51 protein-coding genes and 1 pseudogene (1 of these 52 running past the window's edge) are annotated in these 57,671 nt (G+C 38.6%); 18 read left to right on the top strand and 34 right to left on the bottom strand.

All coding sequences use genetic code 11. The features are described 5' to 3' along the window. The 3 genes from AC1DSL_RS03000 to AC1DSL_RS02990 all read right to left on the bottom strand — a co-directional run. Nucleotides 1-965, bottom strand: partial view of an NAD(P)/FAD-dependent oxidoreductase gene (locus AC1DSL_RS03000; RefSeq protein ID WP_477531111.1) — the 5' portion only. 154 nt of this gene lie to the left of the window's left edge; the window shows 965 of its 1,119 coding nt (coding positions 1-965); it begins with the start codon at nucleotides 963-965; the stop codon falls past the left edge of the window. Between the two features lie 268 nt (nucleotides 966-1,233). After that, entirely contained in the window at nucleotides 1,234-1,401 is a 168-nt protein-coding gene (locus tag AC1DSL_RS02995) for an aspartyl-phosphate phosphatase Spo0E family protein (protein WP_477531110.1), read from the bottom strand. 330 nt (nucleotides 1,402-1,731) lie between these two features. Continuing rightward, complete coding sequence (locus AC1DSL_RS02990) at nucleotides 1,732-2,745, bottom strand: LLM class flavin-dependent oxidoreductase (RefSeq protein ID WP_477531109.1); 1,014 nt, start codon at nucleotides 2,743-2,745, stop codon at nucleotides 1,732-1,734. Between the two features lie 377 nt (nucleotides 2,746-3,122). On the opposite strand from AC1DSL_RS02990, the gene AC1DSL_RS02985 reads away from it, so the two are divergent. From AC1DSL_RS02985 to AC1DSL_RS02975, 3 genes are all read left to right on the top strand, one after another. Further along, nucleotides 3,123-4,097: a proline dehydrogenase family protein gene (locus AC1DSL_RS02985; RefSeq protein WP_477531108.1), complete on the top strand. Its 975-nt coding sequence runs from the start codon at nucleotides 3,123-3,125 to the stop codon at nucleotides 4,095-4,097. Nucleotides 4,098-4,282: 185 nt separating this feature from the next. Continuing rightward, a complete protein-coding gene (locus AC1DSL_RS02980) occupies nucleotides 4,283-5,206 on the top strand; it encodes an S-layer homology domain-containing protein (protein ID WP_016428559.1) in 924 nt (307 codons plus the stop codon). 195 nt (nucleotides 5,207-5,401) lie between these two features. Then, the gene (locus AC1DSL_RS02975) at nucleotides 5,402-6,031 is read left to right on the top strand and encodes a YfbR-like 5'-deoxynucleotidase (RefSeq protein WP_016428560.1); all 630 of its coding nucleotides are present in this window, start codon (nucleotides 5,402-5,404) and stop codon (nucleotides 6,029-6,031) included. A 254-nt stretch (nucleotides 6,032-6,285) separates the two neighbouring features. Here the strand turns inward: AC1DSL_RS02975 and asnB are convergent, their stop codons facing one another. The 3 genes from asnB to AC1DSL_RS02960 all read right to left on the bottom strand — a co-directional run bounded on the left by asnB (nucleotide 6,286) and on the right by AC1DSL_RS02960 (nucleotide 9,284). Then, nucleotides 6,286-8,148: an asparagine synthase (glutamine-hydrolyzing) gene (asnB, locus tag AC1DSL_RS02970; RefSeq protein ID WP_477531107.1), complete on the bottom strand. Its 1,863-nt coding sequence runs from the start codon at nucleotides 8,146-8,148 to the stop codon at nucleotides 6,286-6,288. 84 nt (nucleotides 8,149-8,232) lie between these two features. Then, nucleotides 8,233-8,601, bottom strand: coding sequence for a hypothetical protein (locus AC1DSL_RS02965; protein ID WP_477531106.1), 369 nt, complete (start codon nucleotides 8,599-8,601; stop codon nucleotides 8,233-8,235). A gap of 383 nt (nucleotides 8,602-8,984) precedes the next feature. Continuing rightward, the gene (locus AC1DSL_RS02960) at nucleotides 8,985-9,284 is read right to left on the bottom strand and encodes a hypothetical protein (protein WP_477531105.1); all 300 of its coding nucleotides are present in this window, start codon (nucleotides 9,282-9,284) and stop codon (nucleotides 8,985-8,987) included. Between the two features lie 272 nt (nucleotides 9,285-9,556). On the opposite strand from AC1DSL_RS02960, the gene AC1DSL_RS02955 reads away from it, so the two are divergent. Then, nucleotides 9,557-9,703: a hypothetical protein gene (locus tag AC1DSL_RS02955; protein WP_342542350.1), complete on the top strand. Its 147-nt coding sequence runs from the start codon at nucleotides 9,557-9,559 to the stop codon at nucleotides 9,701-9,703. Between the two features lie 272 nt (nucleotides 9,704-9,975). Then, on the top strand, nucleotides 9,976-10,371 hold the full coding sequence (locus AC1DSL_RS02950) for a BsuPI-related putative proteinase inhibitor (protein WP_477531104.1): 396 nt from the start codon (nucleotides 9,976-9,978) through the stop codon (nucleotides 10,369-10,371). Between the two features lie 211 nt (nucleotides 10,372-10,582). Here AC1DSL_RS02950 and AC1DSL_RS02945 read toward each other — a convergent pair whose 3' ends face one another. The 7 genes from AC1DSL_RS02945 to AC1DSL_RS02915 form a co-directional block, all read right to left on the bottom strand. Further along, the gene (locus tag AC1DSL_RS02945; RefSeq protein WP_477531103.1) at nucleotides 10,583-11,098 is read right to left on the bottom strand and encodes a C40 family peptidase; all 516 of its coding nucleotides are present in this window, start codon (nucleotides 11,096-11,098) and stop codon (nucleotides 10,583-10,585) included. Nucleotides 11,099-11,641: 543 nt separating this feature from the next. Continuing rightward, entirely contained in the window at nucleotides 11,642-14,734 is a 3,093-nt protein-coding gene (locus AC1DSL_RS02940; protein WP_477531102.1) for an AAA family ATPase, read from the bottom strand. Then, complete coding sequence (locus AC1DSL_RS02935; RefSeq protein ID WP_477531133.1) at nucleotides 14,731-15,918, bottom strand: exonuclease SbcCD subunit D; 1,188 nt, start codon at nucleotides 15,916-15,918, stop codon at nucleotides 14,731-14,733. The genes AC1DSL_RS02940 and AC1DSL_RS02935 overlap by 4 nt, the downstream gene beginning before the upstream one ends. Nucleotides 15,919-16,094: 176 nt before the next feature. Further along, on the bottom strand, nucleotides 16,095-16,391 hold the full coding sequence (locus AC1DSL_RS02930; protein WP_477531101.1) for a DUF3817 domain-containing protein: 297 nt from the start codon (nucleotides 16,389-16,391) through the stop codon (nucleotides 16,095-16,097). 123 nt (nucleotides 16,392-16,514) lie between these two features. Further along, the gene (locus tag AC1DSL_RS02925; RefSeq protein WP_477531100.1) at nucleotides 16,515-17,381 is read right to left on the bottom strand and encodes an AraC family transcriptional regulator; all 867 of its coding nucleotides are present in this window, start codon (nucleotides 17,379-17,381) and stop codon (nucleotides 16,515-16,517) included. Nucleotides 17,382-17,573: 192 nt separating this feature from the next. Further along, entirely contained in the window at nucleotides 17,574-18,338 is a 765-nt protein-coding gene (locus tag AC1DSL_RS02920; protein WP_477531099.1) for a VanZ family protein, read from the bottom strand. Continuing rightward, nucleotides 18,299-18,661 (bottom strand): PadR family transcriptional regulator, encoded by a 363-nt coding sequence (locus AC1DSL_RS02915; RefSeq protein WP_477531098.1) that lies wholly within the window; start codon nucleotides 18,659-18,661, stop codon nucleotides 18,299-18,301. The genes AC1DSL_RS02920 and AC1DSL_RS02915 overlap by 40 nt, the downstream gene beginning before the upstream one ends. Before the next feature lie 162 nt (nucleotides 18,662-18,823). Here AC1DSL_RS02915 and AC1DSL_RS02910 point away from each other — a divergent pair, with 162 nt between their 5' ends. Then, nucleotides 18,824-19,153, top strand: a complete 330-nt coding sequence (locus AC1DSL_RS02910) for a CHY zinc finger protein (protein WP_477531097.1) — start codon at nucleotides 18,824-18,826, stop codon at nucleotides 19,151-19,153. 45 nt (nucleotides 19,154-19,198) lie between these two features. Here AC1DSL_RS02910 and AC1DSL_RS02905 read toward each other — a convergent pair. Then, nucleotides 19,199-19,321 (bottom strand): annotated as a pseudogene (locus AC1DSL_RS02905) (hypothetical protein); the annotation flags it as partial. Between the two features lie 45 nt (nucleotides 19,322-19,366). Further along, nucleotides 19,367-20,215 carry a class I SAM-dependent methyltransferase gene (locus tag AC1DSL_RS02900; RefSeq protein ID WP_477531096.1) on the bottom strand — a complete coding sequence of 283 codons (849 nt, stop codon included), beginning with the start codon at nucleotides 20,213-20,215 and terminating at the stop codon, nucleotides 19,367-19,369. 167 nt (nucleotides 20,216-20,382) lie between these two features. Between AC1DSL_RS02900 and AC1DSL_RS02895 the strand changes: the two genes are divergently transcribed. Then, complete coding sequence (locus tag AC1DSL_RS02895; RefSeq protein WP_477531095.1) at nucleotides 20,383-21,108, top strand: BsuPI-related putative proteinase inhibitor; 726 nt, start codon at nucleotides 20,383-20,385, stop codon at nucleotides 21,106-21,108. A 227-nt stretch (nucleotides 21,109-21,335) separates the two neighbouring features. Here the strand turns inward: AC1DSL_RS02895 and AC1DSL_RS02890 are convergent, their stop codons facing one another. Further along, a complete protein-coding gene (locus tag AC1DSL_RS02890; RefSeq protein ID WP_477531132.1) occupies nucleotides 21,336-21,608 on the bottom strand; it encodes a YqhV family protein in 273 nt (90 codons plus the stop codon). A gap of 345 nt (nucleotides 21,609-21,953) precedes the next feature. On the opposite strand from AC1DSL_RS02890, the gene AC1DSL_RS02885 reads away from it, so the two are divergent. From AC1DSL_RS02885 to AC1DSL_RS02875, 3 genes are all read left to right on the top strand, one after another. Then, nucleotides 21,954-22,739, top strand: coding sequence for a transporter substrate-binding domain-containing protein (locus AC1DSL_RS02885; protein ID WP_477531094.1), 786 nt, complete (start codon nucleotides 21,954-21,956; stop codon nucleotides 22,737-22,739). A gap of 61 nt (nucleotides 22,740-22,800) precedes the next feature. Continuing rightward, nucleotides 22,801-23,466: an amino acid ABC transporter permease gene (locus AC1DSL_RS02880; RefSeq protein ID WP_477531093.1), complete on the top strand. Its 666-nt coding sequence runs from the start codon at nucleotides 22,801-22,803 to the stop codon at nucleotides 23,464-23,466. Then, nucleotides 23,453-24,175: an amino acid ABC transporter ATP-binding protein gene (locus tag AC1DSL_RS02875; RefSeq protein WP_477531092.1), complete on the top strand. Its 723-nt coding sequence runs from the start codon at nucleotides 23,453-23,455 to the stop codon at nucleotides 24,173-24,175. The genes AC1DSL_RS02880 and AC1DSL_RS02875 overlap by 14 nt, the downstream gene beginning before the upstream one ends. Before the next feature lie 201 nt (nucleotides 24,176-24,376). Here the strand turns inward: AC1DSL_RS02875 and aceA are convergent, their stop codons facing one another. The 3 genes from aceA to AC1DSL_RS02860 all read right to left on the bottom strand — a co-directional run bounded on the left by aceA (nucleotide 24,377) and on the right by AC1DSL_RS02860 (nucleotide 28,087). Then, nucleotides 24,377-25,660 carry an isocitrate lyase gene (gene aceA, locus AC1DSL_RS02870; RefSeq protein ID WP_477531091.1) on the bottom strand — a complete coding sequence of 428 codons (1,284 nt, stop codon included), beginning with the start codon at nucleotides 25,658-25,660 and terminating at the stop codon, nucleotides 24,377-24,379. A gap of 63 nt (nucleotides 25,661-25,723) precedes the next feature. Beyond that, nucleotides 25,724-25,882, bottom strand: coding sequence for a hypothetical protein (locus AC1DSL_RS02865; RefSeq protein WP_016428588.1), 159 nt, complete (start codon nucleotides 25,880-25,882; stop codon nucleotides 25,724-25,726). A gap of 36 nt (nucleotides 25,883-25,918) precedes the next feature. Continuing rightward, nucleotides 25,919-28,087, bottom strand: a complete 2,169-nt coding sequence (locus tag AC1DSL_RS02860; RefSeq protein ID WP_477531090.1) for a malate synthase G — start codon at nucleotides 28,085-28,087, stop codon at nucleotides 25,919-25,921. Nucleotides 28,088-28,440: 353 nt separating this feature from the next. Between AC1DSL_RS02860 and AC1DSL_RS02855 the strand changes: the two genes are divergently transcribed. Next, nucleotides 28,441-29,730 (top strand): S-adenosylmethionine decarboxylase related protein, encoded by a 1,290-nt coding sequence (locus tag AC1DSL_RS02855; RefSeq protein WP_477531089.1) that lies wholly within the window; start codon nucleotides 28,441-28,443, stop codon nucleotides 29,728-29,730. A gap of 117 nt (nucleotides 29,731-29,847) precedes the next feature. Here the strand turns inward: AC1DSL_RS02855 and AC1DSL_RS02850 are convergent, their stop codons facing one another. The 3 genes from AC1DSL_RS02850 to AC1DSL_RS02840 form a co-directional block, all read right to left on the bottom strand. Next, on the bottom strand, nucleotides 29,848-30,504 hold the full coding sequence (locus AC1DSL_RS02850) for an alpha/beta family hydrolase (protein WP_477531088.1): 657 nt from the start codon (nucleotides 30,502-30,504) through the stop codon (nucleotides 29,848-29,850). 41 nt (nucleotides 30,505-30,545) lie between these two features. Further along, nucleotides 30,546-30,884: a hypothetical protein gene (locus tag AC1DSL_RS02845; RefSeq protein WP_477531087.1), complete on the bottom strand. Its 339-nt coding sequence runs from the start codon at nucleotides 30,882-30,884 to the stop codon at nucleotides 30,546-30,548. Nucleotides 30,885-31,264: 380 nt separating this feature from the next. After that, a complete protein-coding gene (locus AC1DSL_RS02840; RefSeq protein ID WP_477531086.1) occupies nucleotides 31,265-32,527 on the bottom strand; it encodes an ATP-binding protein in 1,263 nt (420 codons plus the stop codon). Between the two features lie 250 nt (nucleotides 32,528-32,777). Here AC1DSL_RS02840 and AC1DSL_RS02835 point away from each other — a divergent pair, with 250 nt between their 5' ends. Next, on the top strand, nucleotides 32,778-33,128 hold the full coding sequence (locus AC1DSL_RS02835; RefSeq protein WP_477531131.1) for a helix-turn-helix domain-containing protein: 351 nt from the start codon (nucleotides 32,778-32,780) through the stop codon (nucleotides 33,126-33,128). Between the two features lie 43 nt (nucleotides 33,129-33,171). Continuing rightward, nucleotides 33,172-34,005 carry an alpha/beta fold hydrolase gene (locus AC1DSL_RS02830; protein WP_477531085.1) on the top strand — a complete coding sequence of 278 codons (834 nt, stop codon included), beginning with the start codon at nucleotides 33,172-33,174 and terminating at the stop codon, nucleotides 34,003-34,005. Between the two features lie 53 nt (nucleotides 34,006-34,058). On the opposite strand, the gene AC1DSL_RS02825 is transcribed toward AC1DSL_RS02830, so the two are convergent. After that, nucleotides 34,059-34,694 carry a DUF2238 domain-containing protein gene (locus tag AC1DSL_RS02825; RefSeq protein ID WP_477531130.1) on the bottom strand — a complete coding sequence of 212 codons (636 nt, stop codon included), beginning with the start codon at nucleotides 34,692-34,694 and terminating at the stop codon, nucleotides 34,059-34,061. Nucleotides 34,695-34,883: 189 nt separating this feature from the next. Between AC1DSL_RS02825 and AC1DSL_RS02820 the strand changes: the two genes are divergently transcribed. Then, nucleotides 34,884-35,468, top strand: a complete 585-nt coding sequence (locus AC1DSL_RS02820; protein WP_016428597.1) for a biotin transporter BioY — start codon at nucleotides 34,884-34,886, stop codon at nucleotides 35,466-35,468. Between the two features lie 592 nt (nucleotides 35,469-36,060). Next, the gene (locus AC1DSL_RS02815; RefSeq protein ID WP_477531084.1) at nucleotides 36,061-37,284 is read left to right on the top strand and encodes a helix-turn-helix domain-containing protein; all 1,224 of its coding nucleotides are present in this window, start codon (nucleotides 36,061-36,063) and stop codon (nucleotides 37,282-37,284) included. 447 nt (nucleotides 37,285-37,731) lie between these two features. Here the strand turns inward: AC1DSL_RS02815 and AC1DSL_RS02810 are convergent, their stop codons facing one another. From AC1DSL_RS02810 to AC1DSL_RS02765, 10 genes are all read right to left on the bottom strand, one after another. Further along, nucleotides 37,732-41,907, bottom strand: coding sequence for a S8 family serine peptidase (locus AC1DSL_RS02810; RefSeq protein WP_477531083.1), 4,176 nt, complete (start codon nucleotides 41,905-41,907; stop codon nucleotides 37,732-37,734). A 430-nt stretch (nucleotides 41,908-42,337) separates the two neighbouring features. Continuing rightward, the gene (locus tag AC1DSL_RS02805; RefSeq protein ID WP_477531082.1) at nucleotides 42,338-42,997 is read right to left on the bottom strand and encodes a GTP pyrophosphokinase; all 660 of its coding nucleotides are present in this window, start codon (nucleotides 42,995-42,997) and stop codon (nucleotides 42,338-42,340) included. Nucleotides 42,998-43,399: 402 nt separating this feature from the next. Further along, on the bottom strand, nucleotides 43,400-44,797 hold the full coding sequence (gene gnd / locus AC1DSL_RS02800; RefSeq protein ID WP_477531081.1) for a decarboxylating NADP(+)-dependent phosphogluconate dehydrogenase: 1,398 nt from the start codon (nucleotides 44,795-44,797) through the stop codon (nucleotides 43,400-43,402). Between the two features lie 18 nt (nucleotides 44,798-44,815). Further along, nucleotides 44,816-46,162, bottom strand: a complete 1,347-nt coding sequence (locus AC1DSL_RS02795) for a GntP family permease (protein WP_477531080.1) — start codon at nucleotides 46,160-46,162, stop codon at nucleotides 44,816-44,818. A gap of 18 nt (nucleotides 46,163-46,180) precedes the next feature. Continuing rightward, on the bottom strand, nucleotides 46,181-47,731 hold the full coding sequence (gene gntK, locus AC1DSL_RS02790) for a gluconokinase (RefSeq protein ID WP_477531079.1): 1,551 nt from the start codon (nucleotides 47,729-47,731) through the stop codon (nucleotides 46,181-46,183). Beyond that, nucleotides 47,728-48,456, bottom strand: a complete 729-nt coding sequence (locus AC1DSL_RS02785) for a GntR family transcriptional regulator (RefSeq protein ID WP_477531078.1) — start codon at nucleotides 48,454-48,456, stop codon at nucleotides 47,728-47,730. Before AC1DSL_RS02785 ends, gntK begins: the two co-directional genes overlap by 4 nt. 458 nt (nucleotides 48,457-48,914) lie before the next feature. After that, on the bottom strand, nucleotides 48,915-49,922 hold the full coding sequence (locus tag AC1DSL_RS02780; protein WP_477531077.1) for a FecCD family ABC transporter permease: 1,008 nt from the start codon (nucleotides 49,920-49,922) through the stop codon (nucleotides 48,915-48,917). After that, nucleotides 49,919-50,929, bottom strand: a complete 1,011-nt coding sequence (locus AC1DSL_RS02775) for a FecCD family ABC transporter permease (protein ID WP_477531076.1) — start codon at nucleotides 50,927-50,929, stop codon at nucleotides 49,919-49,921. Before AC1DSL_RS02775 ends, AC1DSL_RS02780 begins: the two co-directional genes overlap by 4 nt. Nucleotides 50,930-50,932: 3 nt before the next feature. Next, entirely contained in the window at nucleotides 50,933-51,862 is a 930-nt protein-coding gene (locus AC1DSL_RS02770; RefSeq protein WP_477531075.1) for an iron-hydroxamate ABC transporter substrate-binding protein, read from the bottom strand. Nucleotides 51,863-51,868: 6 nt separating this feature from the next. Continuing rightward, nucleotides 51,869-52,660, bottom strand: a complete 792-nt coding sequence (locus AC1DSL_RS02765; RefSeq protein ID WP_016428609.1) for an ABC transporter ATP-binding protein — start codon at nucleotides 52,658-52,660, stop codon at nucleotides 51,869-51,871. A 161-nt stretch (nucleotides 52,661-52,821) separates the two neighbouring features. Between AC1DSL_RS02765 and AC1DSL_RS02760 the strand changes: the two genes are divergently transcribed. Then, nucleotides 52,822-53,886: an NAD(P)/FAD-dependent oxidoreductase gene (locus AC1DSL_RS02760; RefSeq protein WP_477531074.1), complete on the top strand. Its 1,065-nt coding sequence runs from the start codon at nucleotides 52,822-52,824 to the stop codon at nucleotides 53,884-53,886. A 59-nt stretch (nucleotides 53,887-53,945) separates the two neighbouring features. Here the strand turns inward: AC1DSL_RS02760 and AC1DSL_RS02755 are convergent, their stop codons facing one another. After that, nucleotides 53,946-55,973 (bottom strand): penicillin-binding transpeptidase domain-containing protein, encoded by a 2,028-nt coding sequence (locus AC1DSL_RS02755; protein ID WP_477531073.1) that lies wholly within the window; start codon nucleotides 55,971-55,973, stop codon nucleotides 53,946-53,948. Nucleotides 55,974-56,300: 327 nt separating this feature from the next. Between AC1DSL_RS02755 and AC1DSL_RS02750 the strand changes: the two genes are divergently transcribed. Both AC1DSL_RS02750 and AC1DSL_RS02745 read left to right on the top strand, forming a co-directional pair. Further along, a complete protein-coding gene (locus AC1DSL_RS02750; protein WP_477531072.1) occupies nucleotides 56,301-57,263 on the top strand; it encodes a S8 family peptidase in 963 nt (320 codons plus the stop codon). 174 nt (nucleotides 57,264-57,437) lie between these two features. Further along, the gene (locus AC1DSL_RS02745; RefSeq protein WP_016428613.1) at nucleotides 57,438-57,596 is read left to right on the top strand and encodes a YvrJ family protein; all 159 of its coding nucleotides are present in this window, start codon (nucleotides 57,438-57,440) and stop codon (nucleotides 57,594-57,596) included. Nucleotides 57,597-57,671: the final 75 nt, after the last annotated feature.

Here is a 57,671-nt window from a genome sequence, read left to right as displayed (position 1 = left end):
GGAACCTTCCCTATGATCGGCAGAAAATTAGGTGTAAATGGACGGAAACCGACACGGGTTTCAACAAATGTACTATCTGCTAATCCAGGTGCCATGGTCAACGCTTTGTGAAAGACTTCATGTAAACCGCCTGCAGTGACGCGTAAATCAAACTCTTCATGGTCTTCATGGGTCGCGCCTATTACCATTTGGCCGTTATCAAAAGCGAGAATATATTGATCATTTGGAGGCATTACAACGGGCCAATCATCCGTTTTCATATTTTCCATTTGAAGATGGACGATTTGTGCTTTTTGGGATGAGAGCTGAAATTCAATACCCATTGGTTTTAATAATTGATCCGCCCACGCTCCGGCAGTAATGATTATCTTTTCAGCACTGTAACGTTCATTGCCGACACGAACCCCAGTGATAGCTGAATCATCAAATTCAATTTCAGCAGAGCCCTGAATGAAGGTTGCTCCATATTTTTTTGCCGAATTGATTAAGGCTTGTCGGAGCGCCCTTCCGTTGACTCGAGCAGCTCCACTAACATAGACCGCTCCAAATTCTTCAGCTAACGGAGGAAATAGAGAACCCGTTTCATTCGGCGTCAGTTGAAGAACTTCTCCAATTTCCGTTGCATCCTCTCTTCTTGTAACCGCGCGTTCTTCCATTTTGATGAGTTTGCTTTGATCTGTATGCAGACTGAGGGCTCCCACGCGTTTGTATCCCGTATCTGTTTCACCATCTTCTTCAAGTTGGGCTATCAGTCCCTCATAATAGGCCGCCCCACTTTTAGCGAGAGAGTACCATGCTTTATTACGTCTTTGTGAAATCCACGGACATATAATACCTGCTGCGGCGTCCGTTGCTTGTCCTTTATCAAAGCGATCCACGACGGTAACTGTTGCACCCGTTTTAGCTAGGTGATAAGCAGTTGAAGCCCCTAAAATTCCAGCACCGATAATGATATATTTTTTCATGAAAGCACCTTTTTCCAATTGAATTTCTACAATCATTTTACACGTTTGAACACAGAGTCTCAAAACGACTGTATCTATCTGAACAAATGTGCACTATCAAAGTATCTTAACAAGCTAAAAAACCCCTGCCGTGAGATACAGGCATTTGCGCGCCTTCCTCTTCGACAAGGGAATTTTATCGTATGACAATATTATATTGTTTCAACAGTTGAGTGTATCTAGAGGAGATAGAGTATCAAAAAATGATGTGATTAATTGAAACATTGCTTCACCCTACTTCTTGATATTGATTCAAGAGTTGATCCAGTTCTTGACTACAAGTCACCACCAATGAATGTGTGTAGCCTAATTGCTTAGCCTTTTTGTACATGTCTTTCTTTTTACGGTTAATTTGTTTCAATAAAAGATGTTGCTTATACACTGTCTTTGTTCTCATCTGTTTACATCCTCCAACTGGTTTAGCTTTTATTCATGAAATCACTTATTTACCAACTTAAAATTTTCACGTAAAAGTAAATTTATGTATTAATTATTTAACCAATTATTTACTGAGATAAACTTCCTTTTAAAACTTTAATCGATTAAATTATATTTTTTTTTCGAAATGACCAAATTTCTTTATTTTCAGCAGTAATTAATTGGCGGCAGTTTTACACCTGCGGCTTTGTTTGGAGCGGAGTTGATTGATCATTTGACGGGATCGGGCACCTTTCAAATGAATTTAACAAAAAAACAGGCCAATATCTCCCGGCCTGTTTCCTGTTTCTTATTGAAGTTCATCCATCGCTTCTTTCAGTATCTCATAAGAACGTTTTCGTGCTTCCCGATCGTAAATGTACGTCACAGCCATCAATTCGTCCACTTGGAATGTGTCCTGGAATCTTTTCAGTTGTTTCTGAATTGCATTCTTGTCACCTTTAAAGGAATATGTAGACATACTGCGGACGGCGCTTTCTTCAAATGAATTCCATAAACCGTCCATTGATTCTACCGGAGGCTTCAAGAATTCCTCTGTGCGTCTCACCACGTTTAAATAGAACCGATTAGTTGAAGTGGAAAGTTTAGTGGCTTCTTCAATCGTATCCGCCGCTACGACATTTACACAAACCATCACGTATGGCTCGCTTAAATACTCTGACGGCGTAAATTGATTGCGGTATATCTGAAGTGCTTGCTCGAGTTGAGCCGGTGCAAAATGGGCTGCAAATACATATGGCAATCCAAGTCTTGCAGCCAGCGAAGCACTTGATGTACTAGAACCGAGAATGTAGATTGGCACTTTGGCATCTACACCTGGAAATGCACGAACTTCACCTTGCTGATCAATGGAACTGAAATACTGTTGCAGTTCCACTACATCTTGAGGAAACGCGAAAGCAGTTTCCTGTGTTGTTCTACGAAGTGCATGCGCTGTACGCATATCTGTTCCAGGTGCTCGACCGAGACCCAAGTCTACTCGTTTCGGATATATGGCTTCTAATGTTCCGAATTGCTCTGCTACAACCAAGGGTGCATGATTCGGCAACATAATCCCACCTGACCCAACTCGAATGGATTGAGTATTTTCCAACACATGTCCTATAAGAACTGACGTAGCTGAACTAATTACTGCAGGCATATTGTGATGTTCAGTTAACCAATAACGTTGATAACCAAGTTTTTCTGTATGTTGAGCTAAATTGACCAAATCGCCAATTGCTTCTTTATGTGTTTGTCCTTCAAGTACAGCAACCAAATCCAATACGGAAACTGGAATAGATTTTTCATTTAAAGTCATCATCAAAATCCTTTCGCAAAACTAATATCTTGAGTTGATAATATATCGATGGCATTTATACATCAAGCTATCTGCCTACGAGAAACTTCCTCCCTTAAACGGCTCTTGAGAAAGTCACTTTAAGATGTGTATGATAAGCATTTTCTATAAATAAAAATCAGTTATTTCTGATATCGTTCTGTTCTGATGTTTTTCAGATAGTATTAAAGAGTAGGTTTACGATTAAAAGGAAAGAATTTCCGTACAATCTCAATACGTTTAGTGTACATGTTCGTGAAAAAAGATTTATAATAAAACGGTGTCATGATACACATGATAGGATTAGTGATTTTACGGATGCAAGACAACATATAATGAATATTTTTTAGGAGGCAAAAATCATGTTAAAAGATGTATTTATGGCTTTATCAAAAAACCAATTGCTGACGAGTGCAGCTAAAAAATATGGTTTGAAATTAGGCGCACAAACTGTTGTCGCTGGAACAAATGTTGAAGATACAATCAAAAGTATTCGTGAGTTAAACGCGTTGGGCATCAGTGCAACCGTTGATAACTTGGGCGAATTCGTTTTCGAAAGATCGGAAGCTTTGAAAGCTAAAGAAAGCATTTTGGAAGTAATCGAAGCAATTCAAGCCAATGGAGTGGACGCTCACATTTCTTTGAAACCAACTCAACTTGGTCTCGATATCGATTATGATTTCTGTTTTGACAACTTACATGAAATCGTTGCTGCAGCGAGTAAGTATGACATGCACATCAACCTTGACATGGAAGATTATGGTCACCTTCAACCTTCATTTGATCTAATCGATACTCTTTCTGAACAGTACAGCAATGTCGGCACAGTAATTCAAGCTTACTTCTACCGTGCACAAGACGATATCGAAAAATATAAAGATATGCGTTTACGTATTGTAAAAGGCGCTTACAAAGAATCTGCTGAACACGCTTACCAAACAAAACAAGAAATTGATGCCAACTACATCAAACTGATTGAGTATCATTTACTGAATGGTAAATTCTCTTCAATCGCGACACATGACCACAATGTTATCAATCATGTGAAGAAGTTTGTAAAAGACAATCAAATTTCAAACGACAAATTTGAATTCCAAATGTTGTATGGTTTCCGCAAAGACATGCAAGTGGATTTAGCGAAACAAGGATACAACTTCTGCACATACGTACCATTCGGAGATGATTGGTATGGTTACTTCATGAGAAGATTAGCTGAACGTCCGCAAAACTTGAACTTGGTTGTCAAACAAGTATTCAATAAACGCACAAATACTGCTATCGGAGTCTTTGCTGGCGCTTTCGCATTGAGCCGTATTGTTTCAAAAAAGAAGAAGTAAAATAAGTGTGCTGCCCTTTTTTAAGGGCAGTTTTTTTATGCCAATTCATCATTTTTTACCCATTGTACGGAGTCTTTAGGCTCAAATTAAAAATCCCTCAATTTACCTGTATTTATACAAAACTATCCATGGTAAATTAAGATGTATTTGAAAATAGTTTTACCCATACATAGGAGGAAAGATCAATGTTTACTAGTCTTAAAAAATTTATTGCTGCTAGCTTAGTAGCTATCCTGGCAGTATCTGCCATCGTTCCATCTGCTTCTGCAGCGGAACACCAATTTACGGATGTTAATTCAAGTTATGATGAAGCTGTCAGCTTCTTTTATGAATATGAATTAATCAAAGGAACAACTCCTACCACTTTCGGAACAGATTTAAATATCAAACGTGGAGATGCTGCTGTCATTTTGGCAAACACGCTTGGTCTTGATGTCGATAATGCACCATCTGCAGGATTCAAAGATTTAAACCCACGTGTCCAAGGTGCAGTAAATGCTTTGGCTGAAGAAGGAATTATCTCGGGAGTATCTAAAGATAAATTCGGTCCAGACCAACTGTTGAGCAGAGGCGCAATGGCGAAGTTATTGACTATTTCATTCGGACTTGAAGATTATGCAGAAACAACACCATTCACGGATGCTGTTGGGGTATTTACACCTTATATTGAAGCTTTATATGGCTCAGGAATCACAAATGGTAAAACAGCAACTTCATTTGGTACGAATGACAACATCAAACGTGGTGAATTTGCCAACCTTCTATACAATACAATTATGTTCTCTTTCTATATGCCTTTTGCAGAATCAGCTAAAATTCTGACTTCGACAACGATTGAAATCAAAATGGAAGAAGCTGCACCTAAAGAATATTCAGTTACAGAACTTGCAGAAATGTTCTACATTGAAGCGTACTTCAAAGATGGTTCAGTAAAAGAACTTCAGTTTGTTGGAACTTCATTATCTGATGATCGTACAACTTTAGTAGTTGAACTTTCTGCAGACAGCTCATTGGCTGGCAAAAAAGGAAAAATCGAAATTGACGGATTGAATGAAATTGATTTTGATTACACAACACCTGTTGCACCACCAGTTGAAGAAACAAAATAATAAACATAACTCATCCTCAGATATTAATGAGGATGAGTTTTTTTGTGTTATTTGTCACGACCAGATGGATTTTTACACATTGTATAGGAAGAAGCGTTTAATCTGTTGGAATGGTGGAAACCACTTATGAAAGACTTTTGTACATACAGATTACACGTTGACAGGAAACAGCTACCTTAAAGGAGAAGAAATACAATGGGAATTCATCGATTTTTTACGAGCATGAACGATTTAGAACGCATCATACGCTGTCCAGGAAAATTTAAATTTGAAGAGCATAATGTTGCCGCACATAGTTGGAAAGTGTCTCAATACGCCATGTTTTTTGCGACGATTGAAGAAAATAACGGAGAAGCCATCGATTGGAAAGCGCTGTACGAGAAAACGATTAACCACGATTTCGCGGAAGTTTTCATTGGTGACATTAAAACACCAGTCAAACACGCCTCGCCTGAGTTGAAGCAAATGATTGCCCATGTGGAAGATAAAATGATGGAAAAATTCATATTGGAAGAAATCCCCGAAGAATTTCAACCCGTTTTCTTTCATCGAATGAAAGAGGGAAAAGATGCTACCATCGAAGGACGGATTCTTGAATTTGCCGATAAACTCGATCAGTTTTATGAGTCCTTTGCCGAATTGAAGCGAGGCAATACCGACCCAGAATTTATCCTCATGTATCAGGAAGCATTGACGAAATTAATAAAATTGCCGTTACCGGCAAGTGTTGCTTATTTCCGTGATATTATGCTCGAAGACGTGAAACGGGAAGATACGGCACTCGATGTTAAAGCATTTACTCTTAAAGTACTACAGACCCCATGACAAATTTAGCCTGTTTCATGAACATACTGGAAACGTAACTATATATTGATGTCTAGCCAACTCTGATAACCATGTTAGACTTAAAAGGTAGACGGAAGAGGATGCGCATCGTCTTTCGTCCTACAAATATTTCATATTATGTTTCAACACATAACCTACCTGTTTTGTGTTATGTGGTCTGTGGAAAAAACGTCCGGAGTGGTTGCCGGACGTTTTTTTATGTATTTTTTTACTAAGTCTTTTCAATATCCGCCTTAACGATTAAATTCATAAATATTCTCTACATAAACTTGATGCCAAACCATAAAGATAAGAATCGTCCAAAGCTTCCGGCTATTGTCTTTTTTATTGTTCACGTGATCCGCCAGTAAATTAAACACTTCCTGTTTATTGAAAATAGTTTCTGTTTGGCTGATATGTATTAAGTCCATTGCCCATTCATATAACTCATCTTTTAACCAATGACGAATGGGAACAGGGAAACCAAGCTTTTTCCGTTCCACCACATGTTCAGGCACGAGGCCTTCTGCTGCTTTTCTCAAGATGTATTTGGTTGAATTGTTTTTTATTTTCAGGTCGGTATGTATCTTCGATGCCACTTCGAAAACGTGTTTATCTAGAAATGGAACACGCAATTCAAGTGAATTGGCCATTGTCATCTTATCTGCTTTGACTAATATATCGCCCTTTAGCCAAGTGTGGATATCTATATTTTGCATTTTCGTGACCGAATCATAACTCATTGATTGTTGATAAATTGGCTTTGTGATGGTTGTATAATCCAAATTCGATTTATAGGTTCGAAGCAATTTCCTTTTCTCATTTTCTTCAAACATCTTGGCATTTCCAATATATCGTTCTTCCAACGGTGTAGTCCCGCGTTCAATGAAGCTTTTCCCTTTAAATCCTTCAGGAAATATACGACTGAGGACTTTCAATATTTCTTTAAACCGTGGAGAAATATGATTAAATATCCTTAGAGAATGCGGTTCTCGGTAAATATTATAGCCACCGAATAACTCATCTGCCCCTTCTCCTGACAATACAACTTTTACATGCCTTGCAGCTTCCCTTGCCACGAAGTATAGCGGAACTAATGCCGGATCAGCCAAGGGGTCATCTAAATGCCAAACGATTTTAGGAAGTTCTTCGAGAAATTCCTGTGATGAAATCATATAGCTGATATTTTCCAATTGGAGGACATTTGCTGTTTCTTTTGCGACATTTACCTCACTGTAACCACTTTTTTCAAAACCGACCGTAAACGTTTTAAGCCGTGGATTCACTTCCTTTGCCAATGAGACAATAAAGGACGAATCAATCCCTCCCGAAAGAAATGCCCCCACCGGTACATCACTGCGCATATGAACATGAACTGAATCGGTTAATACTTCGCGGATCTCATGGATTAGTTGATTTTCTGAAGAATGAACTTGCTGGAATTTCGGGGTCCAGAAAGAATGAATTTCCATTGGTTGCTCCGGTTTCTTAGTGAAATAATGACCAGCCGGCAACTTTTTAATCAATCTCGTCATGGTGTTGGGTTCAGGTACATATTGGAAGCTCAGATAATGCTGAAGTGAATCGTCATCCAGTTCATCGGATTCGACATAAAGGATTGCTTTCTTCTCAGAAGAAAAATACGTCATTTCCTCATTTTCTAAGTAAAAGAAGGGCTTAATGCCGAAATGATCCCGAGCTCCGAATAAGTGTTGTTCCTCTTTGTCCCAAATGACAAATGCAAACATCCCTCTTAATTTGTGCACCATTTTTTCTTTAAGCTCACTATATAAGGTAAGAAGGACTTCCGTATCCGATTCACTAGAAAATTCATGACCTTTGGCTATTTGTTCTTCCCGTAGTTCAACGTGGTTATAAATTTCTCCATTAAAGATAATCCAGTAACGTTCATCCTCATAAGAGAACGGTTGATGACCACCTTCGATATCTAGTATACTCAGCCTTCTAAATCCAAAGCTTACATATTCATCAACAAAACACCCTTTGTCGTCAGGCCCTCTATGGGCAAGTAATGAAATAATTTCATTCATTTCCTGCGTTCTTAGGTCACTTATTTCTTGAGGTTGATTATACAAAAACCCTACAAATCCACACATAACAATCTCCTGCCTACGTATATTTCCAACGATAATGATTGATATGCGGGCTGCCTTTCACCTATGTTCAAAATTTGTGTACTTTTAAACAACCATCATTTCTTTCAGTGCTGTAGAGAATTCTGAGTTCTGTATTTCAATTGTGGCTTGATTTACTAAATGTGCAAGAAACGCTTCTTCATCAAAATCTTCAATATCGATTTCGAATCGGTCCAATTCCAACTGGACTTCTTCGTTAACATTCGTTTCAATTTCAATTAAATCCGAAAAAATCAAGCCCCATCTTTTCTCTTCATATAGTGTTCCAGCAATTTTTATGATAGTTGAACTGACGGTGGAAGAAGGAACAGAGTAATGATTCTTAATCCAGATAGATGTTTCATCATGATTCGCAACAAATTCTAGGACTTCATATCCTAAATCAAAATTCTTCTTAAACTCTACTTTGTTCATAATCTACCTCCCCAATTTTTAATAGATTACTGTCACTATATCCATTTAATCCAGAGATTATACCAATTTACTATGTTGTTCTACTCTATTATTTTTTCTTAATAGATTAGCAAAATGGTCTATTAAATGCAGTAAATTGATTGTACGGCGAAAAAAAGAGAAAAACCAAGGCTGGTCTCACTCTATCCGTTAGAGTGTCCCTTTTCCTTGGTTTCTTTTTCTGTATTGCAACTTGAGCAAGTAAATATGCTACCGCTTTATCCTACTCATTTTATGCATTCGTTGATCAAATTAGTAATCCTTTGGAGAAGAAAATTGAAAAAAGGACTGTCCTCAAAAGTCATTTCAATGCCTTTTTGGACAGTCCCTTATTATTGAATTCTTTAAGCTTTTGCCTTTTCATTAAATGACTGCAAAACCTGCTTTAGCGCATCTCTGAACTCAGGTTCTGTAAACTTTTTAATGCTTATGAACTGTCTTTTATCCATACGATGACGATATTCAGACAAATAGCCAACAAATAAATAACCATTTCCCGATAAATGCAATTCTTGTAATACATTCTCTTTGCGAATTGGACTATTGGGATAATAATAGGTCGAGCGATTATTCGAGACTTCTTTACGCTTTAACTCTGGAAACTCATCTAAGACATTTACTACCTGTTCATAAGACATCGGCATGTTTTAGCTCTCCCTTGTTCAGAGTATTATTTCTTTCCTCTCATTTCAAAATATGCCCCTAAATAAGATTTTTCATCCTGACAAGTAATGCTGTAATTAAAAGTTACTAGAAGTCTATACACATAATGATAAGCTCAGCCTCATTCGCTAGTCTTATCATTTTAAACAGATCGAAAATTCCACGAATGGTTTTCCATTCATGAGTTCGTAATTATTTTCTGACAACTTTCATATACTACTTCTAAAAAACTATATTAGGGGAGTATTTGACGATGAAACCTGAATATGTGAGCCAAAAGGAAATGGAATTACGTCAAAATCAAGATTTTATTGCTTCTCAAAATATGGTCGCTGAAGGTGCACCCATTTATCATCTGGATAAAGACGATACAGGAGTTGAAAAAGATGATACACTTTAATTCTCGGGCACCAATAATCTTCATAAAATAATACTCAAAAAACCCAGTAACTATTAGAGTCACTGGATTTCTTTTTTATTGGCTCTTTAAAATTTTATTGTTGTTTATCCTACATTTGCGCTTTTTGGAGAAGTACCGAAAAAATAACGAACTCGTTTAATCATTATAAGTAAGGGGTATCATTTCATGGAGAATTGCTGTCCAATTTTCGGATGATTTTCGTCGTAAGGAACCATAAAACTTTAAATACGGAGGTTAGGGTCATAACAGAATTGAAATGGGATGGAAAAGTCACCGCAGATGTAGATCAAGCTACGTTTACTTTTACAGTTAAAAATAATRGTGAGCAGCCAATAATTCTAGAATTTCCAACGAGTCAGTCTTATGACTATTCAGTGTACAATGCCCAAGGAGAACGAGTGTATCATTTTAGTAAAGGGAAAATGTTTCTCCAAGCACTTCAATATAAAACGTTAAACAAAGGAGAACAAATTCAATTTGAAAGTATCTGGAATTACAAAACGAATGAAGCGGAGAGAGTGCCGGCAGGAATGTATACAGTAAACGCAATATTGACCATTCGGAAAATAAATGACACACTCGTTCATTCACAGCCTTCTACTACGTTTGAATTTTATATTCCGGCTGAAAATACTGCTTTCAAATAGTGTAAATTGAGGGAAAGTGTAAACTAATACAATATAAGTTGAGAGCTCTTTCTATTATGATCTTATTTTCGATTGAACGGGAGTTTAAAGAAGTATCAAATGGGTTAATAGCAACACTAAAGGACTGACGATGAATATCGTCAGCCCTTTAGTGTTGCTGGTAAAATATCACATAAATCAGATGCGCTTTTCTAGAAATATGGGATGAATATTAAAGTACTCTTTGTGCCCACATGAAGTGTTTTTGTGTCCATGGTCCCCAGACAGAAAAAGTTTTTACACTGTTTGCCGTGTTTAGATTGCTGATCCATTGTCCATTCCCCATATAAATCCCTACATGAGAAATAGTCTTGCCGTTGCTCGCAAAGAACATTAAATCCCCTTTTTTCATATTCTTAAATGAAATTGACTTTCCGATATGTGATTGCTCACGGCTAGTTCTAGGCAAGTTCACGCCAAATTTAGCATAGACATGTTTAGTCCAGCTACTACAATCTGCTTTGTAAGGTGCTAGGCTATAATCTGCTCCGTACACGTATTTTGTTTGTGTTTTAAGAACCTTTGCATAGTCAACAAGATCAGATGCTTTGTCCGGTGTTCTAACAACAATAGATTGACCAATATTAAGTTGATGAGGATTTTTGATTTGCGGATTTAATGATCGCAAATCCTGATAGCCCATTCTGTATTTATAAGCAATGCCGTTTAATGTATCACCTTTATGCACTGAATATGTTGCACCTGCGACTCCTGAAAATGAAAACGCTAACATAAATGATAGAATCAAAATTCTTGTAAGCTTTCTAATAGAAGTTCATCTCCTCGTGAATAATTAGTTGGTATTTTTTTCTTACACTTGGTACAAATTTTGAAATATGTTTTGGTAAGGTCTACTATGTAAAAATATGTAGGTAGAGCGCTTGCAAACTGTTGGCTCATTATTTAAAGCAACAGCACGAAGGGTCGTTATGTATTTGGCTTAACTTTTTTTGAGTATAGCATGCAAATTATATAGGACATGGTGGTAATTATTACCGAACATTATTTCCCCTACAACTGCCCACACTTCCAATATTTACTGGAGGGAAACTTAATAACTACTAAAGGTGTTAATTGTAATATTGGCTAGAAATCGTATTTACTACACTAAGCGAATATACATACAAAAAAACCAGTATCTCGATGAGCTACTGGTTTTACATCTGTATTATTATTCAAGGAAGTTGTTCTGCTAACAATCAGACAACCACCATCCGAAACACTAGTCTAATCACTTAATAACAAATCGTGTCTCGCTATAGCCTTCTTTCGACTTTCTCACTTCCAATATCGCTGGAATAGCTGTTTTCAATTCCTGAACATGAGAAATGACGCCAATCATACGACCTGATTTTTGCAAGTCGATTAGTGTGTCGATTGATTTGTTCAATGATTCTTCGTCTAGCGATCCAAATCCTTCATCAATGAACATCGTATCGATGGAAACATTGCCTTGGAAACTTTGAATGACATCGGCCATACCTAACGCTAAGCACAATGAGGCGTTAAATTTCTCTCCTCCGGAAAGCGTTTTGACATCGCGTGTTTGTCCCGTATAGGCATCATAAACATCTAGTCCCAAACCACTTTGTCTTCCTCTCGCTTCTTGACGTTCACTTCGAATCAAATGGAACTGTCCATTCGATAAGTTCTTCAATCGTTCATTCGCCGACACAATAATTTGTTCAAGGTATTCAATCTGCAAGTATCGTTCAAATGAAATCTTCATTCCATTTTGGCCTCTGATCATGTCATACAAGTCGGTGATTTGATTGAATTCCCGTTCTTTCGCAATGACTTTTTTACTGGATAACACTATGCTACTGATTAGATTGTTCGCTGCTTTTTTATAATCATTTGATAGATTTACTTCCTGTAACGCCTTTTCATAAACTACTTTCAAAGAAGCAAGTTCATTTTGCAAATCGTTTAAATCGACTTTCGTTTTGTTTGTAAGTTTTATGGACAATTCAGCCACTTGTTCAATCAGTGTATGTCGAGATTGTTTAAACTCCAGAATCTGCTCTTTTAAGGTAGTTCTCTCTGAATCTCTTAACTTCGCTTGTTGATAAGTTTCTTCTGATTCAAAAGCCGAGGACTCGAGGGCCTTCTTAAATGCAACATTTGCCTTATCTAGTTTAGCCTTTGTCTCTTGCAAAGCTTGTTCGGTATGTGCAATCGTCAAAACAGAAGAAGCATGTTGTTCCCTAGCTTCTTGACGAAGTTGTTGCACCGCTTTCCATGCATTTTCAAGTTTGGTTTTGCGTTCACTTGTTTCACGTACTTGTTGTTCTAATTGAGACAAGATACGCACTTCGGCTGGAATCGATTGTAATTTATCTTCATAAATCGCTTTGCTTTTTTCGTAAATAGATTGTGCTTCTTGATGATTTTTTGTTATCTTAACTTTTTTAACATCCAACTCTTGTACAGCTAGTGACAGCTCTTGGTGTTGTTGTTTTATTTTTCGAAGCACGTCTTTATCTTTTCGCATTTGACTGACTTCAACATCAAATTTCAGACGAGATTCATCCAAAGTTTCATAGACCTTATCAGAATGCATTAAATCAACACCGAAACCAGTTACTTCTTGCCCTTTAATCGAGAGTTGCTCCATCATAGCGTTTTGTTTGGCTGAAGCATTTCGATAGGAACTGTCCACTTGATTCAAAGTCGATTTTACTTGTTCCAGTTGTTCTTTCGAAGGAGCAACAGTTTGATCTTGCTCGCTCTTATTTGGATGCTCCACACTGCCACATACTGGACATGCATCTCCGTCATGTAAATGAGCCGCTAAAACTCGAGCTTGATTGGCAAACCACTCATTTTCAAGCGTCGTGTACTCTGTTTTCACCGTATTATAGTGTCTTTCTTTATCAAGAGTTTCAGTTTCTAGTGTTTTCATCGATTGCTGAATGGACAGAAACTCTTTTAACACTCGGCATTGTTCATTTAACTCGCTAAGTTTTTGTAACTTATCATCAAATGGAATCAATCGATTTTCGAGACGATCCATATCAAGCTTTAAAGCTGTAACAGCTTCATTTTTAGAGTTCACTTGTTGCTCGATTCCCTTGACGTTTGCTAATAATTTATCGACTTCATTCTCCATAACTTTTAACTCGGACTCTTTCGAAGTCATGTCTTTTACTATTGGCAAGAAATCATTTAAACGGACGAGTGACTCGCTTAGTTTTTCACGAATCTCCCGCTTGTTTTCTTCTTCAATATAATGAAGGTTCATCTGCTCTAACTTTTCCTTCGCTTTTGCCTCTGAAGTAACCGCTCTATCCCAAAGTTGCTGTTTCTCCAGTACTTCTTTTTGAAGTTCTTTATAGTTTCGTTCGATTCCTTCGATTACGCTTGCTCGTTCTGCCTTTTCAAGCTGCATTTCTTTGCCTTCAAATAAAGGTAACTGTTCCGTTAACGCCTGCAGCTTCTGTTCTTTTGTTTCCCATTCGTCAAATCTTTCATTCAAGCTTTTGGCTTCATGGAATTCACCTGACTTACTTGTATGGTTCTGGTAAGCATCTTCGTATTTAAAGTGATCTTGGCGGATTTTCTCTTCATAGTAAGAAGCTTCTTCTTCCAATCCCGAAATGACTTGGTGAATATTGTAGTGTTCCTGAGCAAGTACCTCAAATATAGTGGATTCGCGTTTCGGAAACGATGCAGCGATATTTTGAATGTAACTGTTAGTCGTGCGTTGCTCAATTTTCAATTCTTCTTCAGCAAGTGCTTTCTTTGTCTTAAGTCGTTCACTAATCATTTTATAAGGCTCGGTTTTAAAGATTTTCCGTAGAATATCTTCTTTGTTTTCTGTCTCAGAAGTTAGTAATTTTCGAAACTCGCCTTGTGGCAGCATCACAATCTGGATAAACTGATTTTTTGTTAGTCCAATAATTTCATCGACTTTATCATTAATTTCTGACACGATTTGCCGTTCAACACATGGAACTTCACGGTCTATTAGTTTTTCATAAAACTCATATTTTTCACCCGTCGCTCCTTTATTGCCTTTTTTCACATGCCCTATTTGGCGTAGGATTCGATACGTTCGCTGATGCATTTCAAATACCAGCTCTACAGATGTATGGACATGGTCCTCTGCAAAGTCACTGCGCATAATACGTGATTCACTTCGATCCGAACCACTTGCCGAACCATATAAGGCAAAGCAAATCCCATCAAAGATGGTTGTCTTGCCCGCTCCGGTGCTGCCGGATACGACAAATAATTGATTGCCTTTAAGTTCGTTGAAATCAATGACTTCTGTATGTTTATAAGGACCAAAAGCGGTCATCTTCAAGGTAATGGGTCTCATATTTTCAGCCCTTCTTTCTTACCTGGTCTAGTGATTTCCTGTTGCTCTAGTAAGAACTCTTGAAGCACATCTTTAAAAATTCCCTCAGTTTCTTCCGATGCAGGTACCCCTTTTACTTCTTCGTAAAAAGCGTTAAATAACGCTAAGTTATCCATTTTACGACGTGAACCTACCGTGCYTTCTTCTTTATATTTGACAGCAGACAACAGTTTACGTTCTACATGCATTGCATTTGGGTAAACCGAGCGAATCTTTTCCATCGGAAATAAAATCGGTGTTTCATCCAACAATTTCACAAACACATAATCGTGATTCATTTCATGCTGCAAAATGTCTTCCATTTTTCCTTCAACGGTGCGAATGTCGCGTTTAGGTTTGAGCAAACGCTTTTCTACACTGACATTTCCAAGCTCGTCCATCTGAACAATATGGAAACCTTTTTGATGATGCTCTTCAGAAATTGAATATTTCAGTGGAGAGCCCGAATAGCGGACCGTCTCATTCAAAACATAATGTGCTTGATGCAAATGTCCAAGTGCCGTGTAGTGGAACTTTTTGAAGTGTGAAGCACTTACATACTCCGCTCCACCAATTGCAAGCGGCCGCTCCGAATCACTCGTGTTTTCCTCTTCTTCCCCGTGAGGTGTCACAAAGGCGTGTCCTACCAGCACATGCCTCTTAGATAAATCCATCGAAGACTCAATATGTGCAACCATTTTCTTCATGGCATCATCATGAGTGCGGATCTCTTCATCTTCTAATACATGCCGAACTTGAGAAGGATCAGCATACGGAACTAGATGGAAATGAACTTCTCCGTGTGCATCCTGTAGCACAATCGGCTCTAATTCTTTCTTCAATTGACCCGTAATATAAAAACCATTCGATTTCATCATACGGCTACCAAAGTTCAAACGCCCCGGGCTATCATGGTTCCCCGAAACGGCAATGACAGGTGTTTTCAGTTTCAATACAATGGTTTCAAGTACTTCGTCCAACAAATTCACCGCGTCCGTCGGCGGTACTGCCCGGTCGTATAAGTCTCCCGCGATAATAACGGCATCCGGTTTTTCTTCGGCAATCGCCTCAGTAAATTGTCGCAACACGTATCGTTGTTCGTCCGTCATTGAAACTCCTTGTACTAACTTACCTAAATGCCAATCGGCTGTGTGGAAAAATTTCATCATGTGCTCCTTTCATCATTCATCTGGATTATAATTCTCAGTAGTTTCTCTACATTTATCTTACCTATATTTTAAGCCAACAAGATTTCCAAAATAAGTATTATTATACATGATTACGATCAGGTTCTTTGAAATCAAAAGAAAAAACACCAGTAAGATATGAATCTTACCAGTGTCTATACTGTTTCCAATTTTTGAAGCTTACGATCGAATATGATATTGCCAAACGGAATGAAGGCAACAATCACAGCGATAACGCTATAGATAAACGGCCATCTCACGATAAAAGTCATATACCCAATTACCAGGCAATAGCTGACAAACAGAAACCCGTGGATTGAACCAACGACTCTCACAGCTTCTGGCATTCCAAAGAAATATTTTAATGGCATCGCCAGGAATAATAAGATTAATAGAGAACTGCCTTCCAATAATCCCATGAAACGAAATCGCTTAAGTGGTTTTTCAGACATTTTAACCCCTCCTGCTTTCTACACCCCTCATTATAGAGAGGCTGGGGGTAGAGTGTACAGTCATACCGTCCTAATCAAGTGATTTTATCGAAAGGGTCTTCAAAGATTTGTCACAGTAAAGGTCTACTTATTTACGACAGGAATCCAGATCTCTGAATAATAATCTGCCTGACTGGCATCTTCGATCGAATAAACTTCCATTTCAGCTGAACCGCTTGGGCGATAAGAGCTCGACGGGAACCATTCGCTGTAGATTTTCTCCCACATTGATTGAATTGCTTGAGGCATCGGGCCTACTACTTCAAAAACAGCATAAGTCGCCGCGGGAATTTCCATACGGTCATAACGTGCTGGAACCTCGTCTCCATCATAAGCAGTAGCAATCCAATACTCTAAAGTACTTGCAGCTGTATCAATCATGCGACAGACTCCAAGCATTCCTTGTACTGCGCCATTATTCAACGCGACCAATTCGTCATCCACTCCGTTTTGATGAACTTCTTGCCACATTTTTGGAATCTCTCTTGTATTTTCCCCGTTTTCACACGAGAACTCTCTTTTCACACCAATAATCGGAAATGCCTCTTTTTCTTCAATTCGCACCTTCATCGGTAACGCCCCTTTCAATTGTACAGAGATGACCAAACGATTGTAGGAAGTGAATCCTTTTTTTGAAGATCGTGCTTCAGATGGCGACAACCCATGCTGCCGCTTGAATGCCTTCGCAAAAGATTCCGGTGTCTCATAACCATATTTGAATGCCACATCGATTACTCGCACGTCCGTCAATGCGAGCTCCTCTGCAGCAAGAGTCAACCGGCGGCGGCGTACATACTCCATCACACTCATGTCCGTCAGAACCATGAAAATTCTTTGAAAATGAAATACAGATACATTCGCTTCTGCAGCGGCATCCTCCATTTTGAAAGCAGTCTCTAAATGATTCTCCAAATAATCTATTGAGCGTTGCAGCGCTTCTATCCAACTCATTCCATCACCTCGTAAAATTATCTTATTCCTATTTCGACATTGAATCCTGTCTTTTCCTGCTCGATTCGGACAGGTGGACGGTTTTCTTCATATTGAGTGGACTCTCAGTCTGATTTTTTGGCGTTGATGTATGAAAAACCTTCATTTGACTTAAAAAATCAAAAAACGAGAGGGATTAAATATAGATTTTGGTTAACTTGTAGTCTTATAAAATATCGTCAATCTTGATAACTTAGCTACTCTCATCAAGAGCTTGATGATTAAGAAGCCAACTGCCGCACCAATCGTATTGAGAATGATGTCGTCAATATCAAACTGGCCAATTTGAAGGGAAAACTGTAACACTTCAATAGTAAACGTTATGGTCATGCTTCCCACAATCAATTGAGTGAATGATTGATATTTTTTAAATAAGATGGGAAGGAAAATGCCCAGAGGGATAAAAATCAACACATTCCCTAACGTATTGTTGATGATAATGTCCACATTGAATTTATCCGCACCCATTAAATATTCAAAAGTATTTCCAAATGGGATCAAATTCGAATTTTGTTGCCATGTGGCTAAATCGAAGAATCCATTAGATTCTGGCGAGATATAAAAGTATTGATTGAAATCAAATTTATAATTAATGATTCTCGATAATATCCTCAAGAAAAGTAAGTTACTTAGAACAATTAAAGAATAGATGCCAAATAAAAGCCAATTAATCTTTCTGAACATTTTATAGTATGGAAATATAGAGTGTTGGAATCCTTCTTCTATACTTTTCTCATCCCCAAAGCTTTGCAATGCTTTATGTGTGGATTCTGATTCAGAAAATCCCTGCTCCAGAAATTCCTGTTTCAATAAAAGGATATGCCCTGTCATTTCTTCAGTCATTTCACTTTTTTCATGTTCATCGCAATTAAGTTCACTTACGATTTYCCTAATGTAGGCTTCAATGGTTTGATCCATGCTATTCCCTCCGAACATACTTTGATTAAGTCACTTATCTTCTTCCACTCTTGTAACTTCCGGGCCAACTCTTTTTTCCCCGAATCTGTAATGCGATAATATTTCCTTCTGGCACCGACCTCTGGATTATCCCAATAAGATTCAAGCCATTTTTTGTTTTCCAAACGTTTCAAAGCTGGATATAATGTTCCCTCACCCATGTTGTAAAGTTCTCCACTATTATGTTTTAATGTCTTCACCATTTCATAACCGTACATGTCTTTTGTATTTACAATGGACAGAAGTAATATATMGATACTGCCTTTCATGATTTCCTTATCCATTAACACCCCTCCTTATGATTAATAACTTTTTACATCGTAACACGATGTATGTTGTTCTACAATGTTTATCAAGAATATTTTTCCATAATTATTATTAAGTGAATGACTTCCTTTAATTAGTATGGTTAAATGACTTCAATAGCGCTAAAAAGGAGATTACCAATGATCATTCATGGACACCTAGTAAAAGGGAATGATGTCGATAACGAAACACGCTGCCTTCATTACCATTCAGAAATCGATCGAATCGCCATCAAGTTTTATTGTTGCGATACCTATTATCCTTGTTTCTCCTGCCACGAAGAGGTTGGATGTGATTCTCCTCAAGTTTGGCCAATTGAACAGTTCAATCAAAAAGCTATATTGTGTGGCGCTTGCGGGCATGAATTGACCATTGATGAGTATCTRTCTTGTAACTCCACTTGTCCAGCTTGCCGAAGTGCATTCAATCCGGGCTGTAGCCTCCATAAGCATCTTTATTTTCAAACATAAAAACTCCCCATCCATTAAGGGGAGTTTTATTAGTTAATCATGAATTTATTTATTGTTTGCTGTTACTTCAACTACCCTTACATCTGCTGCAACAATTCTCATTTCCTGCAAGGGGTTGTCCAGAAGCACATGATATTTATATCCATTTTCACTCTCGTATACTTCATCGTATAGCCACCAGCCGAAACCCTACAAAGGACCTGGTCTTCTCAACTAGATCGCTGTAAAAACATATGTAGACAACGATTGTAAATAAGGATAGTTCTTTAAGGCTTCTTCCAACAAATTCACTTCGGATTTGATTAGCTCTTTTAATTTCAATGGCATATGGTTAATTTCCTCGAGTTCTTTTTGGTAATCACTTAACGTCATATCAACTTCCCATTTCCCATCTTGGAGCTTTGTAGAAGATATAGATTGCTCATCGTTAATCGTCCAACCAGCACTCTCAGCAATAGTCGTTAAATCTTTTGGTGTGAACAATGTCCGTACATTTGAGAAGCTGTTCTCTTTGAAGCACTCGAATTGAGCTTGAATATGCACCGCTAAAAAATGAGGATATTGCTCAATGGTATGAAGTCGTGGATCCCATTCAGCAAAACACAATTGTTTCGCCCATTTCTTCGTTTTCTCCAACAATGCTTGTAATTCATCTGCCGATTTCAAATACCAGGAACAATGCGACAGAACAACGTAATCAAATGAGTTTTCAGGAAAATCGACTTCCGCTGCTAACACATCCAACTCAAACTCCATACGTATTTGTTTTCCTAGCATTGATTTCATTAAATATTCTGCTGCGTCTCCAACAGTTATTGGACTTCCATAACTAGGTGGAGCAATGTCCACCCCGTGCACAAAGCCTCTATCCCCTACTAAATACGCAAGAACTGCCGTCGTATCACCTTGACCACAACCTATCTCAAGTACGCGACTGCCTTCTCGAATTCCCCAAAACTCTGCAAGCTTCAGGCGATGTTCAGTTTGCACGAACTGTATGTCTTTCATTTGTACATTCGTCGCCATACAGTTCACTATGCGTTGAATTTTTCCAATGCTCATCGGACACCCCTTTTTTTGTTTTATCATATCATTTCATCTTTAATTCGGTTGATTATCCATTGGAGGATGTAGGTCAAAAATCCTTTTTATTCAATTTTCTATCTTTTCCCGTAACTCTTTTTGCTTTCTCACGGTCTAATTAGTATTAATGAAAGGTGGTTTTAAAGATGAAAAATATGCTAAAAGTGACTTCGACTGCAATCATCCTCATTGCATTGGGAGGCTGTGGAACATTTGCAAATACAAGTGAATCAGAAGAAGGAAACACAGGCTCTGGAAATGAAAATAACGAAATCGCCGCTGGCTCCGTTGTGCACAGTCTGTCAGAAGAAACTACAGATGGCGCCCACCAATTTGTTTTCCAGCTGAGGAATGACAAAGAGGAAGACGTTAAATTATCGATGAATAGTTCGCAGCTCTTTGATTATCAACTAATCGATAGCTCAGATACAGTTGTTTACAAGGATTCCGATAACAAGATGTACGCACAAATGTTGCAGGAAAAAATCTTGAAACCCGGTGAAATTCTTGAGATGAAGTTTGATGCAACGGAAGGTCTCTCTAAGTTGCCGGCTGGAAAATACACACTTGAGGTTTGGTCAACTGCCAATGAAGCTGAAGATTGGAAGGCCTCCACAGAAGTAACTTGGGATGGCACTGGTTCTTCATCTGCTGGAGATAAATTGAAGGTTGAAGAAACATCAGTTACTTATGTGGGACTCCAGGATGTAAACTCCATCGAAGTGAAAAACGAACAAAATGAAGCGGAAGCAATGAGATTGTCTGAAACAGCGAAACCATTCTTTGCTGAATTGGAAGAAGGCGCAAAAATTAAAGTATTCTACGTGATCATTGATGGACAAAAAGTCATTCAATCAGCAGAAAAAGAATAAACCACTGCAAAAAAATTAGGACCGAATCAGTCTTTTTGAACTGATTCGGTCCTATTTGTTGGTGCGAAAATCATTTTGTGCAACCTGGCGAGGCATTCTGTCTACCTGGACCCTCAATGTGTCAACCTGTAACCTCAATGTGTCAACCTGGACAGCCAATCTGTCTACCTGGACCCTGACTTCTCGATTTTCTTCTACCATAGTGGAAATTTTTATGAAACTCATTCTTAATTAGATTTCAAACTGAATAAAATCAAAAGAATTCCACTGAATAGACAAATCATTTTGGTTAACGGGATTTTATCGGCCAGTCCAACTAATCCAATTCCTGTGGTAAGGATTAAAATAGTTGGCCCCACTAAAGCGAGTAGAGTATTAATATAAAACGCTTTCTCCAAGTCATTGAATTTGAGCATTAATAAAGCCGCTGTTACTTCTACACTTCCTCCAATAAGTCGTAATACTATCATGAATAGAAGTGCCTTCTCAATGTGATTGATCTTGATCACCTTCTCCCGGGTAAACGTTTTCTATGTAATATCAACCTGCTTTCTACTATATGTACGTTCGACCGAAAATATTGAAAATTAACTTTTTAACTTGAAGTATCCTTCTCTACCACCTACAACCCTTCGTATAAATATGCATTTTTTTATACACAAAAAAGAGAAATATATAAAACATTAGCACTCACAACCCCTCTTAATGCCTTTACCACAACTTTTTACCTATAAAGTTCTGAAAAATTAATTTTTAATTTTTTGAATAAAAATGCTTCCCAACTTATAAATATCGTGATAAACTCCATTTAACACAAAACTATATATTAACGGKAGTGATTATACATGATGAAAAAATGGAGTTTAATTGGAACACTTACACTTGGAGCAATGCTTATGAGCGCGTGTGGAGACACCGCTTCGAATGAAACAGGAAATGATACGGCAGGTTCTGGTGATAAAAAAGTATTGGAAATGGCTACATCTGCCGACTTCCCTCCTTTTGAATCACGAAATACTACGGGTGAATTCGAAGGATTTGATATTGATTTGGCCAACTACATTGCAGACGAACTAGGTTATGAGCTTAAAATTAATGACATGAAGTTTGATGGTTTAATTGGCGCTTTGCAAAGCGATCGAATCGATATGGTACTATCCGGTATGTCTGCAACTGAGGCCCGTAAAAAAAATGTTGATTTTTCTACTGAATATAACGAATCTGGCGAAATGTTCATTACATTAAAGGATTCAGATATTAAAACAATTGAAGATTTGGAAGGCAAGAAACTTGGTGTCCAACTTGGTACTATCCAAGAAGATGGCGCTAACAAAATCAAAAAAGATACAGTCGACTTTGAAATCAAAGCGGTCGATAATGCTAACATATTAATTCAGGAATTGTTGTCAAACCGAATTGATGTTGCTTACGTGGATAAAGCGGTCGCTGAAGGATTTATTGCTGAACAGAATCTGGCTGGTTTTGAAGACACTACGTCAAGCTCTCCAGGAATGGCAGTGGCTTTCCCTAAAGGAAGCGAACTGACTGAAAAAGTGAATGCGGTTCTAAAAGAAGCGGAAGAAAACGGAAAACTACAGGAATTAAAAGACAAGTGGTTGTCTGAAGAATAAAAAGTCAATAAAGACTTACTGAATCAAACAAAAAGAGAAATCTAGAAATGAGGTGTAAGGCATGAATTTGGACTTTACGCAAATCACGCCTTATATTCCTTTTATGTTAGAAGGAATTTGGGTAACGTTAAAATTTGTCATCGTCGCATTAATCGTTGGATTTATCCTCGGAACGATATTGGCATTGTTCAAGATTAGTCACATTAAGCCATTAAATTGGTTTGCTCGTGCGTATACTTCGATTTTCAGAGGAACGCCACTAATTCTACAGTTGATGACATTTTATTTTGCCGTTCCTCAACTGACAGGCTATGATATCTCTCCATTTTTATCAGCCGTTTTGGCTTTTGGATTGAATTCTGCTGCCTACATTTCTGAAATCATCCGTGCCGGTATTCAGGCAGTGGATCGAGGACAGACAGAAGCCGCTATGGCATTGGGTGTTCCATACAGACAAATGATGAAAGACATTATTTTACCGCAAGCAATGAAAAACATTCTACCGGCACTCATGAATGAAGTCATCACTCTGACGAAAGAGTCCGCGCTTGTTTCAACGATTTCCGTATTGGATTTAATGCGTCGTGCACAAGTAGTTGGTGCGGATATTTACCGTAATTTCGAACCGCTGCTGTTCGTCGGCTTTATCTATTGGATCATGGTCGTTGGTCTATCGACAATCGGTCGAATGATTGAAAGGAGGTTGAAGGTCAGTGATCAAAATTGAGAAACTATCTAAAAAATTCGGCAACAACGAAGTACTGCATGATATTTCCACTGAGATTGCCAAAGGAGAAGTTGTTTCCATTATCGGACCTTCAGGCTCTGGAAAATCAACGTTTCTACGTTGCATGAATATGTTGGAAACACCAACGTCAGGCAAGATACTGATTGAAAACCAAGACCTAACCGATTCAAAAACGCCTATTCATAAGTTGAGACAACAAATTGGAATGGTTTTTCAACACTTTCACTTGTTTCCTCACCTTACCGTTCTTGAGAATTTAACGTATGCACCCATGAAAGCTAAAGGCGTTAAAAAGCCAGATGCTGAGGTAAAGGCACGACAACTGTTGAAAAAAGTAGGCTTATCCGAGAAAGAAAAGGCTTATCCAGGCAGTCTTTCAGGGGGTCAGAAACAACGTGTCGCTATCGCCCGTGCGCTTGCCATGGAACCTGAGCTCATGTTATTCGATGAACCTACATCAGCTCTTGATCCAGAAATGGTGAAAGAAGTATTGGATGTCATGAAAGATCTTGCCAAGTCTGGGATGACGATGGTCGTGGTCACACATGAAATGGGCTTTGCCCGCGAAGTTGCTGACCGCATTCTGTTCCTTGATCATGGTGTTTTACTAGAAGAAGGCAAACCAGCTGAATTTTTTACTCAGCCACAAACGGCGAGAGCAAAAGAATTTTTGGATAAGATCTTATAATTAATGGTAATGGGTAAAACGCTGAATGGTCGGAAATTACTTGTGACTGGACAATAACGTCGGTTGAGTGGTCAAAAAATAAGACTGAATGGACAATAACCCGCTCCGACTGGTTGAAAATCTAAACTGAATGGTCAAAATCTAAAAATGCATGTAAAACCAGTAGGCATATGCTCTACTGGTTTTTTTCTTGATATATTATTAATCTTGTTGGAACTGCTCTGCTTCAGTAGAACCGGTTAACGCAGTCGTCGACGATGTGCCTCCTGAAATAACAAGCGATACCTCATCAAAGTAACCTGTTCCCACCTCGCGTTGGTGACGGGTAGCCGTGTAACCACTTTCTTCAGCCGCAAACTCAGCTTCCTGCAACTCAGAATAAGCAGCCATTCCCCGCTCCTTGTACCCTTTTGCTAGCTCAAACATCCCGTAATTCAGAACATGGAATCCAGCAAGTGTAACGAATTGAAATTTGTACCCCATCTTACCTAGCTCTTGCTGGAAGTTGGCAATCGTTTCTTCATCCAATTTCTTTTTCCAGTTAAACGATGGCGAGCAGTTGTATGCCAGAAGTTTCCCGGGAAATTTATCGTGAATTGCTTCTGCAAATTCCCTTGCTTCACCCAAGTTCGGCTCGGACGTTTCACACCAGATTAAGTCGGCATATGGAGCATACGCAAGTCCCCTGGCGATTGCCTGGTCAATTCCATCTTTTGTATGGTAAAAACCTTCCGGCGTCCGCTCACCCGTAATGAAAGGATAATCATATGGATCCACATCACTCGTAATCAAATTGGCCGCATTCGCATCCGTCCGCGCAATGATAACCGTTGGAACACCCATCACGTCAGCAGCCAAACGGGCAGCAATGAGATTGCGGACGGCTGTTTGTGTCGGAAGTAATACTTTCCCACCCAAGTGACCACATTTCTTTTCTGAGGATAATTGGTCTTCCAAATGCACACCGCCAGCCCCAGCTTCGATCATTGATTTGGTCAACTCAAATACATTCAGTGTTCCGCCAAAACCCGCTTCCATATCCGCTACAATGGGGGCGTACCAATATGTATCGCCCTTTCCTTCTGCTTGCTGAATTTGATCAGCACGTTGTAACGCCTGATTAATTCTTTTCACTACATGAGGTACGCTGTTGCTCGGATATAAACTTTGATCAGGATACATGTGTCCAGAGAGATTGGCATCTGCAGCCACTTGCCAACCACTTAAGTAGATTGCCTTCAACCCCGCCTTCACCTGCTGCATCGCCTGGTTTCCAGTCAGCGCGCCTAGTGCATTGACGTAGTCCTCCGTATTGACAAGCTCCCAGAGACGCTTAGCACCTAAAGTTGCAAGTGTCTGTTCAATGACGATGGACCCTCTTAACTTTACGACATCTTCCGCGCTATATGGTCGTTCCACTCCTTGCCAGCGGCTGGAACTCCAACTTCCCTTTAATTGGTCAGCTTGTTGTTTCCGGTTTATCATGTCACAATCTCCTCTTTCATTCATTTTATTATCAAATGGTTTTAAAACAGTTGACTGGAAAAATCAGTCCAAATCTGCGCAACATTGAATCGATTCTTTGAAACTATCAAATTCCTGGCCGCAAGCGAGGCAAATATTCAATGGTTTTCTATCCATTTTGGATTGATACATAACAGTTGGTGTAATCTCGTTTGTATTGATATCCGGTTGATTTTCAAACATGGGGTTTCCTCCTTTTTATTTTTCTTTACTCAAAAGTTAGCTATTTTCACTAGAATTTTGCGCTTTATATTGCAGTCTTCTGCGATGCAATATCGGCTCCGTATAGCCACTCGGCTGGTCTTTCCCATCAAAAATAAGTTCACAAGCTGCTTGAAAAGCAATAGATCCATCAAAATCAGCAGACATTGGATGATACATCGGGTCCTCCCCGTTTTGCTCATCTACTATTTTGGCCATTCGCTTTAAAGTCTCCAAAACTTGCTCTTTTGTACAAATTCCGTGTTGTAGCCAATTTGCCAAATGCTGACTTGATATGCGCAATGTTGCACGGTCTTCCATCAATCCTACGTTATGAATGTCAGGCACTTTCGAACAGCCCACTCCCTGCTCCACCCAACGCACCACATAGCCAAGCAGTCCTTGTGCATTGTTATCCAGTTCTTGTTGAATTGTATGTGATGACCATTCTTCCTTAGCTAAAGGAAGGGTTAAAATATCGGTCGTTCTGTCTTGAATCTCATGTTTCAGCCTATCTTGAACCTTCGTCACACAGACTTGGTGGTAATGTAGTGCATGCAAAGTTGCGGCTGTCGGAGAAGGTACCCAGGCCGTATTTCCTCCCGCTTCCAAATGACCGAGTTTCAGCTCCATCATTTCCTTCATACGATCAGGCATCGCCCACATGCCTTTCCCTATTTGAGCGCGTCCCGGAAAACCACAAACCAACCCATTATCAACATTGGATTTCTCATATGACTGTAGCCATGATGAATATTTCATGTCATTTTTTCGAATGACGGGACCTGCGAGCATCGATGTATGGATTTCATCACCCGTTCGGTCCAAAAAGCCTGTATTAATAAAGACAATCCGGTCTTTTACTTCACGTATACAATTTTCAAGATTAAGAGAAGTTCTTCGCTCTTCATCCATCACGCCTATCTTTAACGTATAGCGTTCCATTCCCAGCAAATCTTCCACCTTATTAAACAGTTCATTTGCAAAGGAAACTTCAGCCGAGCCGTGCATTTTCGGCTTAACGATATAAACTGAACCTTGATCGGAATTACGGAAACTTGCTGTTTTCAAAAGATCATGTTTTGCAAGTAAACTGGATATCACCGTATCGATGATTCCTTCCGGCACTTCCTGATTTCGTTCATCAAGTACTATATTGGAATTCATTAAGTGACCAACATTTCGTACAATTATTAGGGAACGACCGCGTAACATTCGTTCTTCTCCAGTTGGCGTCAGGTATGAGCGGTCGGCGTTCAACTCCCTTACTACTTCTCGTTGCCCCTTTTTGAAAGTCGCCTTCAAAGTTCCTTTCATGAGACCAAGCCAGTTTCGATACACGAGCACTTTGTCTTCTGCATCAACTGCCGCCACCGAATCTTCAAAATCCATAATGGTCGATAAAGCCGATTCGGTGAATAAATCCTTTACTCCTGCAGGGTCAGCCTTACCGATTGGATGCTGCCGATCGATTTGAATTTCCAAATGGAGTCCATTGTTTCGCAGGAAAATGGATGACGGCAACGCTTTATCTCCCGTGAATCCAATAAATTTGGATGGCTCCTGCAAAGCTGAATATTCGCTTCCCAAATCAACGATCAGTTGATTCTTTTCGATGCGATATCCAGTCGATTGCGTGTGAGATCCTTTTTCAAGCGGTATAATTTGGTCCAAAAACTTACGGGCATACAAAACTACATGTTGTCCGCGTAGCGGATTATACGTAGTCCCTCGTTGTGCACCATTTTGTTCATCGATGACATCCGATCCGTATAGCACATCATAAAGACTTCCCCACCTCGCATTGGCCGCATTTATTGCATACCGGGCATTATTGACCGGTACGACAAGCTGAGGTCCCGCAAGCTTTGCAATCTCGTCATCAACTTGAGTTGTTGTAATCTGAAAAGGCTCTCCCCTTGGTTCCAAATAACCTATCTCTTTTAATAAAGCTTCATATTGCTCCCGATTCTCAAACCAATTGTGTTTGGTGTGCCAATCATTAATTTTTGCCTGCAACTGTTCTCGAACAGTCAACAGTACCCGATTTTTTGGAGCCATGTTATGGATAAGCTGGCTGAATCCTTCCCAAAACCTGTCGCTTGAAACTTCACTCCCTGGCAATGCTTCCTCCTCAACAAACCGATAAAATTCATTCGCAATTTTTAAACGGTTACGCTCAATCACATATCCGCCTCCCGTTGTTATAGTACAGTTGATTTTTATTATTCTATTACATAACAAATACTTTCGTGCAGTCCTTTTCATCCTTTTTTATTAGTTATTTAATTTTATTCATTTACAATTTGACGCTTTGACGCTTACTGATTTCACAGTGGTTTTAAAGTGAAACAAATCCCTTGCTTCAATAGTTTGTAGATGTTTCTTTTTATAAAAAACCGTGGGAATAATCGCTAAAGCGAATCTATTCTTTATTGTGAATCCAACTAACAACAATACTTAGATGACATGCACCATACACCTAAACCTATTATTTTCTATCACATAGATTATGTATAAAAACTAAAAGAGGCTTTGATATGAATAACACTAAACACGTAATAACGATATTGGGCAGTGCAGGCGGTGTAGCGAACGGGATACTATCAATTCTAGACAACTCCGTGCAGGATAAGCAGGATCCATTAAATGGAGTAGTGAATAATTGCTGTATTCATTTAATTGATCATGAACAGAAAGAAGCATCTCACTTTGCTCTCTCTTATCCACACTTACAGGATAAATTTGTATATCATGAATTCAATTTGAGAGACACCGAGCAATTTATGGCTCATTTAAGAAACACCCAGACATCTGTTGTCATTGACCTTTCTTGGGCGGATACAGTTGATATGTTGCACTGTTGTGATCAGCTCGGTGTAAGCTATGTGAATACCGCATTGGAGAATACCATGATAGATGAGAACGAAGAATTATTTGAAGGGTTTGGCTTGATTGAACGATTTAGGCATTTGGAAAAACATAAAAATAAACTCCTGAACCACACAGCTATTATTAGTTCTGGTATGAATCCAGGTGTCGTTCAGTGGATGGCTCTGGAACTTCTAAAGAAAGATTCATCAGAAAATCAGCCAATCGGCTGTTACATCGTAGAGCATGACAACTCGTTTTATAAAAATCCTAAACTAGCCAAAAAGAATGTGATTTACACCACATGGTCACCCGAATGTTTCCTCGACGAGGCTATTCTTAGCCATCCCATGTTCTTTAAGCACCATAACCCCCTCTTCTTATATGAGAAAGTCTATGATCTTGAATTCAAGGTAACGTTGGGAAAGAAACGATTTTGGGGCTGTTTAATGCCACATGAAGAAGTTTGTTCACTTGGTAAGCTATATGATATGGAATTTGGATTCTTGTACAAGGTAAATGACCATACCACGAACTTGATTCGTGAAAATATAGAAGACGTGGATAAATTGTGGAATTATGAGATGAAGGTTCTCGACCCTCGAGACGCAGCATTAACTGGCGAAGATTTAGTAGGTGTGTTGCTTGTTTATCCGGACAAAGAACGGTACATGTATAATGTATTAAACAATGAAGCCATCTTTTCTAAGTACAAAACAAATGCAACTTATTTCCAAGTAGCCTGTGGAGTCTATGCCTCCCTAAGCGTGTTGCTCTTGGATCAAATACCTAAAGGAGCATATTATGTAGATGAATTAATATTGAATACCGAGAACAATTACGGAAAATATTTATCGCATTATATGACCGAGTTTATTACAGGAGAAAACAAACAGTCAGACGGTCTGTTACACCAACGAATGCAAAACCTTCGAAAATCAAATACGGAAGACATTTGACCTCGCTTACTGTTCATTAATAAAATTTCTTACTCATTGAAAGAGCCCTTGCATCCAAAAAGGGAAGGACGTCCCGCTCGTACAAAGAAGTAAAAATTTGCTGGACCTATGCATCTATTACACGTTTTGCTGAACAAAATTTTGAATATCAACAACAACGCTCTTCATCACATCAATAGATTCTACCGAATAATTATCGTATTCTAGACTATGATTGACATTAGGAATCAGACGAGAAACGATATTCGGATTGTTTTTCAATACATCGTATCGTTCATTTATGTAACACTCATCTCTATCCCCAATGAAACACAACCCTTTATGATTGCTTGCAGCCATTGCAGAAAAAACCTCACCTAGTTGGATTAACGGTGTTAACCAAATAGCTTTGGCCTCCATGAACTCCATCCTATTTAAGACAGAATTCATAGCAATTGTCCCCAATGACTTACCCATTATGAATGAGTTTTCGTAAGAAGCGTTCTTTAGAACCTCATCAATAACTGTGTTTACATCGAATTTTATCGCTTCGATTATTTCTTCCTTGGTGAATTCAGTATAAGCTTTATCTTTATACTGGTAATTAATCTGCAACACATCAAAGTCCCTCTGACTGAATAAATCTTTGACATAGTGAAAAAGCGGACTTTGTACGGTATATCCAGTTCCAGGTAGAAAAACGACTAAATTCTTTGAGTGATTTTGATTGCTCAGCAAAGTATAGGGGATGTTCATTTCTTTGTAACCTTTTACAATAGACGAGCTATTCTTCAACTGAAATCACCCTGTTTTCTTTAGTGAAATTTTGTCGTTAATTATTTTATCTTCCGGAGTGTTAATAAATCCGTGTTAGAAATCACATCAATTTGATGATTGCCTTTTATGTAATAAACCGAGGAGCCTTCGCTTTCTCCTTTTTCCCACCCATTTACTTTTAACACAAGTTCATATGCTACCGGTATTCCATCCTCTTCAGATGCATGAGACCACTCGTACGTCTTACAATTTGTATTTTCTTCAATTAGTTCGGCATGTTTAGGTACAGGAAAGTTAAACAACTCTTTCGAAGAGTGATAGGCAAATACGGTTGTTGAATATAAACCAACCCCAATAAATACTAAGACGGCAATCACCCACCCAAAAATCTTCATCATAAAGCTTTCCCCTTCCTCATTAAACACCTTCGAAAATTTGTAAATTATACCCATCATAATAACACACGATATATTGATTAGTTAGCATTATTTTACAATTTCAAGGAAATCACATTGGGAATATTTGATAAAGTTATCAATTAGACACAAAAAGATGGCTGAAAATAAATTTCCAGCCACCTTAACTATATTTGATTCTTTATTCACGTATTTGTTTTATAAGGATTTTTCTATTCATCAACATTGCATGATGTTGGGACTGCTCATCATTCAAATAATTGAGTATCAGACAAACTGTCATGTGCACACACCTAAGTATAAATGTGATGACTGGATCTTTAATTCCCCAGCTACCACTCTTTCCATATGTTACTGTTTCTCTACGTCACCATTGGGAATTCAATCGTAAATATTGTGAAATTGCCGAGTTCACTCTCCACATGAATTTCCCCACCCATTCCTTTAATCAGACTGAACGATACCATCATTCCTAGTCCTGTACCGTTGTCTTTCATCGTGAAATAAGGTTCGCCAAGACGATTGATTTGCTGTTGAGTCATGCCTTTTCCTTCATCACTTATCGCGATGCGGACTTTAGGATATTCTGCAACTGTATAAATTTCCAATTTCCCGCCTTTCTGCATGGATTCAATTCCATTTTTCACAATATTAATCAAGGATTGTTCCAGTTTTTTTCGATCACCTGAAATATTGGCATGCCCACTTTGATCTGGGTGGTAAAAAACTTGGACATCCTGCATATTTGCCAAAGGTGTAAGAATGTTCAAGACATTTTGAACCGCTTCATTTACGAAGACTTTTTCTACCTTATCTGGAACAGGTTTCGCAAAAGTCAAGTAATCATTAATAATATCCGATGCTCGATCGAGTTCCTGTAAAGCAGTACCGAGGTATTGTTTGATTTCTGGCGATCGTTCTTCATCATAGGATAATTGCAAAAATCCTTTGCAAGTTGTCAGCGGGTTTCTCACTTCATGGGAAATGCTCGCTGCAAGATGGCTGACTACCTCCAATTTCTCTGCTTTCATGAGCTTTTCCAACAGATCCGAGTTTATTCGGATTACTTCAATTAGTAGAGTGACAATCACTGTTCCTAAAAAAGTGATGAAAAAAAACTGAAGCCACATATTCACACTCACGATTACATTGAAAAATAGGGATACCACAATAAATGTGATGATCGTCGACAATAATACTAATGAACTGCTCGTCAATACCTTTTGCTCCAGCGTCATTTTCAGATAATAGCGGGAGACAAAACTGACGGTAACCGCCAAAAGGGTGAACGTAATAATGGTTATATAAAACCCATCATTTACTCCCAACATAAAATAACGCGCTACAATCACGAATATGAGCAATAAGAACCCATTTTTCGGTCCGCCATATAAAACACCTATAACGAATGGTATTCTCCTCAAATCCCAGATAAGCCCATCCCCTACCGGAAAAGGAAATAACATGCAAAGAAAAATGGAGAACAGGGAGAGAACCGTAAAGAGATTTTCTTTCATTTTTTCAATTCGATAAACGAACTTTAACAAATAAAACATTTGCAGTAATAATAATGGAAGAAGAATGAATAGAAAATTGATAAGTAAATCTTTCGTGATAATCTCCATTTATTCACCGATCCTTCTAATTATTTTGCTGCTATAATATTTGAATATTCTAACTTAGATTATCTAAAATTCCCTTGCTTAGCAATATTAATAATGATTTTCTTTCAATTCATTTATTCTTTTTGAAAAAGAATTTAAATCTTTTAGCAATACATTCCGACTCTTAAATGTTATAATATTCTAACTATTGTATTTTTTTAAATATAATTCAAATATTTTACATGAAAAGGGAATGAACTTATTGTTTAAAATGGGAAACACACTAAAAGAATTAAGAACGAAAAAATGTATCACCTCTGAACAGTTAGCTGAAAATCTGGATGTTGCAAAAAGCATTATCTGGAGTTACGAATTAAATAAAAAAGAGCCAAGCAATAGTCATTTAATTAAAATTGCCGATTTTTTTGATGTCTCGGTGGATTATTTATTGGGTCGGGAACAGAAGAACAATACGGTTAATTTTCAGTATCCTTTCGATGACATCATCGATAAATACACTTTCATGATCGACAATCATCCGATAGGCAAAGAAGAATTGTTGGATTCAATTGCTTTTATTAAAGCCAAACGAATCATGATAGCTCAAAGTCTAGTTAAATAGATAACACGCCAATACGCGGAGAATTTAATGGAGGCTACAAGGCATGTGGAACCAACAAAACGTTGAAACAGCTAGGGGAACTTTCGAGATTTTCATAAAAGGAAATGGCAAACCCATCTGTGTGACTCATTTGTATAGCGCCTATAATGCGAACGGAAATACATTTGCAAATGCATTTACTGATTATTACACTGTTTATCTCGTTAACTTGCGCGGCGCAGGCAAATCAGCCAAATACATACGTGATGAAGATTTAAGCATGAAAGAGTCCATCAGCGATTTGGAAGCCATTCGAGAGGCGCTTCATTTCGAAAAATGGGCATTTGCCGGCCATTCCACGGGAGGCATGCTTGGACTCGTGTATGCCATACAAACACCACATTCATTAACGAAAATCGTCATTGGAGGAGCTTCAGCATCTAAAGAATATATGAATCATCCAGGAAGTATTTACTGTAAAGACAATCCGAATAACAAACGTCTGCTTGAAATACTCAGTATACTAAACTCACCCACTAGCGCTAATGAAAAAAAGAGGGCTGCAGGACGGGAGTGGACCGAAATGTCCATTTACCACCCGGAGAAATACGAGGAGTATTTCAACACCCCAAATAGTGGAAGTGTAGTACCTGCGCGACTCAATTATTATTCCTACTCTGAACTGCCTAACTATGACCTTGTGCCTCACTTAAAGACGATCACTATACCGACAACAGTTTACTGTGGTTCGTATGATGCTCAGTGTCCTTATTTGTTTTCTGAACAAATCGCACATGCCATCCCAAATGCAAACCTATTAACATTTAGAGAAAGCAACCATTTCCCTTTCACTGAAGAACCCCAAAAATTCTTGGACATGATTGCGAAGACTATTTAATTAAACGAATGCTAACAATTCTTGTGAATAGGTTAATATTCACGATTATTTGGCTATCTTTCCTTCAAATCATCCAGTTTAGTCATTAGTCTGTTGTGTAAACCGTTCAATATAAGGATGGATAAAATGGCACCCAACAACGCACACGACATATCCCATTGCGCGTCCCACTGATCTCCTTGCATGCCTAAAAAGTCTTTGGCTACTTTTTTGGCATTTGGCAATTTTGTACTCATCCATTCAACGATTTCATATAAAGCTGCAAGGGCAAGTACCATACTGATGGATATGCCTGTCAGCCAACTCCCTTTAAATAACGGGGTTTTCCTCAATAAAATTTCCCTAATAACAATAACTGATAGCCCTTTTAGAAAATGTCCAAATCGATCGTAATGATTGCGAGCTAAATGAAACTCTTCTTTTAGCCAATTAAATAGAGGAACCTCGGCATAGGTATAGTGACCACCGATAAATGTAAGGATGGACAAGAGTGCGATAATGAAATAAGAAAGGGTTGTCAGGCGAAACTTATTATATGTCGCCACTACTACAATTAATGCGACCACTGCTGGCCCCACTTCTGCTACCCATGTCATAAAAACGGCCGGTTTGATAACAGACCACACTAAAACAGCTATAACCAATATAAATAGAAATATATGTACCTTTGTCTCCTTACTAAAACTCACCATTTTCACGTCCTTCCACTCAACAGTATGCGAAAAAACATATTGGTATATACCAATCACCATACCTATTGAAAGAAAGTAACGCTTAACTCTCTATTTTATGTGTTAACCTACTTTAAAAATAAGTTGACTAATAAACTCTGTTTTTCTATACTGATGCTATATTGAGTTTTGGGAGGGTTCACAAACATGACAAGTAGCACAGCAACAAGAACAGTCAATCATTCACGTACTTTACAATTGGTACAAACAGCGATGTTTGCCGCATTAATGATGATTGGAGCCAACATATCTTCATTTCTAATCATCGGCGGTGTCCCAATCACTCTTCAAACGTTCTTCGCCATACTTGCTGGTCTCTTATTAGGAAAACGCACTGGCGCAATCGCCATGCTTGTATATGCATTGATTGGTTTGGCAGGGTTACCTGTATTCGCAAACTTTTCCGGTGGATTTGACACAATTCTAAGTCCAACGTTTGGCTTTATTGTTTCCTTCATTTTTGTCGCATATTTCGCAGGTCTCATTGTTGAAAAGTTCCCAACGAAAGTTGGTTTTGTAATTGCTGCATTGGTCGGAACTGCAGTCAACTACCTATTAGGAACGAATTGGATGTACGCTGCATATAAGCTTTGGTTTGCAGCTCCAGAAGGATTTTCATACCAAATGGCTTGGGCTTGGATGGCCGTACCATTGCCAAAAGATCTCCTGCTAGCGGTTCTTGCCGGTTTGTTTGGCTATCGCTTAAAACCGATTATTCAAAAACAAAAATAAATGTGGTCACACAAACACCCACACCAATCAGGTTAATCTCCGATTGGTATGGGTGTTTTTCTAAACAATAACAAAAGCCTACTTGTGATGTTAATCATTTTATAAAATTGTCTTTGTTCTTCTGATAGTCGATTTAAAATCGATTCAGTAATTTGAGATTGCATAAGACTTTTGTTGCGGCAATGTAAAAGATGTAAGAAAACTTGATGCTAATAATTTAGAAGTTTTTTCTTCTTTCGAAATTTCATCCCTCAACACTCTCCTTATAATATAATAGCAAAATAACATTTACTGGTAGTAAAATGGTTGGATATGCCTTAGTAGTTCCTTAGTACATTGCATTCCTCCCGAAAGAAGGATAGTGTAATGTAAGAATGTAAATAATTTGAAAACTCCATTAATTTATATTGTACTTAAGCATTTATGTAAGGGAAATTGTTCATAAAGTTGCTCATATTTCAAAGCAGAGTATATAAAATCATTATAAAAAATTTTAAAAACATTAAATTTTATAGAAAATAACTTGGGGGAATCTTGTTTTTCTATTACTCAAACACGTCAAATAATATTTTTCTAAAAGGAGAATTTCCTTATGATTGAGGGGAAAATCATTAAATATTATCGCGAAAAAAACAAATTTACTCAAGAGCAATTAGGAAAAGGTATTTGTTCTGGTACACATCTTAGTAAAATTGAGCGTTTACACACTGAATATGCACCTGAAATTATTACTCTTTTATCAGAACGTCTAGGTATAAATATTGAATACGAGATAACAAAACTAAATAATATTAAAAAGCTCTTAACTCATTGGCAAGATGTTATTATCATGCAATTGTTTGATGAAATGGATCTTATCAATCAAGAACTTGAGCAAGAAGACTTAATTCAAATCTCAGATTATAAAAATCTTTATAAATTACTTCGGGTTAGATATTTACTTTTGCATAATTTAACTGAGGATGCATTAAACATCATCTATGAAATACAAAAGAATGAAGATAAATTATCATCCTACGAAGCTAATCTATTAAAACACGTATTAGGTATTTACTATTTAACCAAACATGAAAATCTTAAAGCAATACAAGCGTTAAAATCAATTAATGAAACAGATTATAATAACAAAGAGTATACATACCATTTAGCAGTCGCATATCATTCCATCGAATCACCAGTCATGGCTTATTTTTACGCAGATAAATCGCGTGAATTTTTTAAAGAAATTAATAACTATCTCAGAGTAATTGATGCAGAAATGCTAATGCTGATTCAAGTAAAAGATGTTGGAGATTCTAAAGAACCCATTCAAAGTTTCGAAAGGTTAATCAAAAGCTGCGAACTTTGTAATTCACCTGTTCGGAAAGCAAGATTATTACACAACTTAGCATATGAATACTTTAGAAGAAATAATTTTGAACTAGCAAGTAAGTACTATAAAGATTCAATGAGTATGAAAGATAATGAATCTAACCCTTATTTACTTTCTTTAGAGGGTTATATTCGAAGTTTATTAAATGGGAGCATACTTCCACGTGATAAATTATTGCAGATAGCAGAAGAGGGACTTGAAACTGCTATAAAGAAAAATGAAAAAATATATATAAATTTATTTAACCTACTTTGTTATTTAATTCAAGATAAGGAACAAGAATACCATCAATTCTTACGCGATCATGCATTACCTATGTTTAAACAATTCGGTATTGTCTATTGGATCCAACGCTCAAAAAAAGAATTATTTAACTATTATAATAAATCAGAGCAAGCTAATAAAGCTTTAAAAATGGCGGAATTACTAATCAATCATGAATAAAAGGCGTATCACTTATCATAAGTGATATGCCTTTTTTTACCACCCCAAATAATCAACCAGCGAAAGCACCTAGAATAGCTAATAGTAAACCCTTCATAAATTCCCGGCCTTTATTAAATTTTTTTTTTGTTAAATAAGAAGTGCATTCCTCATTCCTAAAGAAACGTGCCCGATCGTTGAAGATTGTCCTGGAACATCCGCACTGCTTGGATATTCCAGATAAGCCCCCGATCGTATTATAAGGTCAGCCAGATATTTTAAATGAACCCTTACCCTTATAGAACTGATGCTTTTTGAACGCAGAGTGATTGATTTCAAAAGTAATTAAAAAACCTTAACCCAATAAAATAAGGGCTAAGGCTTCTTAAAATCCTATTTAATTACTGTCTATTTACTGTAGTAAGCCATAAAATGGTTCTTCGTTTGATTATAGAAACTAGCTTAGGATTATTTTAATCCTAACTGATTTAACACAGTATCTAATGTAGAACCTTTATACGAAGTTTTCGCTTTAGGTGCATTCGGAACTGTACTATTTTGTAATCCATAGTTTTTAATAAGAAGATTCATATCCTTTTTATCAACAACTCCATCGAAGTTCAAATCTGCTCCTGATTTATTTGTTCCCCAATTTGTTTGTAGATATAATGCATCCATTACATCAATTACATTATCTTTATTTGCATCCCCAGCTCGTGCAACTTTTAATAAGTCTTTGTAAGACCTACCTATTAATTCTCCACGAATGTCATCAAATAGGAAGTCAACTGTTTTATACATTGTAAAGTGTCCAGGAACATCTACTTTAATCGTATACGGCTTTGTATCTGCCTTAATACCATCAAATGTATAATCACCTTGTTTTGATGTAACTGGTGCTTCAAGGACAGTTTTTCCATCAAATGATGTTAATGTTACTTTCGTTCCTAATGTCCTGTGATCAATTGCAATATTCTGTCCGCCTGTAGTTGGATCTTTCGCACCTTCTATTTGAACTTTACCATTTAACTTTGACACTTTTGCATTTACAGTATAATTATCTATATAAGTGAAAACATTTTTCATTTCTACATTTGATTGGTCAATAGTCGTTGCATTGTAATCCCATCCAATTGAAGGTTCTGTAGTATAGCTTTTATCTAGAGTTTTTACGTCAAAATTAAATAACTGTAGGTCCTCAGGTAACGTTTTATCACCTAAATACGTAAATGTAAACGTATATTGTAATCTGTTTTCCCAAGTTGTTGGTGCAGTTGTTACTGAAACTTGTGCGCCGCCATATTGTTTAACCTCATCGTTAACAATTACATTTTCAATTGCACCTTGATCCTTTTCTACTTGCATTGTTAATTTTGTCGTTTTTAGGTTTTTAACATTATTTGAACGAACTGTATAATTTATTGTCTCTCCAGTAGTTATACTTTGTTTATTTGCTTTCAAATAATAGTAAGGTGTTGTATTTTTTGTAAACACAACGTGTTGATAGGAAGAAGCATTCATTGCAGCATCTAAAGCATAGAACACTACCGGTAATGTTGCATATTTACTATCAACTAAAATTTGATCTGAATAGTCACCATTTTTATCTACAAAAACAGGTTTTGAAGGAAATGGTGATGCATACCGATAAACAAATGAATTTCTTGATTGTTCAACTGGAATACCGTACTTTTTCGCCTCATCGATTTCAGGATCATTTATGTTGAGCTTAAAGTCATATAACATTTGTCCCTTTGAATCTAGATCGCTATCACTATATTCAATTACTTTTTGATCTAACGAATCAAAGCTAGCTGTAAAATTTGGAGTTCCATACTCCAGCATAAAATCTTTTGCCATAGAGAATGTTTTTCCACTTTCACTTGTTCCTACTAGTTTCAATTTATAATGACCAGGTCTAATTAATTTTTTATCACTACTGATCGGATTTTTTGAATCACCTGTAAATGGGAAGTAAGAATCACCCGCTAGTGCTGAAACTCTATATACTTGATTTTCATTCAGTAAGMCTGTATTTAATGATMCAATTAACCCTAAATCTTCACCTGTTTTTGGATCTTGAATGACAACATCTAATGTTTTCATATGTGATTTTAATGAAAATGAACCATCCATAAACGGATAGAAATTAGCAATTGGGTTTGACATTTTGTTTGTATACAATGGATTAATTAGCTCTAATGTATCGATTCCCTCGTACACTACACGGCCACCAAATGGAATTTGATATTGCTCAGTTGAATCCTCATTATTTGTAAAGACGATATATCCCTCATATGTTCCTTTTTCGGCTGTTTTCGGAATGTTTAACTCAAATTTAATTGATTTTTGACTAATTGCATTTAATTTAACTGAAGTTGGACCTGTTAAGGTCACTCCATTTTGAGCTGCATCTTTGGATCCTCTTAATCCTGTTTGGAAATTAACATTTACACTAAATGTTTTTGCTTKTTCACTTCTATTTTTCACTGTAATATTACGTGAATCATWAATATCTTGGTCATCAAATCCATATGAACCAAAACTGATTCCACCCGTTAATTCTTTGATTAWCTTTTGTTTTCCMTTGAKACTTGTAGGTGTTTTATCTACTACTTCAAATTCAACATTCGAATGAATTGCTTCATATGCATCAACACGACCACTACCGATTTCAAATACACTATAAGCTTTTGAAAGTGRATCAGCCGTATTCATTAAAATTGATTTAATGTCTGCAGGCTCAAGATCCTTATTCGATTGTAATAATAATGCTGAAACACCTGCCACATAAGGGGTTGCCATTGAAGTTCCTGATAAACGCTGATATGCATATTTATAATCTTCCGGTTTTGTTCCATCYACTGTTTTATCGTTTACGTAAAATGGGACGGTTGAAAGAATCGAAACACCTGGTCCAGTTACTTCCGGTTTAATGTCATAATTYATTCGWGAAGGACCTCTAGAACTAAATGGTGCTAACTCATCGGATGCTGTTTGTATCTTAGTAAAATCGCCAAATGTGAAATCAGTTTTACCAGTTTTTAATGCTTCCAAGATCGTTAATCCTTCTTCATTTGAAACAGAGAATGAAGGAATCGAATTAACTGATTCACCTAAAAAGGACTGAATTGCACCCTCGGCCTTGTTTGCTTCATCATTATACATGATAACGCCAGCAGCACCTTGTTCCTTGGCATACGCTATTTTAGAGTCCAATGTATAAACTCCTCGGCTCATGAGTACAAATTTCCCTTTTACGTCTTTTCCTGAATAGCCCGCTGGATCTCCGAGTCCCACATCAACAAGTTGGAGAGTTTTTCCTTTTAATGTAGATAAATCATCTTTATAATTTTTTGCTAATTGTCTTAAATTGTAATTCTCCCCATTATGTGCACCTGCATATTGATAAATATCAATTGCAACAGATGATGCACCAACAGTTAACGCTAAGGCTGCAGCACCTGGTGAACCTAGCGTATAATTTTTATCGCCACTATTCCCCGCTGCAACAACAGTTGTTACTCCACTTAATACTGCATTGTTTACAGCAATTGAAGTTGCATATAATGGATCATTAAGTGAATTACCTAATGACATATTAATAACATCCATATCATCCTTCACAGCTCGATCGACAGCTGCAATTATGTCGTCACCTTGTCCGCTGCCATATGGTCCAAGCACTCGGTACGCATAAATATCTGCTTCTGGTGCTGCTCCAACTGTTGTATACTCAGTATCCTTCGCTACTCCACGGCTTCCAATAATCCCAGCAACATGTGTACCATGWTYWGTGTAATAAACCGAKGATCCATTAGATTCAGGTTYTCCTGATTTCTTCCAATCCGCATAAGTTGTTTCCATTGGATCATTATCATCATCGACAAAATCATRTCCACCTTTATAAGCATCCTTTAAATCTGGATGGTTATAATCAATTCCAGTATCTAGAATACCKATTTTAATCCCTTTACCGGTATAGCCTTCTGCATGTAAACGGTTTAATCCATCATAAGGTGTATAATTTGCGATATTGAATTCATCTGCTTGTAATGGATCATTATCTTTTCCTTGAACAGGMGGATCAATCGTAAACGTTTCGTTACTCCAAACTGATTTGACTACTTTTGATTTTAATAGATTYTKAAYTTGATTTGCAGGKARACTCATTGAAACACCATTTAATGCATTTTTATATGAGCGATTAATCTTATAATTTACTTTTTTACTATTTTCACCAATTAATACTTGTCCCAAATCTTTTTGAAATGTTTCATGATCTTGATCAACTAAATTTGATGCTTCAGAATCTGATAGTTGTTGACCTTCTGATGCCGCTTCAATCTTAGCAACTTTTGCTGGTTTATTTGCAAACTCGACAATTACATGGGTTTGTTCCGTTGTCGTTAAATCAATATCCGAAGAAAGTTGAAGACCTGTTGATTCATTTGTAGCCATCTGGTTAAGTGCAGCTCTTTGTTCTGGTGTTAAATTAGCAAGTAAATTTTCAGTACTCGAATAACTAACCGCTTTCGCAGTAGTTGGTACTTGTACAATAGAACTTAAAATAAAACTAGATGATAGAGCAAATACAGCTAAGCTTTTCACGACCTTACTTTTGTTGTTTGCTTTTTTCCCCATTTTCTTCCTCCAAGTCTCTGTCTTCTTATTAAATATGTAGTGCAATGAATTACGAAACAATGATTCTAATAGGTTCTAAGTATTTATTTAGAAATCTTCTATTTTCATTGAATCATTACAATTACATATACACTTATAATTATCAAGAATATTTGGAGTTGTGTAAATTGGGGGAATATTTCATAAATAAATGATTCAAAATACGCTTTTTTTCATCGTTAAGATGTAGTTATGCAATATTATGTTATTTATTTTGTCAAAATGATGAATGAAGGGAATCAAAATTTGGGGGAATATTGTACAAAACTATTAAATACTGTTAATTTGTTACAAAATATTTTTTCAATACGATCTAGATTCTTAAGAACAATTATAGAAATAACAAAAAACAGAGAAAATCTATCAAGTAGATTTTCTCTGTTTTCATTATTTATCCATTTGAATCTGTTTCACTAGATAGTAGTTGAATTCTTAATTTAGACATCTCTTTGTCCAGTAACGAGGAAGCATTGGATAGCTCAATTAATTGTTTTTGAGCTTCTTCTGGTATCGATTCACCTTGATATTTATAGTTGAGTTTATGTTCTGTTGATGCCCAAAAATCCATAGCGGATGTTCGGATTTGGATTTCCGCGGGAACCCATATCACTTCATTAGATAAGATGACTTGCGTTTCTACAACAAGATGAAGGCTTTTGTAGCCACTCTTTTTAGGTTCTTTAATATAGTCTTTTACTCGAATCATGCGAATATCTTCACGCTGCTCGATATGTTCCTTCAGCAAATATACATCATCAATAAAGCTAGTGACAATTCGGACTCCAACAATATCTCGTATTTCTTGTTTAATAGATTCTTGAGTCAGCGGTATTTCTTTATTTTCAATCTTCTCAACCAATGACATAATAGTTTTCAAGCGTGTTTTCATATGCTCAATGGGAGAGTATCCGTGTTTCGATTTCCATTCAAGATCAATAATATTGAAATCACTCTTCAACTCATATAATGCCATCTCATATGGGATGAAAAAGCCTTTCCAATTTTTTAATACCGTTTGCACTAAATCGATCTTATGTATCTCTGGATACATATTAAACACCCCTTGATTAAAATCACACTTTATTATCCTGTCATCATATCACAGGTGGTTTGAATCGGAAAGATATATGAGAATGACTAGCCAGGGGATGAAATGCTTGGAGAGCTCCAAAACTTGCTGTCTTTGCAGTAGCAATGAATTATGCTGATATAGGCGTTAGCAGACCCCCCCGCAGCGAAGCGAGGAGGCTGAGGCAACGCCCGCGGAAAGGGAGGCGTTTCAACGATTTTCTTTTTTATTGGACAACCCAATCTGGGAATAGTCAATAAAATCGCTGGATTGCTGATGTTCTCTTGGGTCTACTGTCAATCGGAGTATTAGCGAGTTGAATCAAAATATAGAAAAAGACGACTGAACAAAAAATTTCAGCCGTCTCTTGCTTATTAAACTTATTTATTTCCAATTCGTGTGAAAAGAGCCTTCCATATCCGTACGTTCATACGTATGTGCCCCGAAATAATCACGTTGTGCTTGTAATAGATTGGCGCTGGATTGTCCCGTTCGGTAGCCATCATAGTAGGCGAGCGCTGCACTCAGCGCTGGGAAAGCCATGCCAGACATCGTGCTTTCAGCCAAAACTTTTCTCATACCTGTTTGATATTCTTTCGTTTTTCCAACAAAGTATGGAGCAATCAATAAATTATCTGTCGTTGACTGTTCTTCATACGCTTCACTGATTGTGTTTAAAAATTCAGCGCGAATAATGCAACCACCACGGAAAATAAGTGCGATATCTTTTAACGGCAAGTTCCAGTCATTCAGTACTGAAGTCATTTTATATTGGGCGAACCCTTGTGCATAAGCACAAATTTTCCCCATATATAATGCTTGTCTTACGTATTCAATCCACAATTCCCGATCTAAATCTTCATTCGCCAGTTTAGGCCCAGCTAATATGGTTGAAGCATGAACTCTTTCCGATTTCTGGTGGGAAATGTAGCGGGCAAATAGCGATTCCGCAATGATGGTAACAGGAATACCATGGTCGATGGCTTGCACGCTCGTCCATTTTCCTGTCCCTTTTTGTCCCGTTTTATCTAGAATCACATCCACAAGTGGCAAACCTGTTTTTTCATCCACTTTTCTTAAAATATCCGACGTGATTTCAACCAGGTAGCTTTTTAATTCCCCATGGTTCCACGTTTCAAAGATATCTGCAATTTCGTCTAGAGGTATATGAAGTCTTTCTCTCAAGAAAGAATACGCTTCCGCAATGAGCTGCATATCCGCATATTCAATACCGTTATGGACCATTTTCACAAAATGGCCAGCGCCTTTTGGCCCCATATACGCACAACAAGCCTTTCCATCTACTTGCGCGGCAATTTTAGTCAGAATAGGTGCCACTTTTTCATACACTTCTTTATCTCCACCAGGCATGATAGAAGGACCTTTTAGTGCTCCTTCTTCACCACCAGAAACCCCTATGCCTAAATAGTCGATTCCCTTGGACTTCAATTCATCATATCGGCGTAACGTGTCTTCGAAATGAGAATTCCCGCCGTCCATAATAATGTCTCCCGGTTCCAGATAAGGTACTAATGATTGAATGACAGAATCTACGATATCACCTGCAGTAACCATAAGAAACACTTTTCTTGGAGATTGCAGAGACTGAACAAATTCTTCTACACTATAATAGCCATTCACTTGTTCTGTTTCTTGCAAGAGTAGGTCCGTTAAATCTCTCGTATAGTTATAGACTGCTACCTTTTCACCTTTACTAGCCATGTTCAACGCGATGCTCTTTCCCATTACACCGAGACCTAAAACACCAATCGTGTTGTTCATATCTAATCCAATCCCTTCTTATACGAATAAACTTAACAATAGAATGAATAGTAATCCCGATACCGAAATAATGGTCTCAAGCAATGTCCATGTTGCAAACGTTTCTTTTAACGTTAAACCGAAGAATTCTTTAAACATCCAGAAGCCAGCATCATTTACATGTGATGCTATTAAACTACCTGCACCAGTTGCTAGAACTACCAACGCTAAGTTGACGTCTGTTGCACCTAACATCGGAATAACCAAGCCTGCAGTAGTTAATGAAGCAACAGTTGCTGATCCTAAAGAAATACGCAAAATGGCAGCAATAACCCATGCAAGAATGATTGGGGAAAGTGTGCTGTCACTAAACAATTCAGCTACATAATCACCGACTCCACCATCAATCAACACTTGTTTAAACGCACCACCACCACCGATAATCAGTAGCATCATTCCTATACTTGCAATGGCACTAGAGCATGAATCCATGATGGATTTCATCGGGATTTTGCGTGCCAATCCCATTGTATATACTGCTAGCAATAATGATAGAAGCATCGCTGTTGAAGCATTCCCAACAAAACGAACAGTTGCAAATACAGCGTTATCTTCAATGCCATTTGTTTTTTGCACCATTGTGATGACTGTTGCAATGGCCATTAGGATGACCGGGAACATAGCTGTGAATACACTGATTCCGAAACCAGGAGTTTCTTCAAGCTTAAATGTTTTTTGTTCACCAAGTGAGGCGATATCACCTGTTTTATTGAATGAGTTCGGTACGATTCGTCGTGCAATTTTCGTAAATATAGGTCCCGCTATAATTACAGTCGGGATCGCAATGATGAAGCCGTATAGCAATACTTCACCGATATTCGCTCCGTATTCACCGGCAATAACTGTCGGGCCCGGATGCGGCGGCAAGAAGCCGTGTGTTACGGATAACGCAGCTACCATCGGAATTCCCAAGTGTAAAATGGACACTTTCAATTGCTTAGAAATTGAAAATACGATTGGAATTAATAACACTAATCCTACTTCGAAGAACAAAGCGACACCGATAATGAATGAAGCCACTACCACTGCCCATTGGATTCTTTTCTCCCCGAATTTATCAATCAGGGTCATCGCGATGCGTTGTGCACCACCTGCATCAGCAATCAATCTTCCCAACATAGCACCCAGTCCAAATATCAATGCCAAATGACCAAGCGTACCGCCAAGTCCACCTTCAATGGATGCAACAATGCTATCAAGCGGCATACCTAAAGCTAATGCAACCCCAAATGCAACAATAATCAATGAAACGAATGTGTTCAATTTAAAGCCCATGATCAAAATAAGTAACGAGACAATCCCTATTGCAACAATAATTAACGGCATGACAATACCCCCATTTTCTTAGTTATTATTTTTTATTAACCTTCTTTGATACTTAGCGATACTTGTATATTCTCTTTCCAAAACTCTGGACAAATTAATAAATATGGGTAGCAGCTCTCTATATTCCTGTACATCGGATTCTATAGGAGTGTGCTTGAATGTACTGCCAATCATATCGGAAACCACATCAAACGAGTCAATTTCACCTGTAGCATAAAGTCCTAAAATACATGCCCCAAGACAAGAACTCTCATAACTTTCCGGAACAACAACTTCAAGATCGAATATATCTGCCATCATTTGGCGCCAAACATCTGATCTTGCGAAACCACCAGTTGCCTGAATTCGAACGACCGGTTCATCCATCACTTCAAGCAATGCCAAAAATACGGTGTAAAGATTATAAATTACACCTTCTAGGGCAGCCCGAATCATATGTTCTTTTTTATGGGACATCGTCAGTCCGAAAAATGAACCTCTAACGTCAGGATTCCATAACGGTGCACGTTCACCTGCCAAGTATGGATGGAACAGCAAACCATCTGCACCTGGTCTTACACGTTCTGCTATTTTGGTTAACACTTCATATGGATCAATGCCAAGTCTTTTCGCTGTCTCCACTTCTGCAGAGGCAAATTCATCTCGGATCCATCGAAGCACCATACCTCCATTATTTACAGGCCCGCCAATGACCCAATGTTTTTCAGTCAATGCGTAGCAGAAGATGCGTCCCTTTTCATCTGTTTGTGGATGGTCAATGACCGTACGGATGGCTCCACTAGTACCGATTGTAACGGCCACTTCCCCTTTACCAATCGCATTCACACCTATGTTTGAAAGCACTCCATCGCTTGCTCCAATGACAAATGATGTTTGAGGACTGATGCCAAGTTTTTTTGCCAGCCTCGGATTACAGTCACTGAAAATCTCGGTTGTCGGCACTAGCTCAGATAACTGGTCTGATGAAACGCCAGCGATTTGCAATGCCTCTTCATCCCAAGCTAGGTTTTTGAGATTCATCATCCCCATAGCCGAAGCCAATGAATGATCGACAACATAGCGATTAAAGAACTTGTTGAAAACATATTCTTTGATGCCTATATATTTTTTCACTTTGGCCGCAAGCTCAGGACGATCATTCACAATCCAAGCAATTTTGCTCAATGGTGACATAGGGTGAATAGGCGTTCCTGTCCGTTTGTAAACCTCATGGCCATTTAATTCTTGCTTTATTTTACGCGCCCAAGCCTCGCTACGGTTGTCCGCCCATGTGATGCACTGAGTAAGTGGCTGATCATTTTCATCAATCGCAATGACACTGTGCATCGCACTGCTGAACGAAATGAACAACAATTTATCCGGGGCAATCCGTGAAAGGCTCATGACATTGGAGATTGATTTTACGACTGCTTGAAATATTTCTTCAGGATCTTGTTCCGCAGTTGAAATATCCGGTGTATACAATGGATAACCGATATTCTCTTGTTGAACGATTTCACCTGATTCAGTAAATAAAACCGCTTTCGTACTCGTTGTCCCTATGTCCACACCTAGCATATAGTTAGTCATAAATTTTGCTCCCTTTCTTTTGTGAGCATTTGTTGAGACATCCAAAGGTCTTCCACTTTCTCTTGAACATCCTCGAAGTTTTGATGCAACGCTTGAACCATGACATCCCGATCTTTAGTTTGAATCGCTTTTATATAAATATCGTGATTGTTTAAGACACGTGAATAGTCTTCAAACTTTTCTTCCATTCGCATGCGCATTGATAAAAGAATCAAACTTTCCATGACCGGTTTTGTATTGTTCCAAATCAGCAGAATATAGGAATGGTTGATGGATCGAACAATCGTTTCATGGAATAACACGTCCTGGTAAGAGAACTCATCCGCATCTTTATACTTAATCGCAACTTCCATCATTTCACGTATTTTGCTTAGTTCCTTCACCAAAACAGTCGTATCTATTTTCAATATCCGTTCATATACAAATGTTTCAATCATCAGTCGAACGTCATATAGCTCTTTTATGTCCTTTTCTGCTAATCCAACGACAACAGCACCCATCCGTTCGAGACGAATGATATTTTCCGATGCCAATATTTTAAGCGCCTCACGAATAGGCGAACGACTTACATTAAATTCTGTAGCTAATTTGTTTTCCGAAAGCACAGTGGCAGGCTCAATAAGACCGGCAATTATTCTGATTCTTAGCTCACACGCTAACCGTACACCCATGGAAGCGTTTGCATTCCACTTTTCAGGATAGATAAATTTTTGTTTTTCACTCATTCGTACCTTCCTACTTTCACAACCGACATACTTGTATACAAGTATAGTAATGGACTTAAATGAAAATGTAAACGCTTTTATCTCATGTACTTTCTTCCATCGATAAAGGCTCAGTTTAACTTTATGGTTGATTCTTTATAAAAATTAAAGGGAATCGGCTCCCGTTCCGCGGACGTACCAGACAAGCCTCCTCGGGCCAAGAGGGTGTTAGTCACGAAGGCGTTGCCACAAAACTGCATTTTGCGACGAGTAACCGCAGGACCAGCACTTTTAAAAAATGAGACCCACAAGTATGTTGGTTTTCATACTTGTTGGGCTCATGCAAACGTGCGGCTAGCGCAAATGTACGATAAACAACCCTATCGTTTACTAGAGCCTAAATAAAAAAAGAGCTAGGGATTCACCCCAGCTCGACTTGTTCATTATGAAATGAAGGTTACTCTTAATTCACTTGGAAATTACTTTTTAGTTAGTAGGTAAATAAAATATGGTGCACCGATCAGTGCCACCATGACGCCTGCCGGAAGTCCATTCGGTTCAACAATATTGCGTCCGATTGTATCCGCAATGAGCAGGAGCCAGCCACCAATGAGTACGCATAGCGGTAGAAACAGCTGGTGTCTGGGACCAATAAGCGTACGTGCAATATGTGGTGCCATCAACCCGATGAATGAAATCCCTCCTGTTACAGAAACAGCTGATGCTGCAAGTGCCACAGCTGCAAGTGTTAGGACAATACGCTCTTTCTGAACGGACAGACCTACGCCAATTGCTACTGGTTCACCCAGCCCAAGGATGTTCAACCGGTTCGCTTTAATGATAGCAAACGGGATTAGTACGACCAACCATGGCAAAATAGCCAATACAAACGGCCAGTCCGTCCCCCAAATACCCCCGGCAAGCCAACGAGCAATGAAATCGACTTTAATTCGGTCAGCAGAAGAAATCAATACAATCATGGCACCTGACAATGCCATGGACATACCGACCCCTACCAATACTAGACGCACTGGTTGCATACCAGTCGTACGGCTGTAAGAAAACGCATAAATAATTCCAGCTGTCAGCAAAGCACCGATGAAAGCAACGAAAGGCAATACATAAATGAATGCCCCCGCCTCCACTGGGAAGTACAAAAAGAAAATAGCAACGGCAACCCCTGCTCCAGAATTGATGCCGATAATACCGGGATCCGCCAATTCATTGCGGGTAATCCCCTGCAACAATGCACCTGATAAGGCTAGTGCCATTCCCGCCAAAACCGTAATGACTATCCGAGGCAGACGGACCGAGAAAAGAACGAATTCTTCTTTAAATTCCCCTTGGCCAAGAATTGTCGGAATGATTCGGTCGTAGGAAACGGACGAATAGCCGAGACCAAGACTGATGACCGCAGTGGTCACAATCAATATTGAAAAGACAATCAGTAATAACCGTTGTTTTCGAATAATGGATTTTTCGATCATGAGAAACTTTGCCCTCCTTTACGTACAATGTACAAGAAGAATGGCAAGCCCATAATGGCAACAACAGCCGCCACGGGAGTTTCATACGGAGCGTTAATTGTACGAGCAACGGTATCCGCAAGCAACATGAAAGCCGCTCCAAGAATGGCTGACATCGGAAGCACAAAGCGATAATCCGTACCGACTATTGCCCGCACAATATGAGGTACCATCAGCCCGAAGAATGCCAAATTGCCGACAAGTGCCACAGACGCGCCTGTCAAAATGATGACGAGTACAAACAATATGGACTTAATCAATCGGACACGTTGCCCGAGCCCAAGTGCCATTTCTTCACTCAGTGAAAGAATGGTTAATTGGCGTGAACACATCAAAGAAATGATAATCCCGACCAAAACAATTGGAGCAATTAACAACACTTGATTCCAAGTCGTCCCGACCATGCCACCTGCAGTCCACATGGAAACCTGTTGCGATATTTTAAAATATAATCCGACACCTTCAGCAATGGCATAGAGAAAAGCTGAAATGGTTGCACCTGCAAGCACGATCCGTAAAGTTGTAAAGCCTTCTGGATGAAACGAGCTGAACCCGAATACGAGAATCGCTCCGACTGCCGCTCCTGCGAAACATGCGAGCATCACACCAAAATAATTAACAGTTGGCCAAAATGCCAACGTTATAGCAAGCGCCGCATTGGCACCGGCAGTCAATCCGAGTAAGCCTGGATCGGCAAGTGGGTTACGAGTCATCCCCTGAATAATAGCACCTGAAACGGCAAGAGCCGCGCCTATTAGGGCAGCGGCTACTTCTCGCGGAAAACGTATCTCCCGCAACATTATGGCTTGGTCATTCGGAGCACTTGATAGTAAGGCAGATATAACATCTTTCACGCTTGTATCGGCCGCCCCGAAAACTAACGCCATGCCGAAAAGTACGATCATCAGAATCAAACTCATCCCCAGTTTAATTGAATAAGGAATGCGTTGAAGCCGAAAATTGAACATGATTTAGTTCCCCAAGAAAGATTTCTTAAAGAATTCCAATTGATAATCCAGTGTCAAAGGATCGTTGAAGTAAAACTCCATTGCATCCACTGTATACATCTGGTTGTTTTTTACTGCCGGGATATTCTTGAATGTTTCTGTACCTTCAAATGAGTTGTCTGCATCTTTATTTTTGCTGAAGATTAAATAGTCTCCAACATACTCAGGTAAAACTTCAGCAGATAATGCATAGTAGCCATCTTTCAATGCCATTTCTTTTACTTTCTCAGGCATTCCTAGACCCATTTCCTGATAAAGGATTTCTGTACCGCGGCCCCAGTTGTCACCGAATACATACAATTCTTTGTCAAAGCTTTCAATTACAGTGACAGTCGCATCTTCACCAATTTTCGCTTTGATTTCATCGCCTGCTTCTTGCGTACGTTTTTTGAAATCATCTACCCAAGCTTGTGCTTCTTCTTCTTTATTAAGTAGTTTCCCGATTTCTACGTGCTGCGTTAAATAGTCAACCGCTCCATACGTAAAGGTAACTGTTGGTGCAATTTCATTCAGTTTGTCCACATTTTTGATATTAGAAAGACCGATAATTAAATCCGGTTCCATTTCAATGATTTTCTCCAGGTTTTCATCCGTTACTTCCTCAACGCCTTCAAGTTTTTCTTCAAAGCGTGGATTCATTTTCGACCAAGAGTCAACACCAACTAAAGGAACATCTAATGCCATGACATTACCTGCAAATGATGATAAAACTACGACACGTTGTGGGTCAGCAGGCACTTCAACAGGTCCGTTTTCGGATTCATACGTGATTGTCGATGGTTCTGAAGAGTCACCTTCTTTGGACGTTGACTTTCCTTCTTCTTTATTGCCGCCGCATGCAGCTAATACAAACATCGCAAGTAGCGCTATGAATAGGTATGAGTATTTTTTCATTTTATGTCATTCTCCTCTTACTAAATTATAGGTAATACAAATCGGTTTTCCTGTACGTGGATCTTCGCCAATTTCAGCATCGATTTGAAACAGTTCGCGTAATACTGGTTTCGTGATAATTTCTTCACTGGGACCAGACTTCACGATTTTCCCAAACTTCATCCCGATAATGTAATCCGCAAAACGGGCAGCATGATTCAAATCATGCAACACCATCACAATGGTGCGTTTTTCCGTAACGTTCAACTGCTGCAACAATTCAAGAATCTCCAGTTGATGCGCCATATCCAGATAGGTTGTTGGTTCATCCAGAAAAATCATATCGGTTTCCTGAGCAAGGGCCAGGGCAATCCACACACGTTGACGCTGTCCACCCGAGAGTGAATCAACGGGATGTGACTTGAAGAATTTAGTTCCCGTAACTTCAAGTGCCCAGTCAATCATCTCCAAATCCTTTTTGGTCAAGCGGCCGAATCGATTCTGATGCGGAAATCGTCCATATGAAACCAATTCTCCAACAGTCAGTGCACCTGCACTTTCTGGAGTCTGAGGCAGTACTGCAATTTTCTGTGCAAGCCTTTTTGTGGGTTCTTTGACAATGCTTTCGCCGTCAAGAACAACGGAGCCTTTTTGATGAGGAATGATACGAGTCATTGCTTTTAATAAGGTGGATTTCCCACAGCCATTCGGACCGATTATGACGGTGATTTTTTCATCTGGTATGGAAACAGATAAGTTCTCAACAATTGTTCGATCACCATATCGGATTTGCAGTTCTTTTGCTTTTAGCCGAACCATTTTCAACCTCCTTTCACCAAATTATTTATATTTACTGATAACGATTATCAATATCATTTACAAACTAACTATAATAGGGTAAGCTAAGCCTGTCAATAGCACTATACTATATATAAAATTCGAAATCACACGATTTTACCTGTTGAGGAAGGATTGAAAAAATGAAGCATTTAGAAGAGTACGATGTAACCATCATTGGTGGAGGACCTGCAGGTTTATATACCAGTTTTTACAGTGGACTTCGCGGACTAAAAACGAAAATTATTGAATTCCAACCTCAACTTGGCGGCAAAATTCATGTGTATCCTGAAAAGATGATTTGGGATGTCGGAGGACACCCTCCACTGCCAGGAGCCATGCTAATCGATAAACTGGTTGAGCAAGGATTGACGTTTCAGCCAACCGTCGTGCTGAACACAAAAATCGGGGCCATCCATCAGAGGGCAGATCAATTATTCGAACTGATTACCGATAAGAATGAACAGCATTTATCCAAAACAATCATCGTCGCAACTGGAAGCGGTATCCTTACTCCACAAAAGCTTCAAATTGAAGGTGCTGACCGATTTGAAGTAAGTAACTTGAATTATACCATTAAGTCCTTGATGCACTTTAAAGATAAAAAGGTAATCATTTCAGGTGGAGGGAATTCAGCCATTGACTGGGCCAATGAACTCGCACCGATTGCCAAACAAGTCATCGTGGTCTGCAGAAAAGACGATTTCACGGGACATGAAGCACAGGTCACCAAGCTTTTGGAAAGTAATGCAATTTGCATATTCCAAACGTCCATATCTAAATTGATTGCTTCTACGGATAATTCTCGCATTGAGACGGTCGAATTAACAGATGCCATGACTGGTGAAAAACAATACTTGTCAGTGGATGAAATCGTTATAAACCATGGATTCGAACAAGATATCGCGTTGCTAGAAAATAGTTCTGTAAAAATGGAACTGGCAGATGGCTACTTTATCGCAGGAAGCGTGAACAGTGAATCCTCAATTCCAGGTATTTTTGCAGCTGGCGATATCTTGAAGCATGAAGGAAAACTTAACCTGATTGCAGGAACTTTCCACGATGCTGCGAATGCAGTAAATAAAGCAAAGAAATATATTGAACCTGAAGCGGATCAAATAGCCATGGTCTCTTCACACAATGATGTCTTTAAAGCACGCAATAAGGAACTTGTGAAAGAACTGCTTAAAGAATGTGTTCATTCATAAGTAGATGCTGAAAAAGGGGACTGAATAATATTCATTCAGTCCCCTTTTTCCATGCTTTTCTATTGATTTTCTCCCTTAGGTGCAAAGACTCTCGATACTAGCTCAGCTACATAAGCACTGCCTCCGTTATCTTCCACCCCTTCAATCATCATCGCCAAAATGAATTCTGGATTCTCTGAGTTGTAAGTAACAAAAAAACCATTTTCCCTACCATTATCTTCCGAAGCCGCTTTGAGTTCTGCCGTTCCCGTTTTTCCTGCAAGTGGAACCGAAGGCAAATTGGCAGCTTGTGCAAATCCATCCACTACAACGTTCCGAAGGCTGGTTCTAATAATCGACGCATTTTTTGCACTCACAAGTCCTTCCTTCCAAACTTGAGCGTCCTCTTCCTCCAAAAACAAGGTAGGTTTATACATCAGACCTTCTGTCAGAAAGACTTCATACATCGATGCAAGATGAAGGATATTGGTCAACATTTGGCCTTGGCCGAATGACGTATCCGCAAGCTGACCTTGTGACCCAATTGTCCCCTCATTTGAAATTTGGGAAGGCTTCATCCCATAAGTGAACGGGATTTCTTCATCGAAACCGAAACGCTTCAGTCCTTCCACAAATGTCTTACTCCCCATATCAAGTGCTTGCTGCGCAAAGTAAATATTGTCCGAATAGACGAGAGCTCTATTCAAATCAATCGGATTGGGTGCTTCAGCGTGGACACGCGTGACCTTGTAATCGCCCCAAGATGCATCTTTTTGCCATGTCTTTCCGTTAATCGCCAGCCCTTCAGTTGGATTAAGTGTGCCCGCCTCCAACCCGATTGCTGCCGTGATCGGTTTTAATGTCGATCCCGGAGCGTAAGAGGCTGTAAAACGATTGAACAACGGTTTCAACTGGTTCGCCTCAAGTGCTTTGTAGCGCTCGCCACTGATTCCCAGCATAAAATCAGTCGGATTGAACCCCGGGGAACTGACAAGAGTTAGTGTCTCACCTGTTTTGGGATTTACGGCCGCACTCGTACCCGCTTCGCCACGCATGGCTTGATACGTTTGTTTTTGTAACTGGGCATCAATCGTCAATGAAACCGTTTCCCCGTCTACTGCCGGCCTTTCTGCAACCGTTACCGCTTCTGCACCTTCTTCTGCTTTATCGATGTAGATACGAATCCCGTTTTCTCCCCGCAGTCGATCTTCGAGTAATCGTTCCAACCCTTGTCTGCCAATTAGGTCGCTTTCTGTATACCCTTCATCTTTGTGCTTTTCCAACTGTTCCGCTGTAATCACACCGATAAAGCCAGATAAATGGGAAAGTGCTTCTCCATACGGATATTCACGCATCGGTGTTTCCTTCCGTGTGACGCCTGGAATTTCAGCAAGCTTTTCCAGTAATGGAATGTCATTGTTCGAAACTTTTGCAATCGGCACAAAATAATCAGGCTTGACCCAACTCTGGTTCAACTGACTGTCAATGTATTTTGCTGTAGTACCGAGGAGCTCGGTTAACTCCGCTTTTTTCTCGTCATCTGTGAACTTCCCTGGCACAATTCCGATTTCATAACCAGTTCCATTCACAGCAATCGGGAGTCCGTTGCGGTCAAGAATTTCACCACGTGCAAAAGTCGTTGTTGAAATCCTTATCGTATCTTTTTCTCCTAGCTCAGGAAAAATGAATGATGAATCCCACTCCACAAACCAATCCTCTATCTCATCGTGTGTTTCGTGGACCAAAGTCATTGTTTTCTCGAATTCAACCGGTCCAGCAACTGTTTCCATTTTTACTTGTATTGGAAAACTTGCCGGTTTCTCGCTGTCCCACTCAATATCTTTAGCTGGCTTCGTATACGTTACTTCCACATTTTCGATACCTAAATCTTTTTGCAGCTTTTCCTGCCTTTCCACAAAACCTTTCTTTCCATATATGCCTTTCGTTTCTTCATTCAGATAGTTGCTATACATATCAGCGAATTCCCCATTGTTCCAATGCCCCAAATATTCCGCCAATAGTTCCTCCGGTGTCACCTTATCCCGACAACCTGAGAGGAAGATGACGATCAAAAAAAATGCAGCGAATACTGCCCATCCCTTTTTCATTTTTTACCCTCCTTCTTTAGCAGCGTTTCTAATGGCCAGTGATATTTGTATATTAATGGTAACACACTATGGTTGAACTTGATAAAATCTCCCTACTTCCTAATTTCAAATAAGATTGAGGTGGGAAAAATTGCTCAAATATTACTTTTTATTGCTATGAACTTAAAAAATAACAACCAAATAGTAATTTATAGTAAAATATTGTTATAAATTACCTATTATTTTCTTCCAATTAATGCTACCTTTGAATCTATTTTACTTTTCAGAAAATTGATACTATTAATATACATCCAGATTTCGCTTACTAATAATTTGAGGAGGGGGAACATGGAAAAATTAGTACAATTAATACCGTACAGCGTAGTAGAGCAACTGGACATGGTGAACGAAATTCCAAAAGGGGTCGAAATCATTCAAGCCCCTGAAATGTGGAACGAAACAAAAGGAAAAGGCATTACCGTCGCAATTTTGGATACAGGCTGTGATACGAACCATCCTGATTTAAAGGAACGTATCATAGGGGGGCGCAATTTTACGAATGATTACAAAAAAGACCCTGAGAAATTCGAGGATAATAATGGTCATGGAACCCATGTGTGTGGAACGATTGCGGCAACTCTCAATAACCAAGGTGTCGTTGGTGTTGCTCCGGAAGCAAGCCTCTTGATATTGAAGGTTCTTGGAAGAAACGGTTCTGGTCAATATGATTGGATCATCAATGCCATCCATTATGCAATTGAACAAAAAGTAGATATTATCTCGATGTCTTTAGGTGGGCCATCAGATGTGAAAGAACTTCACGAAGCTATTATCGAAGCGGTCAATCAAAAGATTTTGGTAGTGTGTGCTGCGGGTAATGCAGGCGACGGCCAAGATTCAACGGATGAACTTGGATATCCTGCCTGTTACAACGAGGTAATTAGTGTTGGGGCTGTTAATATGGAGCGCGAGTCCTCTGAATTTACCAATTCCAATAACGAAGTTGATTTGGTCGCACCCGGTGAAAAAGTGACGTCCACATATTTAAACGGAACGTATGCCACTTTAAGCGGCACTTCAATGGCTACCCCTCACGTAACGGGTGCCTTGGCATTAATTAAAATAATGGCGAATTCATCGTTTAAAAGAGAGCTGACCGTTCCCGAATTGTATGCCCAACTAATCAAACGGACGGTACCGCTTGGAAACTCTCCCAATATTGAAGGAAATGGCTTAATTTATTTGACACTTCCAGATTATATTAAAACAGTTTTCGATCAAAAAATAGTAGAATCACTTGTTTCAATATAATAAATAGCAGGTGCCTTTGATTAAAAGGCATCTGTATTTGCGATTGTTTCGTTGCTTACCTAGTTCTATGCATAAATATCAAATTTTTTCAATAAACTTTTTCAAGGAGTTGTGAAATGGTCGCATCTATCTTCTTTATCAAATAAATACTAATAAAGAAGGCGGGGATATTTCATGAGTACAGTAGATGTTCCATTATGGACAACAGTAATAGGTAATTTTGGATTTCCGATTGCCATCACTATTTATCTTTTCTATCGATTTGAGAAGAAAATTGAAAAATTGGAAGATGTCATTTTTCAGTTGAATGAAGACATCAAAGATTATTTATAAAAACGAAATTGAAGTTTCTTTAAATTTTTTTAACCGCTTAACCGAACTAGCGTTCTTTGCGGGAGGTAATAAGGA

The sequence above is a fragment of the Paenisporosarcina sp. P4_D4 genome, from assembly GCF_056401835.1.
The sequence above is the reverse complement of the archived record's forward strand: the minus strand, read 5'-3'. Positions and strand labels throughout refer to the sequence as shown.

Bases quoted from the DNA above. Each gene is read 5' to 3' on its own strand.
- AC1DSL_RS02755 (WP_477531073.1), bottom strand. From the start codon at position 55,973: ATGAAAAAGGGATGGGCAGTATTCGCTGCATTTTTTTTGATCGTCATC.
- AC1DSL_RS02795 (WP_477531080.1), bottom strand. From the start codon at position 46,162: ATGCCGTTAATTATTGTTGCAATAGGGATTGTCTCGTTACTTATTTTG.
- AC1DSL_RS02930 (WP_477531101.1), bottom strand. From the start codon at position 16,391: ATGTCTGAAAAACCACTTAAGCGATTTCGTTTCATGGGATTATTGGAA.
- AC1DSL_RS02885 (WP_477531094.1), top strand. From the start codon at position 21,954: ATGATGAAAAAATGGAGTTTAATTGGAACACTTACACTTGGAGCAATG.
- AC1DSL_RS02975 (WP_016428560.1), top strand. From the start codon at position 5,402: ATGGGAATTCATCGATTTTTTACGAGCATGAACGATTTAGAACGCATC.
- AC1DSL_RS02845 (WP_477531087.1), bottom strand. From the start codon at position 30,884: ATGATGAAGATTTTTGGGTGGGTGATTGCCGTCTTAGTATTTATTGGG.
- AC1DSL_RS02745 (WP_016428613.1), top strand. From the start codon at position 57,438: ATGAGTACAGTAGATGTTCCATTATGGACAACAGTAATAGGTAATTTT.
- AC1DSL_RS02955 (WP_342542350.1), top strand. From the start codon at position 9,557: ATGAAACCTGAATATGTGAGCCAAAAGGAAATGGAATTACGTCAAAAT.
- AC1DSL_RS02765 (WP_016428609.1), bottom strand. From the start codon at position 52,660: ATGGTTCGGCTAAAAGCAAAAGAACTGCAAATCCGATATGGTGATCGA.
- AC1DSL_RS02770 (WP_477531075.1), bottom strand. From the start codon at position 51,862: ATGAAAAAATACTCATACCTATTCATAGCGCTACTTGCGATGTTTGTA.
- AC1DSL_RS02785 (WP_477531078.1), bottom strand. From the start codon at position 48,456: ATGAGTGAAAAACAAAAATTTATCTATCCTGAAAAGTGGAATGCAAAC.
- gnd (WP_477531081.1), bottom strand. From the start codon at position 44,797: ATGAACAACACGATTGGTGTTTTAGGTCTCGGTGTAATGGGAAAGAGC.
- gntK (WP_477531079.1), bottom strand. From the start codon at position 47,731: ATGACTAACTATATGCTAGGTGTGGACATAGGGACAACGAGTACGAAA.
- AC1DSL_RS02840 (WP_477531086.1), bottom strand. From the start codon at position 32,527: ATGGAGATTATCACGAAAGATTTACTTATCAATTTTCTATTCATTCTT.
- AC1DSL_RS02815 (WP_477531084.1), top strand. From the start codon at position 36,061: ATGATTGAGGGGAAAATCATTAAATATTATCGCGAAAAAAACAAATTT.
- AC1DSL_RS02895 (WP_477531095.1), top strand. From the start codon at position 20,383: ATGAAAAATATGCTAAAAGTGACTTCGACTGCAATCATCCTCATTGCA.
- AC1DSL_RS02960 (WP_477531105.1), bottom strand. From the start codon at position 9,284: ATGCCGATGTCTTATGAACAGGTAGTAAATGTCTTAGATGAGTTTCCA.
- AC1DSL_RS02780 (WP_477531077.1), bottom strand. From the start codon at position 49,922: ATGATCGAAAAATCCATTATTCGAAAACAACGGTTATTACTGATTGTC.
- AC1DSL_RS02820 (WP_016428597.1), top strand. From the start codon at position 34,884: ATGACAAGTAGCACAGCAACAAGAACAGTCAATCATTCACGTACTTTA.
- AC1DSL_RS02775 (WP_477531076.1), bottom strand. From the start codon at position 50,929: ATGTTCAATTTTCGGCTTCAACGCATTCCTTATTCAATTAAACTGGGG.
- AC1DSL_RS02750 (WP_477531072.1), top strand. From the start codon at position 56,301: ATGGAAAAATTAGTACAATTAATACCGTACAGCGTAGTAGAGCAACTG.
- aceA (WP_477531091.1), bottom strand. From the start codon at position 25,660: ATGATAAACCGGAAACAACAAGCTGACCAATTAAAGGGAAGTTGGAGT.
- AC1DSL_RS02830 (WP_477531085.1), top strand. From the start codon at position 33,172: ATGTGGAACCAACAAAACGTTGAAACAGCTAGGGGAACTTTCGAGATT.
- AC1DSL_RS02940 (WP_477531102.1), bottom strand. From the start codon at position 14,734: ATGAGACCCATTACCTTGAAGATGACCGCTTTTGGTCCTTATAAACAT.
- AC1DSL_RS02995 (WP_477531110.1), bottom strand. From the start codon at position 1,401: ATGAGAACAAAGACAGTGTATAAGCAACATCTTTTATTGAAACAAATT.
- AC1DSL_RS02865 (WP_016428588.1), bottom strand. From the start codon at position 25,882: ATGTTTGAAAATCAACCGGATATCAATACAAACGAGATTACACCAACT.
- AC1DSL_RS02880 (WP_477531093.1), top strand. From the start codon at position 22,801: ATGAATTTGGACTTTACGCAAATCACGCCTTATATTCCTTTTATGTTA.
- asnB (WP_477531107.1), bottom strand. From the start codon at position 8,148: ATGTGTGGATTTGTAGGGTTTTTGTATAATCAACCTCAAGAAATAAGT.
- AC1DSL_RS02980 (WP_016428559.1), top strand. From the start codon at position 4,283: ATGTTTACTAGTCTTAAAAAATTTATTGCTGCTAGCTTAGTAGCTATC.
- AC1DSL_RS02985 (WP_477531108.1), top strand. From the start codon at position 3,123: ATGTTAAAAGATGTATTTATGGCTTTATCAAAAAACCAATTGCTGACG.
- AC1DSL_RS02900 (WP_477531096.1), bottom strand. From the start codon at position 20,215: ATGAGCATTGGAAAAATTCAACGCATAGTGAACTGTATGGCGACGAAT.
- AC1DSL_RS02965 (WP_477531106.1), bottom strand. From the start codon at position 8,601: ATGAACAAAGTAGAGTTTAAGAAGAATTTTGATTTAGGATATGAAGTC.
- AC1DSL_RS02855 (WP_477531089.1), top strand. From the start codon at position 28,441: ATGAATAACACTAAACACGTAATAACGATATTGGGCAGTGCAGGCGGT.
- AC1DSL_RS02835 (WP_477531131.1), top strand. From the start codon at position 32,778: ATGGGAAACACACTAAAAGAATTAAGAACGAAAAAATGTATCACCTCT.
- AC1DSL_RS02805 (WP_477531082.1), bottom strand. From the start codon at position 42,997: ATGTATCCAGAGATACATAAGATCGATTTAGTGCAAACGGTATTAAAA.
- AC1DSL_RS02925 (WP_477531100.1), bottom strand. From the start codon at position 17,381: ATGAGTTGGATAGAAGCGCTGCAACGCTCAATAGATTATTTGGAGAAT.
- AC1DSL_RS02990 (WP_477531109.1), bottom strand. From the start codon at position 2,745: ATGATGACTTTAAATGAAAAATCTATTCCAGTTTCCGTATTGGATTTG.
- AC1DSL_RS02760 (WP_477531074.1), top strand. From the start codon at position 52,822: ATGAAGCATTTAGAAGAGTACGATGTAACCATCATTGGTGGAGGACCT.